At 59.8% G+C, this 57,061-nt stretch carries 47 protein-coding genes and 10 pseudogenes (1 of these 57 cut by a window edge); 25 read left to right on the top strand and 32 right to left on the bottom strand.

Translation table 11 applies throughout. The features are described 5' to 3' along the window. From J6595_RS19650 to J6595_RS19640, 3 genes are all read left to right on the top strand, one after another. On the top strand, positions 1–365 hold the 3' portion of the coding sequence (locus J6595_RS19650) for a helix-turn-helix domain-containing protein (protein WP_209596916.1). The gene continues 97 nt to the left of window position 1, outside the view; 365 of the gene's 462 nt are visible here — the last part of the coding sequence; the start codon falls outside the window, past its left edge; it ends in the stop codon at positions 363–365. A 2-nt stretch (positions 366–367) separates the two neighbouring features. Next, positions 368–958 carry a PIN domain-containing protein gene (locus J6595_RS19645; RefSeq protein WP_209596914.1) on the top strand — a complete coding sequence of 197 codons (591 nt, stop codon included), beginning with the start codon at positions 368–370 and terminating at the stop codon, positions 956–958. 155 nt (positions 959–1,113) lie between these two features. After that, positions 1,114–3,408 (top strand): hypothetical protein, encoded by a 2,295-nt coding sequence (locus tag J6595_RS19640; RefSeq protein WP_425342185.1) that lies wholly within the window; start codon positions 1,114–1,116, stop codon positions 3,406–3,408. 184 nt (positions 3,409–3,592) lie between these two features. Here the strand turns inward: J6595_RS19640 and J6595_RS19635 are convergent, their stop codons facing one another. The 3 genes from J6595_RS19635 to repA all read right to left on the bottom strand — a co-directional run bounded on the left by J6595_RS19635 (position 3,593) and on the right by repA (position 7,143). Next, positions 3,593–4,429 carry a helix-turn-helix domain-containing protein gene (locus J6595_RS19635; RefSeq protein ID WP_245198876.1) on the bottom strand — a complete coding sequence of 279 codons (837 nt, stop codon included), beginning with the start codon at positions 4,427–4,429 and terminating at the stop codon, positions 3,593–3,595. A gap of 414 nt (positions 4,430–4,843) precedes the next feature. Next, positions 4,844–5,929: a plasmid partitioning protein RepB gene (gene repB / locus J6595_RS19630; RefSeq protein ID WP_209596912.1), complete on the bottom strand. Its 1,086-nt coding sequence runs from the start codon at positions 5,927–5,929 to the stop codon at positions 4,844–4,846. Then, entirely contained in the window at positions 5,926–7,143 is a 1,218-nt protein-coding gene (repA, locus tag J6595_RS19625; protein WP_209596909.1) for a plasmid partitioning protein RepA, read from the bottom strand. The genes repB and repA overlap by 4 nt, the downstream gene beginning before the upstream one ends. Positions 7,144–7,548: 405 nt before the next feature. On the opposite strand from repA, the gene J6595_RS19620 reads away from it, so the two are divergent. From J6595_RS19620 to J6595_RS19605, 4 genes are all read left to right on the top strand, one after another. Beyond that, the gene (locus J6595_RS19620; RefSeq protein WP_209596906.1) at positions 7,549–8,070 is read left to right on the top strand and encodes a ParA family protein; all 522 of its coding nucleotides are present in this window, start codon (positions 7,549–7,551) and stop codon (positions 8,068–8,070) included. 609 nt (positions 8,071–8,679) lie between these two features. Then, entirely contained in the window at positions 8,680–9,021 is a 342-nt protein-coding gene (locus J6595_RS19615) for an SOS response-associated peptidase family protein (RefSeq protein WP_209596904.1), read from the top strand. Between the two features lie 225 nt (positions 9,022–9,246). Beyond that, positions 9,247–9,495 (top strand): hypothetical protein, encoded by a 249-nt coding sequence (locus J6595_RS19610; protein WP_209596902.1) that lies wholly within the window; start codon positions 9,247–9,249, stop codon positions 9,493–9,495. 235 nt (positions 9,496–9,730) lie between these two features. Continuing rightward, entirely contained in the window at positions 9,731–9,871 is a 141-nt protein-coding gene (locus J6595_RS19605; protein WP_209596977.1) for a hypothetical protein, read from the top strand. A 190-nt stretch (positions 9,872–10,061) separates the two neighbouring features. Here J6595_RS19605 and J6595_RS19600 read toward each other — a convergent pair. The 7 genes and pseudogenes from J6595_RS19600 to J6595_RS19570 form a co-directional block, all read right to left on the bottom strand. Beyond that, positions 10,062–10,509 (bottom strand): annotated as a pseudogene (locus J6595_RS19600) (transposase); the annotation flags it as partial. A gap of 27 nt (positions 10,510–10,536) precedes the next feature. Next, positions 10,537–11,943, bottom strand: a complete 1,407-nt coding sequence (locus J6595_RS19595) for an MHYT domain-containing protein (RefSeq protein WP_209596900.1) — start codon at positions 11,941–11,943, stop codon at positions 10,537–10,539. Positions 11,944–12,435: 492 nt separating this feature from the next. Next, complete coding sequence (locus J6595_RS19590) at positions 12,436–12,864, bottom strand: hypothetical protein (RefSeq protein ID WP_209596898.1); 429 nt, start codon at positions 12,862–12,864, stop codon at positions 12,436–12,438. 33 nt (positions 12,865–12,897) lie between these two features. Beyond that, the gene (locus J6595_RS19585; RefSeq protein WP_209596896.1) at positions 12,898–13,080 is read right to left on the bottom strand and encodes a hypothetical protein; all 183 of its coding nucleotides are present in this window, start codon (positions 13,078–13,080) and stop codon (positions 12,898–12,900) included. Between the two features lie 272 nt (positions 13,081–13,352). After that, positions 13,353–15,722: a bifunctional diguanylate cyclase/phosphodiesterase gene (locus J6595_RS19580; RefSeq protein ID WP_209596894.1), complete on the bottom strand. Its 2,370-nt coding sequence runs from the start codon at positions 15,720–15,722 to the stop codon at positions 13,353–13,355. A 167-nt stretch (positions 15,723–15,889) separates the two neighbouring features. Then, on the bottom strand, positions 15,890–16,261 hold the full coding sequence (locus J6595_RS19575; RefSeq protein ID WP_209596892.1) for a response regulator: 372 nt from the start codon (positions 16,259–16,261) through the stop codon (positions 15,890–15,892). Continuing rightward, complete coding sequence (locus J6595_RS19570) at positions 16,258–19,668, bottom strand: chemotaxis protein CheB (protein WP_209596890.1); 3,411 nt, start codon at positions 19,666–19,668, stop codon at positions 16,258–16,260. The genes J6595_RS19575 and J6595_RS19570 overlap by 4 nt, the downstream gene beginning before the upstream one ends. A gap of 182 nt (positions 19,669–19,850) precedes the next feature. Between J6595_RS19570 and J6595_RS19565 the strand changes: the two genes are divergently transcribed. Further along, positions 19,851–20,396, top strand: coding sequence for a PAS domain-containing protein (locus J6595_RS19565; RefSeq protein WP_209596888.1), 546 nt, complete (start codon positions 19,851–19,853; stop codon positions 20,394–20,396). Between the two features lie 135 nt (positions 20,397–20,531). Here J6595_RS19565 and J6595_RS19560 read toward each other — a convergent pair whose 3' ends face one another. Both J6595_RS19560 and J6595_RS19555 read right to left on the bottom strand, forming a co-directional pair. Then, on the bottom strand, positions 20,532–20,921 hold the full coding sequence (locus J6595_RS19560) for a response regulator (protein WP_209596886.1): 390 nt from the start codon (positions 20,919–20,921) through the stop codon (positions 20,532–20,534). Between the two features lie 9 nt (positions 20,922–20,930). Continuing rightward, positions 20,931–22,871, bottom strand: a complete 1,941-nt coding sequence (locus J6595_RS19555; RefSeq protein ID WP_209596884.1) for a GAF domain-containing protein — start codon at positions 22,869–22,871, stop codon at positions 20,931–20,933. Between the two features lie 204 nt (positions 22,872–23,075). Between J6595_RS19555 and J6595_RS22990 the strand changes: the two genes are divergently transcribed. Then, entirely contained in the window at positions 23,076–23,192 is a 117-nt protein-coding gene (locus tag J6595_RS22990) for an integrase core domain-containing protein (protein ID WP_425342183.1), read from the top strand. 124 nt (positions 23,193–23,316) lie between these two features. Here the strand turns inward: J6595_RS22990 and J6595_RS19550 are convergent, their stop codons facing one another. Further along, on the bottom strand, positions 23,317–24,174 hold the full coding sequence (locus tag J6595_RS19550; RefSeq protein WP_209596969.1) for a transglutaminase-like domain-containing protein: 858 nt from the start codon (positions 24,172–24,174) through the stop codon (positions 23,317–23,319). Between the two features lie 288 nt (positions 24,175–24,462). On the opposite strand from J6595_RS19550, the gene J6595_RS19545 reads away from it, so the two are divergent. Then, the gene (locus J6595_RS19545; RefSeq protein WP_209596882.1) at positions 24,463–26,259 is read left to right on the top strand and encodes an alpha-amylase family glycosyl hydrolase; all 1,797 of its coding nucleotides are present in this window, start codon (positions 24,463–24,465) and stop codon (positions 26,257–26,259) included. A gap of 191 nt (positions 26,260–26,450) precedes the next feature. Here the strand turns inward: J6595_RS19545 and J6595_RS19540 are convergent, their stop codons facing one another. The 3 genes and pseudogenes from J6595_RS19540 to J6595_RS19530 all read right to left on the bottom strand — a co-directional run bounded on the left by J6595_RS19540 (position 26,451) and on the right by J6595_RS19530 (position 30,921). Next, positions 26,451–28,124 (bottom strand): methyl-accepting chemotaxis protein, encoded by a 1,674-nt coding sequence (locus tag J6595_RS19540; RefSeq protein ID WP_280891483.1) that lies wholly within the window; start codon positions 28,122–28,124, stop codon positions 26,451–26,453. Between the two features lie 77 nt (positions 28,125–28,201). Beyond that, positions 28,202–29,337: pseudogene (locus tag J6595_RS19535) on the bottom strand (IS3 family transposase). Between the two features lie 1,089 nt (positions 29,338–30,426). Beyond that, positions 30,427–30,921: a MarR family winged helix-turn-helix transcriptional regulator gene (locus J6595_RS19530; RefSeq protein WP_209596878.1), complete on the bottom strand. Its 495-nt coding sequence runs from the start codon at positions 30,919–30,921 to the stop codon at positions 30,427–30,429. A gap of 44 nt (positions 30,922–30,965) precedes the next feature. Between J6595_RS19530 and J6595_RS19525 the strand changes: the two genes are divergently transcribed. Continuing rightward, complete coding sequence (locus tag J6595_RS19525) at positions 30,966–32,468, top strand: FAD-dependent oxidoreductase (RefSeq protein WP_209596876.1); 1,503 nt, start codon at positions 30,966–30,968, stop codon at positions 32,466–32,468. Positions 32,469–32,618: 150 nt separating this feature from the next. On the opposite strand, the gene J6595_RS19520 is transcribed toward J6595_RS19525, so the two are convergent. Both J6595_RS19520 and J6595_RS19515 read right to left on the bottom strand, forming a co-directional pair. After that, the gene (locus tag J6595_RS19520; protein ID WP_209596874.1) at positions 32,619–32,963 is read right to left on the bottom strand and encodes an EthD domain-containing protein; all 345 of its coding nucleotides are present in this window, start codon (positions 32,961–32,963) and stop codon (positions 32,619–32,621) included. A gap of 32 nt (positions 32,964–32,995) precedes the next feature. Next, positions 32,996–33,841, bottom strand: coding sequence for an antibiotic biosynthesis monooxygenase (locus J6595_RS19515; protein WP_209596872.1), 846 nt, complete (start codon positions 33,839–33,841; stop codon positions 32,996–32,998). Positions 33,842–33,988: 147 nt separating this feature from the next. Between J6595_RS19515 and J6595_RS19510 the strand changes: the two genes are divergently transcribed. From J6595_RS19510 to J6595_RS19490, 4 genes and pseudogenes are all read left to right on the top strand, one after another. Continuing rightward, positions 33,989–34,696 carry an IclR family transcriptional regulator gene (locus J6595_RS19510; protein ID WP_209596870.1) on the top strand — a complete coding sequence of 236 codons (708 nt, stop codon included), beginning with the start codon at positions 33,989–33,991 and terminating at the stop codon, positions 34,694–34,696. A gap of 75 nt (positions 34,697–34,771) precedes the next feature. Continuing rightward, positions 34,772–35,541, top strand: a pseudogene (locus J6595_RS22650) (transposase); the annotation flags it as partial. A gap of 15 nt (positions 35,542–35,556) precedes the next feature. Beyond that, positions 35,557–36,312: pseudogene (locus J6595_RS22645) on the top strand (ABC transporter permease); the annotation flags it as partial. A gap of 211 nt (positions 36,313–36,523) precedes the next feature. Beyond that, on the top strand, positions 36,524–38,656 hold the full coding sequence (locus J6595_RS19490) for a putative bifunctional diguanylate cyclase/phosphodiesterase (protein WP_209596862.1): 2,133 nt from the start codon (positions 36,524–36,526) through the stop codon (positions 38,654–38,656). Between the two features lie 134 nt (positions 38,657–38,790). Here J6595_RS19490 and J6595_RS19485 read toward each other — a convergent pair whose 3' ends face one another. The 4 genes from J6595_RS19485 to J6595_RS19470 all read right to left on the bottom strand — a co-directional run bounded on the left by J6595_RS19485 (position 38,791) and on the right by J6595_RS19470 (position 41,166). Continuing rightward, complete coding sequence (locus J6595_RS19485; protein WP_209596860.1) at positions 38,791–39,369, bottom strand: SMI1/KNR4 family protein; 579 nt, start codon at positions 39,367–39,369, stop codon at positions 38,791–38,793. An 83-nt stretch (positions 39,370–39,452) separates the two neighbouring features. Then, a complete protein-coding gene (locus tag J6595_RS19480; RefSeq protein ID WP_209596858.1) occupies positions 39,453–40,055 on the bottom strand; it encodes a TetR/AcrR family transcriptional regulator in 603 nt (200 codons plus the stop codon). Continuing rightward, positions 40,052–40,516, bottom strand: a complete 465-nt coding sequence (locus J6595_RS19475) for a nuclear transport factor 2 family protein (protein WP_209596857.1) — start codon at positions 40,514–40,516, stop codon at positions 40,052–40,054. The genes J6595_RS19480 and J6595_RS19475 overlap by 4 nt, the downstream gene beginning before the upstream one ends. Positions 40,517–40,764: 248 nt before the next feature. Then, entirely contained in the window at positions 40,765–41,166 is a 402-nt protein-coding gene (locus J6595_RS19470) for a winged helix-turn-helix transcriptional regulator (protein ID WP_342453251.1), read from the bottom strand. An 87-nt stretch (positions 41,167–41,253) separates the two neighbouring features. Between J6595_RS19470 and J6595_RS19465 the strand changes: the two genes are divergently transcribed. Then, positions 41,254–42,003 (top strand): SDR family NAD(P)-dependent oxidoreductase, encoded by a 750-nt coding sequence (locus J6595_RS19465; protein ID WP_209596855.1) that lies wholly within the window; start codon positions 41,254–41,256, stop codon positions 42,001–42,003. Between the two features lie 78 nt (positions 42,004–42,081). Then, entirely contained in the window at positions 42,082–42,501 is a 420-nt protein-coding gene (locus J6595_RS19460) for a nuclear transport factor 2 family protein (RefSeq protein ID WP_209596853.1), read from the top strand. Between the two features lie 290 nt (positions 42,502–42,791). On the opposite strand, the pseudogene J6595_RS19455 reads toward J6595_RS19460, so the two are convergent. Beyond that, positions 42,792–43,355: pseudogene (locus J6595_RS19455) on the bottom strand (SDR family oxidoreductase); the annotation flags it as partial. A gap of 703 nt (positions 43,356–44,058) precedes the next feature. Here J6595_RS19455 and J6595_RS19450 point away from each other — a divergent pair. From J6595_RS19450 to J6595_RS19440, 3 genes are all read left to right on the top strand, one after another. Continuing rightward, complete coding sequence (locus J6595_RS19450) at positions 44,059–44,385, top strand: hypothetical protein (RefSeq protein ID WP_209596852.1); 327 nt, start codon at positions 44,059–44,061, stop codon at positions 44,383–44,385. A 161-nt stretch (positions 44,386–44,546) separates the two neighbouring features. After that, positions 44,547–45,071, top strand: a complete 525-nt coding sequence (locus J6595_RS19445) for a TetR/AcrR family transcriptional regulator (RefSeq protein WP_209596850.1) — start codon at positions 44,547–44,549, stop codon at positions 45,069–45,071. Beyond that, the gene (locus J6595_RS19440; protein WP_209596848.1) at positions 45,068–46,219 is read left to right on the top strand and encodes an MFS transporter; all 1,152 of its coding nucleotides are present in this window, start codon (positions 45,068–45,070) and stop codon (positions 46,217–46,219) included. The genes J6595_RS19445 and J6595_RS19440 overlap by 4 nt, the downstream gene beginning before the upstream one ends. 217 nt (positions 46,220–46,436) lie before the next feature. Here the strand turns inward: J6595_RS19440 and J6595_RS19435 are convergent, their stop codons facing one another. The 3 genes from J6595_RS19435 to J6595_RS19425 all read right to left on the bottom strand — a co-directional run bounded on the left by J6595_RS19435 (position 46,437) and on the right by J6595_RS19425 (position 49,622). Further along, positions 46,437–46,820: a response regulator gene (locus J6595_RS19435; RefSeq protein WP_209596846.1), complete on the bottom strand. Its 384-nt coding sequence runs from the start codon at positions 46,818–46,820 to the stop codon at positions 46,437–46,439. Continuing rightward, a complete protein-coding gene (locus tag J6595_RS19430; RefSeq protein ID WP_209596844.1) occupies positions 46,813–49,194 on the bottom strand; it encodes a PAS domain-containing protein in 2,382 nt (793 codons plus the stop codon). Before J6595_RS19430 ends, J6595_RS19435 begins: the two co-directional genes overlap by 8 nt. 194 nt (positions 49,195–49,388) lie before the next feature. Then, entirely contained in the window at positions 49,389–49,622 is a 234-nt protein-coding gene (locus tag J6595_RS19425; protein WP_209596842.1) for a hypothetical protein, read from the bottom strand. A gap of 117 nt (positions 49,623–49,739) precedes the next feature. Here J6595_RS19425 and J6595_RS19420 point away from each other — a divergent pair. Together J6595_RS19420 and J6595_RS22985 are read left to right on the top strand one after the other, a co-directional pair. After that, a pseudogene (locus J6595_RS19420) lies at positions 49,740–50,492 on the top strand (IS6 family transposase). Positions 50,493–50,681: 189 nt separating this feature from the next. Then, positions 50,682–50,795, top strand: a pseudogene (locus tag J6595_RS22985) (ketosteroid isomerase); the annotation flags it as partial. 144 nt (positions 50,796–50,939) lie between these two features. Here J6595_RS22985 and J6595_RS19415 read toward each other — a convergent pair. Further along, positions 50,940–51,872, bottom strand: coding sequence for an NADP-dependent oxidoreductase (locus J6595_RS19415; RefSeq protein WP_209596840.1), 933 nt, complete (start codon positions 51,870–51,872; stop codon positions 50,940–50,942). An 84-nt stretch (positions 51,873–51,956) separates the two neighbouring features. Between J6595_RS19415 and J6595_RS19410 the strand changes: the two genes are divergently transcribed. Further along, on the top strand, positions 51,957–52,331 hold the full coding sequence (locus tag J6595_RS19410; protein ID WP_209596839.1) for a winged helix-turn-helix transcriptional regulator: 375 nt from the start codon (positions 51,957–51,959) through the stop codon (positions 52,329–52,331). A gap of 69 nt (positions 52,332–52,400) precedes the next feature. Here J6595_RS19410 and J6595_RS19405 read toward each other — a convergent pair whose 3' ends face one another. From J6595_RS19405 to J6595_RS19395, 3 genes are read right to left on the bottom strand one after another with little or no spacing between them, the layout of a single operon-like run. After that, positions 52,401–53,243: a hypothetical protein gene (locus J6595_RS19405; protein WP_245198870.1), complete on the bottom strand. Its 843-nt coding sequence runs from the start codon at positions 53,241–53,243 to the stop codon at positions 52,401–52,403. A gap of 47 nt (positions 53,244–53,290) precedes the next feature. Beyond that, positions 53,291–54,544 (bottom strand): MFS transporter, encoded by a 1,254-nt coding sequence (locus J6595_RS19400; protein ID WP_209596835.1) that lies wholly within the window; start codon positions 54,542–54,544, stop codon positions 53,291–53,293. 5 nt (positions 54,545–54,549) lie between these two features. Beyond that, positions 54,550–54,942 carry a DUF2000 domain-containing protein gene (locus J6595_RS19395; RefSeq protein ID WP_209596833.1) on the bottom strand — a complete coding sequence of 131 codons (393 nt, stop codon included), beginning with the start codon at positions 54,940–54,942 and terminating at the stop codon, positions 54,550–54,552. Positions 54,943–55,051: 109 nt separating this feature from the next. Between J6595_RS19395 and J6595_RS19390 the strand changes: the two genes are divergently transcribed. Continuing rightward, positions 55,052–55,513, top strand: coding sequence for an Lrp/AsnC family transcriptional regulator (locus J6595_RS19390; protein WP_209596831.1), 462 nt, complete (start codon positions 55,052–55,054; stop codon positions 55,511–55,513). 225 nt (positions 55,514–55,738) lie between these two features. On the opposite strand, the pseudogene J6595_RS19385 reads toward J6595_RS19390, so the two are convergent. Beyond that, positions 55,739–55,873 (bottom strand): annotated as a pseudogene (locus J6595_RS19385) (AraC family transcriptional regulator); the annotation flags it as partial. Positions 55,874–55,937: 64 nt separating this feature from the next. Here J6595_RS19385 and J6595_RS19380 point away from each other — a divergent pair. Then, a pseudogene (locus J6595_RS19380) lies at positions 55,938–56,343 on the top strand (transposase); the annotation flags it as partial. Positions 56,344–56,369: 26 nt separating this feature from the next. Here the strand turns inward: J6595_RS19380 and J6595_RS19375 are convergent. After that, positions 56,370–56,738, bottom strand: a pseudogene (locus J6595_RS19375) (chemotaxis protein CheB); the annotation flags it as partial. Between the last annotated feature and the right edge of the window lie 323 nt (positions 56,739–57,061).

The following is a 57,061-nucleotide window of genomic DNA, read 5'->3' as shown; positions in this document are numbered from 1 at the left end:
CGGCTCAGGCTGGCGGCGATGCGAACCTGCATGTCCTCGACGAAGACAACAGACCCATCGAGATCACGCTCACGCCGGGTCTATCGAACCTCCTGATGGAATTGCTGCGGCATATCGGCAGGGGCGATGCCGTTACGCTCGTGCCCGTCGAGCAGTTGCTGACCACCCAGCAGGCGGCAGACATTCTGAACGTCTCGAGACCCTTCCTGATCTCGCTCTTGAAGAAGGGTGAGATCGAATATTCGATGGCCGGCAAGCATCGCAGGATCAAGGCCGAAGCCCTCTTTGCCTACAAGGCTGAGAGAGGGGAAAAGCGACGACAAGCTCTGGAGAGCCTTGCCGAGATGGATGCGGAGTCTCTGTAGGCGTGTTCGCCAACCGGTTCACCGCCCTCATCGATGCCTGCACGCTCGCAGGCGCTCTGCCGCGTAATTTGCTTCTCACACTCGCGGAAGCCGAGTTCTTCCGCGTTCGCTGGTCGGCAGAGATCATGAGGGAGACCGAAAAAGCCATCGAAAAGATACTGGCGAGCAAAGGCGTAGCAGATGCCGCGGAACGGGCAGCGAAAGCGTGTCAGTTCATGCAGAGCGCCTTTGAAGAAGCGATGGTCTCGGAGTTCGAACGGTTCCTGCCCGCCTGCGCGGAATTGCCTGATCCTGGCGACAGGCACGTCCTTGCTGCCGCCATAAAGACGCAGGCTGCCATCATCGTCACCGAGAACCTTGCGGATTTCCCACCCGATTACGTGGGTCGGTTCGGTATCGAGGCCCTATCTGCGGACACCTTCCTGGCAAGCACCGTGGCGCTCGATGAAGGAAAGGCCGTGGCTGCCATCCGCACCATGCGAATGAGAATGAAGCGCCCGGAAAAGACAGCCCGCCAACTCCTGTGGGACATGGACGCCGCCGGTCTCACTGAAACCGTGGACGTGCTCAAAAGCTATGAAAAGTCGCTCTGAGGCACTGTTCGAATTCGGACGAGGCCGCGACTGGGCTCGCGGACGTTATGGGGAAATAGCGGCCCGCGAGACGTGAAGGAGGAAAGGACGAAGGCCCCTCGAAACCAATCGCTTCCATGAGTCCAACCCGTTCAAAAACGGAACGGATTCCAAACATGCCACGACCCACTCCACGCTTCGACGCGACACGCATTGCCCTTTACTGCAAGGCCCGTCTCGCGGCTCACATGGCGCCCGATGATCTCGTGAACCTGCGCGCCTATCTCGAGCTCTGTCTCGTGAAGCGGCAGTTCCCACCCTATCGCGGGCACGGCATCGACGCCGTGCTTCTGTCCGAACAGACTGGTATCGAAATCCGCAGTCTCGTTGCGGCCCGCTCGCATATTCAGCCGCTCTGCGATGCGCTCTGCCGGGCGCTGGCTGATAAGCCCTTGGGCAGCGGAAAGGCCTCCGCGCTGGAACGGAGTAGGACCGGCAGACAAGCCCGAGCCAGGAACTCACGACCGAAGACGACGCCCGTCGATGCTTCGACTGAGTCAGCCAAACGCGGCCCCAAGCCCCGGCCGATCGTCGTGCATGCCGAACCGCTCTGGAGCGAATGGGATGATCCGGACGATCTCTCCGCAACTCTGAAGCTGCATCTCGATCGTTTCGGCGAAACCGTCGGCATGCTGGCGCGCGCCGTCACCGCCTCCGGTGTGCGGCTGGAACGCCTCACACTCGATAAATGGGTCAAGGGAACGGCCTCGCCGCGATCGGTGACAAGCCTTCAGGCCCTGGACCTCATCGAGCATCGCTATCGCCTGCCCGCGGGCTCGCTGCGGGTAAAACTCCCCCACCCGGCCCGCCCCACGATCGGCAACGCCCTCGACGATTGCCCCGCCGCCGAGCGCCGGCGTCTGGCCTGGCATCTGCCCAACGACTTCGCCCGTCGTTCCCTTCAAGAACAAGATGAAATTATCGCCTGGGTCCGCGCGAATATCATTTCCGGATCGACCGACTACCGGCGCTATCAGGCTGCCGCTCAGCGCCAGCGCTTCGCGGTGCGGTTTCGGCCTTTGGACGGAGCGGTCCGCAGGACCGGAAAGCACAAGGCACGCTCGCCTCTCATCTTCAACGACAATGCCGTTGCCGGGAATGGTGCCGCCGACGGCGACGGAAACGCCGACAAGACCGTCAGCATGGTGGTCGACGCGCCAGAGCGCCTTCAGCGTGAGATGACCGAGCTGCTACGCTTCAAGACCGCGACACTCACCGCTTTCGGCCTGCGCCGTTCAGGTGTCTGGAACGCCGAGACCGCCTCGCAGAAGATCGAGCATCTCGGCCTGATGTTTGGCGCGCTCGCGGCATCCCCTCAAGGCGAGATCCGGGGCTACGGCGCCGATCTCGCCTCCCTGTCCTTTGCCCACCTGCTCTTTCCGCGTGTCTGGGACTGGTATCTCGGCTGGCGCGAGGCAAGGCGCGGCTTCTACACCAAATGGGAAGTCGACATGCTGTCGATCGTCCTCGCCCTCGTCCAGAAGGAAACCGGCTGGCTTCGCCAGACGCCGCGCCTGATCGAGCATCTCGCCCCGATCCCCGGCCTTGTCGATGAAGACGAGATCGCGTCGGCCAAGACCGACTGGAACGCGGCCTGCGACGCCATGCATTCCCATGGCCGGCACAGAACCCGCGAGCTGAACCGCGTCGCCCGTATCCATCGCGATCCGTTCGAGCCGATCCTCCCAGTGCTCGAAGCCAAGAGCCCGGTCGGGGAATATCGGAAGATCACCGAGGAGATCGTCCGGCGCATGCCGGACGAGCGGCGCTACCCAAAGGCCGCGGCCGAGGCGGTCCGATCGTTTCTGCTTCTGCGCTTCGGTCTTCACACAGGCCTTCGCCAGAAGAACCTGCGTGAACTCCTCGTTTGCCCGCGAGGCCGCATCCCGACATCCGAGCGTGTGCTCGAGGAACGCCGGCGCGGTGAGCTTCGCTGGAACACGAAGGAGAGCGGCTGGGAAATCCTCATTCCCTCGCTCGCCTTCAAGAACCACGCCTCGTCCTTCTTCGGCGCCAAACCCTTCCGCCTGATCCTTCCCGATCTTGGCGGCCTCTACGAGGCGATCGAGGCCTGGCTTGATCGCCACCGCGCCCGCTGCCTCGGCCCGGCGGAAGATCCCGGCACCTTCTTCATCAAATCGGTAAAGCGAACCAGCGCCGATGCGGCCTACAATCAAAACACCTTCTTCGAAGCCTGGCGCCTCACGATCCAGAGATATGGGATTTACAATCCCTGGACCGGGCGCGGCGCGATTCCCAGCCTTCTGCCGCACGGCCCGCATAATATCCGCGACGTGCTGGCGACCCATATCCTGAAACAGACCGGCTCCTACGAGCAGGCGAGCTACGCGATCCAGGACACCCCTCAAATGGTCGCCCCAGCACTATGGCCGCTTCCTGCCGCGGGATAAGGCCGAGATCGCCGCGCGCATTCTCAATCAGGTCTGGCGGGCAGCCTGAACTGCAGCGGATGGCGGCAAGCTGAAGCTCGTAAAGGTCGTCCCCATCCGGCCCGTTGAGACATACGAACGCTCACCCGTTTGACAGGTGCGCATGCGAAAGGGCGAAACTGGCGTCAAAGGCCGCTGAGCGATCTCAGGATCGTGGCACGGCTTTTGCCCAATCTTTTCTCAAGAGCCTTTCACGGGCCGCTTGTTGGCCCGTGTCCGCGTTTTTGAGCGGAGCGGAGGTATTGATGATTTGGTTTTGGTTTTTGGATGACAAAAGTGTCACCCCCTTATTCCTTGAAGCGACGACCGACTTGAAGGGTTCGAAGATCGCTCGCGGCGTCGCGGCGAGCCATTTCGCGAGGCCCCTCGCCTCTTCATAGAATGGCGCGACCTGGTCGGTGATGCGGACGATCAGCCCAAGATGCATGCCGCGGGAATTGCGCAGGGTTTCGAGTTCGACATAGCCGAAGCGCACGAGATCGACGAGATAGCGCCTTATGGTGCGCGTCGAACGGGCCATGATGTTCCCGGCCGTGCCCTTGGTGATCGTCGTCTCGCGGCCCTTGCCGCATCGCGCGCGCAGCACCTGGAGGAAGGCCTTGGCGTTGGGTGTCAGACGATCGTCGCGCGCGGCCGTCGTCGCCATCGGCTGGGCATATTGGCGGCTCTCATTGGGCGATGGGCGCTCGTGACGCGGCCGGGCGACCGGCGGGCGACTTTTTCCCGGCGTGCCCTGCCCGTTGGACGTCGGCTTCGCCTCCACCGCGCCGATCGCGGCGGACCGCCGCTGCGCCTCGGCGATCGAAATCAGACCGGCGCGCTGATCGCGCCAGATCGCCGCACGCGCCGTGAAGGTCGGGTGCGGCGCGGCTACTTCCCCCGGCGACCAGGCAAACAGGTCCGTTCCGGCGTCACCCCCAGTTTCCAGGGCATGCGTCGGCATTGGCACGCCTTGCGGCATGCGTCCTTGTTCTTCCGTCATCGTCTCTTCCTTGCGCGAGGCAAAGAAGGTCCGTGGCGGGAAACCGCGATTTCAGTTGACGATGTCAGCGAAGGAGGCTAGATCTGATGGCACCACACCATATCGGATCAGGCTCCAGGCGGCTCCCGCTTCGGGGCCTTTTCTTTTGCCTATCGTATCTCCAGTGTTGCGTTGTGTATTAAGGGGATGTCGTCAGCCGGGCCGGCACTGCACGCGAGCGCGGCTGTCTTGCCTTCGCTAGTTTCCAGCCCGTAACAGATATCCGCGCCTCCAAACCTTAAAGGCGATCCAACAGCAAACACGCCAGCTTTACAGGCAGGTTTTGAGCCGCCCAATAGGCTACCGCAGTCAAGATCATTTGCCATCGGCGCGAGAACCCTGTCAGCTGACAAGGTTTTGCAAATCGCCCTTAACTCACTCATCACGGTTCCGATCGAAGAAGCGCGTCATGAGATCGGGCACCTCCTGCTCCATAAAGGCGCGGAACGGTTCGGCCAGTTCTTTGGCCACAGTGAGCGTCACCTCGCCGTCTGCGATCGACGCCTTGCCGACCACCTTGCCGCTCGGATCGGTCAGATCGACCGGTCTCAGCTCTGGCTTCGCGGGCACCTTCACAGTCGCAAGGGCGTGGCGAAATCGCTCGTCCGAAGACAGCTTTGACACCTTGTCAGCTGACAAGGTCTTGCGAAGTCGGGGGAGGGCATAACGATCGGTGTCGAGCGCTCGCGCTAGCTCCTGCCAGCGAGGACGGCCAATCTTCGGCGCCCTACCGATCAAACGGATCATCTCTACCGGCACGACGCGCAGAACCATGCGCAGCCGGGCAAGCTCTGCGTCATCAATAGAGAGTGCCGCCTTGATGTCGCGGGGCCTGACGCCGGCCCCGTCCATCTGTCCAGCAAAAACCGCCCGCTCAATCCATGAAAGATCCTGCCGCGCGGCATTCTCGATGCCTTGCGCAACGGCAAGCTCCCCATCGTCGAGCGAGAGGATGGTCGCCTTGACCTTGATTCCAAGATCTTTCGCAGCCCGCCAGCGGCGATGGCCGTAGATCACCTGATAGCGCCCCTGGTCCTTCGGATGGGGGCGGACCTGGATGGGCACCTTCTGGCCTTCATCGCTAAGAAGTTTCCGGAATCGCTCGAAGTCGGCATCGGTGTCATCAGGAAGCCGGTCCTTGAACGGTGAGGGGTCGATGAGCGACGGGTCGATAGCAATGCTACCGCTGGAATCGACGAGGGACTGGAGGCGGTCGCGCTCCTCGCGCAGATCCGTCAGCGTGCGCTGGGTGACCCCGATAACTCCCGCACCGACGCGGCCAGCCCGCCGCTCGGCAAGCGGATTCGCGTCCGGCGGGCTCTCTGTCCGGCGATCCTCGACCGCCGAGGGAGCCTGCCCTTGCCCGTCGCGGCATTCGTCTGCATCGCTTTGTGAAGCGGGGGGCACGGCAAAGGAACCGAAACTTGCGATAATCGATTTGCGGCCAGGCCGTTTCGTCATGCCGTCCGCCCCCAAGCTTCGCTCACCATCGCCAGGATTTGTTCGTTGACAGCATCGATCGACTCCCGCGCGCGCTTGACCGTCGCGGCGGAGATGTTTCCAGATTCCAGTTCGTAGAGCGTGCGCTTGGCAAGCCCCGCCGTCTCGATCGCCGTGCTCTCCACCGCCGTCGAGGTTAGGACGTCCTCTACAAAGAGATGACGCAGCATCGTCACCACGTGCACCTGGCTTTGATCCATTGGATCGTGCCGCGTCACGACATAACGCAGGAAATCCTGATGGAGCGAGGCGCCAGCGTCGCGGATGACCGAGACAAGATCGCCCATCATCAAAAGGAACTGGCTCATCGACATGACGTCCAGCATCGCGGGATGCACGGTAACGATCAGGCCCGTCGCGGCATAGATCGCGCCGAGCGTCAGGAAGCCGAGGGAAGGGGGGGTGTCGAGGAGAACAACATCGTAATCACTCTCGACCTCAGCGAGTGCGAGGCGCAATCGCTCGAAAAAGATCGAATCCGAACTGACGCCTGAATTGGCGAGGACACGTGGAGTTTCGTGCTCGTATTCCATCACCTCGATATTGCCGGGGATAAGATCGATGCCGGTGAAATAGGTCTGGCGGATCACATCGGTGATCGGACGGCGCTCATCGTCGTAGCGCAGTGCCGCATAGATGGTCTCGTTATGCTGAACGTCGATCTCGGGCTGGGCGCCAAACATCGCCGAAAGCGAAGCCTGCGGATCGAGATCAATCGCGAGAACGCGATAGCCCTGCAGCGCGAGATAGTGGGCGAGATGGGCGCTGGTCGTCGTCTTGGCGCTTCCGCCTTTGAAATTTGCGACCGCGAGGATTTGAAGATGTTCTCCGTCGCGCCGATGGGGCAGGTAGCGCAAAGCGTCGCCGGGCCGCTGCTCGGCAAAAAGCACGCGTAATTCGTTGATTTGAGCCAGCGTATAGACACGATGATTGTTTTCAAGCCGGGCAGGGATGGGCCCGCGCCCCTCGTTCGACATCAGCTTCAGCGTCGATTCCGGGATCGTCGTCAGCTTCGAGACCTCATTGGTCATGAAATGACGCAGCGACTTTTGCGCATGGGGCGGGTACATCTGCTCGCGCCGGGCCTGCAGGTGGTCCGACAGCATTTGCGCGTGCCGAATGATGCGGTCTGCGGGATCGCCCCGCCGCGATTTCTCGCTTTTCACTGCTGACATCGCCGCCTCGATTCCGCCTTGCCGGGGGAGGGGCGTTTTATCGCCTTTACCCCGACAAGAAGTTAGGCACGATTCTGCCTCTCCCGTCCAGCCCGGCCGTTAAGTTTCGGGTAAGATTATCTAACGGAATTCAACATCGGTAGCAGACCGGCGTACCACTGCTGCTGGGCTAGGACAGGGCCGGGCCAGGCCGGTTATGGCGGGTTAGCGCAATACCCCTAGCTGTTTGACCGAGACGGCTGAGTCCGTTGTAGAATACGCTTTCGCTCATGCGAGTCTGCCCTTCGTCTGGCGCGCCGATCCCAACAGGAAACCATCGCCGCTCGAAGCAGAGGGTTTCAAACGTCGGAGTCTGACCACTAGCACGCCATCGAGAGAAACAAATTGCCCGCGGTAACGATCGCCATGACGAAGCGAGGCTCAGGAAGAACAACAGCTGCGCTCGTTCTCGCGTCAGTTCTTGTCGATGAAGGAGCATCCGTGGTCATTATCGATGCCGATGCCAACCAGCCCCTCGCCCAATGGGCGGCTGACGCACAGCTACCCGAGACCCTTACCGTCATCGGCGACGTCGACGAAGAAAACATCCTCGAAACTATCGCAGAACAGGCCGCCCATAAGCAGTTCGTGATCGTCGAGCTTGAAGGATCGCCCAATCTGGCGACCAGCTACGCCATGAGCCTCAGCAACCTGATCTTCATTCCCATCCAAGCCTCGCACTTGGATGCATCCGAGGCGGCCAAGACACTCAAACTCGTCGATCGGCAGCGTAAAACGCTTAGAGGTCAGCTGCACTGCATGGTTTTTTGGCCGCGCGCGAACGCGGCAATCCAGACCAGTTCCGCCAAAGACATCCAAAACCAATTCGCCGAAGCCTTGTCGAGCGAGAGGCGTTCCGGGCCATGTTCGTTCTCGGCACGACCTTGATGCAGCTCACAACCGTACAGGCACGCACTATCGAAAAAGCCCAGGAGAACGCCCGCGACTTCACGGCCGAGGTTATCGAAAGGCTGGAAGGGAGACAAAGCATGACCGAACAAAACCCAACCCCTCAGCGTCGGAGATTGAACCTTGGCGGGATCTAGGCAACACCTGCCAAAGCCAACCCGGAAAGTCGAACGGCTGCAACAGACCTCGCCACGGAGCCTGGATTCACAACCCGCCACGCCAAGAACCTCCATGCCGAAAACACGCCTCCCCAGGTCGCAAGGCGGGGATGCAAAAAGACGACGAGGCGGACAGCCCAATTCACCGTCAAGCTGAAACCGAAAACCAACAACGCCATCTACCAGATCGCCGACGAGCTCGAAGTCACTGCGATTGCCAAGGTCATCGAAATGGCGATGGAGGCGCTGGAAGAAAAGCTGGAAAGACTTCCAGATAAGAGGAAAGAGGAGGGCCCGCCGCTGCCGCGACCGTGATCTATGCTACCGCACGAAGCCCGCTGACGTCGGTCTTCGCCCATAGGGGCTACGATCACTCGGGCAAGCCAAAAGAACGGCTTCAGCCCTTTTTGAAGCGAAGGGCAGGGCGCGCATGTGCAATCTCTACTCGATCACAAAGGGACAGGCCGCCATTCGCGAGCTGACCAAGGCAACCGCAGATCAAACCGGCAATCTGCCTTCCCTTTCGGCCGTCTTTCCCGACACCGAGGCCCTGTTCGTGCGCAATGCCGACGACGGGCGCGAACTCGTTCTCGCCAAATGGGGAATGCCGTCACCTTCGAAGGCCCTCGAGAACAAGAAGACCGATCCCGGCGTCACCAACATCCGGAACACCGAAAGTCCGCACTGGCGCCGATGGCTCGGCATCGAGCATCGCTGTCTCTTCTTCGAATGCAGAGCACCCGTTGCAGCATCGATCGCACGCGGCTGTTAACCCATGCCTCGCGATCGGGCGAGCCACGGGGCCGCGTCACCTACCACCACACGGTCTTCGCATCTTATCACGCCCGTAAAGGACTACGCCGCGCTTCCCGCGGCTTCGCAAGCTGGCCTGAAGGCCAGTCCTTGACCGACGTGAGGATAGCTCATGACCGCGCGGGAGCGGGCACAAGCCTTCCCTTGGACACGGTCCTCACCATATTAAAAACGGGGATACATCATGAGCGCGATCGCCATCGACACCCTGAAGTTCAGCAAGGCACTCCGCGAAGCCGGCGCCGATGAAAGTCTCGCTGACGCGATCGCCACGGGGATCGCCAGCGCCGACATATCGCATGTTGCCACAAAGACCGATATTGCCGAGTTGAAAAGCGACATCGCGAGCTTAAAGGCTGACCTTTTCAGGCAGCTCTGGCTCATGGGCATCGGCATCATTGGCGCGATGATCGGCTTGGGTCTGATAACATAGCCAGAACGGCGGCCCTTTGGGACCGCCATCTTCTTCTATTCCCGTTCGGCGATGAGCTCGCAAGAGCGTCGTAGAGGCATCATGACCGGCACCTCCAATTTTGCCGCCGCACCGCTGCGCGGCACGACAACAAAATCGGCTCCTCCGGACACCCTGCGGGTCGCGACGCGATCCTTGCCCCCTTCAAGCCGCCCCCGTGGCGGTCGTCATCTTTCACACTGTCAAGGAGATGACGATGTCAATCGAGCAGCACATCGAGGAACTGCGCGGGGAACTCAGGAACGCCCTCGACCGCGGAGAGCGCAAGTGGCGCGTCGCGGAACTCGCCGAAGCAGAGGCGGGGCTCAAGGCTATCCTCAACGAGCCCCTAGACTAGGGGCTCGTCGCTTTCAGGCGGCGCGACGCGCTGCCGAAGCCCCCGCATAGGGGCATTGGCCTCAACGCGGCCCTCACGGGCCGTGCCCAACGCCGATCAGTTCGAAGCGGATGCGCGTGCGACTTCGCGACGCACCGCGCCTCTGACCTTCCCCTTAAAGTCGAAAGCTTGCGCAATGCCTTTTCCTATAATGCCAGAGACCTCGCATTCCACACCACGGTCGCTTCTCTTGAAGCTGCGATCGATCGCCGTCAAGAGCACCTTGTCATGACGGGAACGGGCACTGGGGCTGCGGTTGAGCGAGGCATGAAAGCCCGAGCGGGAGACATCCAGCGCACTGCACAGCCATGCCACCGGCCAGATGGTCCGGTGCTTGCGGCCTTTTTTAGGATGTCGCGCTCCGCCTTCAGCTTGGCCACTTCCTTGCGCAGCCGGTCAATCTCTCGGCTCTCCGGCTTCATCTGCCCATAGCCGGGAAAGGCATGCTGTGGATCGCTCGATAGCTCGCGCACCCATTTGCGCAGCACGTTCTCGTGGAGATCCAAGTCACGGGCGGCCTGCGCAACGGCAACGCCTCGATCCTTCACCAGTCTCACAGCCTCAAGCTTGAACTCGCGACTGAACTTCCTTCTCTGCATTCCAACTCTCAAGTTCCGTCAAACACCTTATCTCGGTGTCCACGAAACCGGCAGCAGGCCACTCGTCGCCGCCGAGCCGGGCAACAACATCATCAGCAGAACGCTTTCGCGGAGACGATCGGCGATCTGGCTCAGCAACTGATCGCCGACGCCATGCCCCATCGTGTCATTGACCCATTTGAACCGGTCGAGATCAAGGGCGAGAAGTGCGAACGGATGATCCGCCAATCGCTGCCTAGCCAGCCGACGTGACAGAAGGTCATGGAAGCGGACCCGGTTCGTGAGACCCGTCAGGGCATTGGTATAAGCAAGGCGCCTGATCGTTGCTTCGCTCTTCAGACGCTCACTTTGATCGCGAATGGCGACGACCGTGAGTTTTTTCGAGCCGACAAGGACATCACGACGAAGCACCCGTACCGGAACGACGCCGCCGCCGTGGCAGAGCAGCTCTGCATCATATTCCTGCTGATCGGCCATATCCTCGAGCTCAAGCCCGGGGAGAAGCGTTTCGATCGGTTGCCAACATAGTTGCGCGTGGTTTCGTTCCGTCAGGCGCCAAAGGCTCTCGTTGACGCTTGTGATGATGCCATCGTCGCAGACTGCCAGCCCTTCCACAGCGAGATTAGCAAGCTCGCCCAGGCGATTTTGATCGCGGCGCATCTGCGCGCGAGCTGCAATGGCAAACCGAAGACCCAACACGGCAAGTAGAACGAGGCCCATGCACACTGAGGCAACGATCGGCGCAACTACATCGGGTTCCAGGGAGAACGCTGGAAGCCGTATCCGGGGGTCGTAGGTGACCTTCATCGCAGCCATGCCCGTCACATGCAGGACCGCGATGGCTACCAGGAGGAGCAAGGGCGCTAAAGCACGAAGCTTCCTGTTGCGCTCGCCCGAGATGACGATCGCGACGATGTACAGGGGAATGCCGAGACTGATCGAGGCCGCGACGAATTTTGGATCCCACGACACCCGGCCTGTGACGAAGTAAGACGCTTGTCCGAGATAGTGAAGGATGGTGATTGCAACGCCTAGGATCAGACCTGCGTAAATCCTCAGGCGGCGATCACGTCTACCGATCACAAGCCACATGCTGAGACCAATGCCGGCGATCGTGACCAGAAGCGAAATGGTCATCAGGATCGGTTCGAAAGCCGACAGCATGCCGGGCCGATAGGCTAACAGGGCGACCATATGGGTGGCCCAAGCCGTACATCCGGCCGCAAAGATGCTGAGAAGCGCCCAATGACGCTTCGCTTTCCCTTCAGCGCGCGCAGCATGGGTCGCGATCGAAAACGAGGCGTGGATACCGATCAGGCAGATTGCGACAGCGGAGATCAGCAGCGTCTGATCATGGCCTACCGTTAGGCAGGTGACGATGGTGTCCATGACGATGTGTCGCCCTTCGCTGGAAAAATCCGTCTTGATACCCAACGAAGTCTGTTACACAGGGAATGATAAACCGTTACGTGAGTTCGCGACCCGACCCTTGATGGTCTCTAACGAACCAAACCGGAGGAAGCTGGCTACTTCGTTTTCGCCATTTTTTGCTGTGACGCGAAAACAAAATAAACAGGTTTTGTGCAGTGCTGGACAATGCTACTGCTAGGCCTCACATTGCACCTGTTTGTTTCTTCCCACTGCAATTGCGATGAATTGAAGAGATTGGCTGTCTTTCTCACACAATTTTACAAACTCAGTCTGTAGATATGTTTTCAATTGCAGGCGGGGTAGTCCGCTCGATCCGCTTCTGAGACGTCAACGGGACATTCGGTGCTGATATTTGCTTCCGAGATATCCCTTTCCATGACGGCTTCCTCCGAAACACACGCACCGATTACCGGTAGGACAACGAGGAAACATAGTTTTGCTTTCATAGGAATGCTCCAATGATCTGTAACTTGAACGTAAGTCGTTGGGTTCAATCTACATATTTGTTACCAATAGCCTGTATTCAACGGAATTGCCGGCATCTGCATCATTTCCCATTAAATATACGCCAACCGTATAGTTCCCATCACGCAGAACAGAGACCGAGGCGTCTGAACCATCAAGTGAACCATTAAAAATCGCTTCATTCGAGCTCCCGGGTGGCAAAACATTGAAGTATGCTGTTCCATCGCCGTTACCGGCATCGACAATCACCGATACCGCCATGGCCTGACCGCGACGGGCGCCGAGAATGTAATCGCGATATTGTTTTCCGATAACACGACCGGACACCGATGCATTGTCACTGCCTGCCGAGAAGCTGACGCGGTTACGCGATTGAGCGAGGGCATTCGATCCCACAAGCAAGAAGCACACGACAAATAGTCGACAAAACCGGCGTACAGTCTTCCCACTCAGCATCATGAACCCTCTTGAATCGTGCGAGAACGAAGGGCGTTAGGAGGTGCCATACGGCCAAATCAGATTGAAGATGAACATGACGACGACGATCGCGACGAAAACCTGCCAGTCCCAGCCGGGTTTCTGAGGTGTTCTAACCAGCCCGGTTCGCCGCAAGATCCACAGCGTAGCGAAGATCAAAACCGCCGATATGATCGCATGGGCAAGATCGAAATGCATCTTTACCGGCTTTCACAGCGTTCGATGTCGGGGTGCGTTTATTTATTGGAAATGAAGCCGTACCTAGGCGGCATTGTCAATTTGCGGGTGTGACTTGCGTTGCGCTGAAAACTCTTCACCCAGTTGCGCCAGCAGCTTGCGCTCCTTCACGGACGTTTTTCCATGTTACCGGAGTGCTTGCGGAATGTTCTTCACGGCCCGATGCAGCATCGGTGCCCTCTACACTCGCGTGGTTTGTCTAAAACGATCCAATTTGTCTGAACGGCAGAAGATCAGGCAGTTGCTCGCAAGGGCTCCCGTGACCTCGGATCGTCGCCCCTGAGGCGGGCAGGCTTGCCGATGAGGTAGCCTTGAACCGCTTCGCATCCGAGGTTGCGGAGAAGTTCCAGTTGCTCCTTGGTCTCGACGCCTTCCGCGAGCGTGGGGACTCCGATATGCCGCCCAAGCGCCACCACGGCCATCACGACTCCATGGGCGCGCGAGTTCTCTTCGGCCGCTACGACGAAGCTGCGATCGATCTTGATGCGATCGAGCGGGAATTCGCAGAGATGCGCGAGCGACGAGTAGCCCGTTCCGAAATCGTCCATCGCCACCTTCACACCGAGGCGGCGAATGTCCGCCAGCACGCTGGCGATCTTCGGACCGTCCTCCACCAGCGCCGTTTCGGTCAGTTCGACCTCCAGACGCCGAGCTGGCAGCCCGCTTTTGGCTAGTGACGCAGTCAGATGCGACAGCAGCAGCGGCGAGCGGAACTGGACCGCCGAGACGTTGACCGCGACGTGCCGCTCGTTCGGCCACGATGCCGCCTCGCCGCACGCCTCCTCCAAGACCCAGCGTCCGATCTCGCCAATGAGCCCCGTCTCCTCGGCAAGCGGGATGAACGATGCGGGCGGCACCATGCCGCGCTCGGGATGCTCCCAGCGAAGGAGTGCCTCGTAGCCGACGATCTCGTCCTTATCGAGTTCCATAACAGGCTGGTAGGCCAGATGAAACTGATTGAGGGACATGGCTTGGCGGAGATCCGCCTCGAGCTTGTGCCGCTCGGTCGCGGCTTCGAGCATTCCGTTCCGGTAAGCCGCGACGCGTCCCTTACCCTGATGCTTGGCATCGTAGAGCGCGACGTCGGCGCACTGCATCAGAACGTCATGAGAATCGATCCCTTCGCCGGAGCAAAGACCAATGCTGCACCCGACAGACACCGTGAACCCGCCTAGAATGAACGGCTTCGAAACGGCGTCGACGACCCCCTCAGCGATCTGAGACGCCTCATCTGCGCTGCCGTAGACGAACACGCCGATCTCGTCGCCGCCGAGGCGGGCCGTGAACCCGTTCTCGCCAACCGTGGCGACGACGCGTCGGCCGACCTGAACCAAAAGCTCATCTCCGACCCCATGCCCGAAGGTATCGTTGACGGCCTTGAAGCGGTCGAGATCAATAAGAAGGAGATGGAAGGGTTTGTCTCCCGCAATCAAGGCGATCTTGCGCTCCCGGAAGGCCAGGCGGTTCGGCAGACCGGTCAACGGGTCGTGATAGGCCAGCTCGGAGATTTCCGCGCGCGCCACCCGTTCCTCGGTGACGTCGTTGTAGGTGATGACTGTTCCGCCGCCCGCTACAAGGTTGCTTTCAATCTCGACGATGCGCCCGTTCGGGAGGACGTAATCGACGGGGTCGAATTTGGTTGTCTGGAGACGCTCTTCTATGCGGCCGCCAGCCCATTTGCGCTGGTCCGCGTTCCACCCAGCGGCGGACGAAACCACGTCGATCACCTCGTCGGATGTCATTCCGAGGCGAAGTCCCCTTCCGGAAAGGCCGAACATTTCGACGAAGCGCTCGTTGAAGAGGCCGAGCTTGCCCGTCCTCTCGATGAAGATCAGCCCGTTCGACATGTTGTGAAGGGCGGTCGCCAGGATCGCGGTATGGGCGTCGGCCTGGGCGTCAAAGCGCCGAGCCGCGAGAACGGTCATGAGCGCGCCGATCAGCAAAACCGCGGCTCCCACCGCCGTAAAAATGCTGAGCGCGACGCTGTCGTTGCCGACACCTGCAATGTCAGGCAGGGGTGCGAGCGTGGTGCCCGCGATAGACACGAAGTGCGCGCTGCAGACCGCGAGCGTGAACGCGGCACAGAAACGCGCGGGCGATGACGCAGTCCGTAATGAGCCGCAACCGATGGCCATGAAGACGGCCCCCAGCCCGTAGGCCGCAACCGTTGCGCCCGCATCTTGGCTTTGAAGACAACCCGACAGCGCAGCCATCCCGGTCTGGTGCATGGCACCGATACCGAGGCCGGCCATGGCGCCGAGCCCTGCCCGTGCCGCAGTGCTTCTGACGACGGCCGTTGCCGCGAGCGGCAAACCGACAGCGAGAACACCGATCACAGCAGATGCGGTCGTGATGCCCGCCCCATAACCTAGGGGAAGATCGGGGCGGTAACCCATCATGGCCATGAAGTGAGTGGTCCAAACCCCTAGCCCCGCAACGAACGCTGTGCCAGCCAACCATCGAAGACGGACGGCGCCGACCGATGCCGCCGCTCGATTGCGCAACGACGTGACGAGCCAACCTGCGGCGAGGCAGATGATCAGGGCGGCGAAGATCGTGGCCAGCGAATGGTCGGTAGCCAAGTGGGCAAGAATCGCGATCATAACCCACGGTAAATGCCAGCCCGTTTCGGATTTAACAACGATAGTGGCTAAATATGCGCGACAAATTGTCTGACGCGATGCCGTTACAGTGACCCCGGCGGCTGCTTATCGCGACGGTCCGATCTGCCACTCACTCTCGCAGTCAAGCAGGCATACATCTGCCGAACTCACGGACGCGTAACGGCATTCATGGCGCGGATGAGCGCATGTGACGTCGACGGCTTGGAGCAGCACTGACAGCCTGGATAACGCTCTTCAAGATAAGGCCGGTCAACATGTCCGGAATGGAACACGAGCGGAACCCCCAATTCCCGAAGGGCATCAGCGGCCGGGTAGACTTCGCCGTCCTTGAGGCGCACGTCGAGCAGTGCGACATCGATACTCGACGCACAAGCTGCTTCTTTCGCCTCGTGGACCGTCGCGAACGGACCGATAACCGCCCCCGCCTCTGCCTCGATCATGTCAGCCAAATCCATGGCGACCAACGCTTCGTCCTCGGCGACAAGCACGCGGACGCCGGATAGCGAGATATCGGTCATGTCGAACCCGGAACGGTTAGAGTTATGCGCCGCTCGCGGCCCGACCAGTCGATGTCGCAGTGCGCTCCCAGTTGGGAAAGGGACGCTTTTACGAGGCGCGAACCAAATCCACTGCTGCGTGCGTCGGTGCTATTCGGCTCGCCGTCGATCGTTTCGATCCATTCGATCACAAGACCGACGCCATTTTGCTCTGTCCATGTCACGCGCAGGCCCGCACCAATCGGGCCCAACCCGCCGTACTTCACGGCGTTCGTTGCCCATTCGTGGAGGATCAGGGCGTAAGCGGTCAGTTCGCTGATCCGGATCATGACAGCGGGGCCAGCGAAATGAACGTTGTCATTTTCGCGGTACGGTTCGACGACCTCTCGCACGATCTCCCCCAATGGAACCTCGCTCGCTCCTGTCGAGACCTGTGTGAGCGAATGGGCACGCCCGAGCGCGGCAATGCGCTCGCGCACCGTTTCGGCCAAAGCGGTGACATCTGGCGCGGACCTGGCTGCGCCCGAGACGATACTGGCGATGACGGCGAAGAGGTTTTTCACGCGATGGTTCATCTCGCGCAACATCAATTCACGCTGTTCGCTGAAACGCATCTCACGCGTCACGTCGATGGTGACGCCCATGATGCGTGTTGGACTCTCACCGATGACCAGCCGCCCAAAGCCGCGGAGATAGGTTTCGGTGTCGTTGCTCCGGCGCACACGGAACGTCTCCTCGAAGTCCGCGCCGCCCGTTGCCGTTCGGCGTAGCGCCTTCTCGACATTCGAGCGGTCTTCGCTGTCGATAACCGCCAACCAAGCCTTCAGATCAGTCGGCGCCTGTCCGACCAGCCCGAAGATCGACAGCTCGGTCTCGTCGGCGATGATGCGATCTTCGTTGACCTGGTACTCCCAGATGCCGACGCCGGCGATCCGGACCGCCATGCGAAGCCGTTCGCGCTGTTCCTCAAGCGCTGCCTGCATGTCGAGCTGCTCTGTGATGTCCGAAAGTACGATCGTCGCACCGTCAATCGAGCCATCGAGCAACAGGTAGGGCATGACGCGCATGGCATAGTGCCGCGTCCCTTCCCTCGACGAGACCGTGCTCAAGATCGGTTCGCCACCGGCGAGGATGGATCGTGCATCGTTCAGGAGGTCGTCGTCTGCCAGAACGTTGGAGACGTCCGTTAGACGCCGACCGCGATCGCTGGCCTGGAACGGAAACACATCAAGAGCAGCCTCCGTGTAGGTCCGGATCCGCATGTCTGTGTCGACGACGACGACCGCGAGCCGGGTCGATTCCAAAAAATTCCGCAAGTCGGAATTCGCGGTGGTCAGCTGATCGACCTTGGACTTCAGCTCGTCATTGACCGTCGAAAGCTCCTCATTCGTCGACTGAAGCTCCTCGTTCATCGACATCATCTCTTCGTTGGAACTCTTAAGCTCCTCGTTCGCGGTCTCGAGCTCTTCGACCGCGCTCCGCAGCTTGTGCCGCGTCTGCCGCAACTCCTCTTCAAGTTCGTCGGCCGCGCTTTCGGCGGGCAGAAGATCGGCCATGTCATCCTCGCCCGGATCGAAGAGAGCGGTGTCGCGAAAAACGACAAGGACCGTTCCTCCCTCGAGCGGGTCGGCGACGACGTCGATGCTCTGCTGGCCAAACTCGGCTCTGACGACGACATTCTTCGCGATCGTCCGCTCGGCCTTATCGATTGCCTGACGCAAGAGCGCAGGCAAAACTTCGCGCAGGCCCGGTCGTGCCACCTGGGTGACGGAGATTTCCCCGTCATTAGCGTCGGGAAACTCGAGATACTTCGACAAGCGGCCCGTTGTCCGCAGCACCGCGCCGTCGCGGTCCGCGACGACGCTGGCCGGCGCATACCGATCGGCAAGTCGGCGTAGCACCGTGTCCACCGCGGGCCTGTCGGACGAAGGCTCGCTCGAAGGATGCCGTTCACGCCGCGGACGGGTGTTCTGGCCATCGGTCGTAAGACGGATCGGATAAGGGGTGCGACCCTTAAGACGACGAAAGATGCGCGCCTTTCGGTCAACGTCCGCAAACATGTCCTCGTGGCGCCCAATGCTCTCGGAAGGACCGAGGAACAACATTCCGTCCGGCTTCAGCGAATAGTGCAGGATCGGGAACACTTGCCGCTGCAGGCGCTCATCGAAGTAGATGAGCATGTTGCGGCAGGAGATGAGGTCGAGCCGCGAGAATGGTGGGTCCTTGATGATCGAGTGCGAGGAAAATCGGACCATGTCCCGAATCTTCGCACTCATCTGAAAGAAATTCTCATGGGCGACGGTATGCTGCTGACGCAGGCGCTCCGGGATGTCGGCCATGGCCGACAACGGATACTTGCCTTCCCTGGCGATCGCCAGCATCCGCTCGTCGATGTCAGTCGCAAAGACATGGACGAAGGGGCGTTCAACAAGACCACGAAGAGCATCCGCGATGAGGATGGCGATCGAGTAGGCTTCCTCGCCACTGGAACAGCCAGAGACCCAGACCCGAACCTCGTCATTCGTACCTCGCCGCGAGACGAGCGGTGCGATGACCTTCTCGCGCAGAACCTCGAACATCTCCGGATCGCGAAAAAAGCGCGTCACGTTGATCATTAGGTCGCGAAACAGGGCGTCGCATTCATCGGAAGAGCTGCGGATGCGGTCGAGGTAGTCCTGGGGAGTCTTGATGCCCAGCACTTTCATGCGCCGGTCGATACGCCGCACGAGCGTCGTTCGCTTGTAACCGGAGAAGTCGTGCCCGATCACCTCGCGGAGCGTGCTACAAATGTCGTCGACATGGTCAGCAACGGCGGCTGCCGCGCCCTCGCGAGGTCCGCCCTCTTCCTGCCGGTCAAAGAAGTCCTTCAAACATGCAACGATCCCGCCCGGCGCGCGAACAAAATCGACCAGACCCGTTCCGACCGCGGAGACCGGCATACCGTCATACTTCGCGGTGTCAGGGTCCTGCGCGATGCAAAGGCCGCCGTGTTCCTTTACGGCACGCAGGCCCGTGGTGCCGTCGGCCCCCGTCCCCGACAGGATGACGCAGGCCGCGTTTGAGCCCTGATCGCGAGCAAGGCTCTCGAAGAAGTCGTCGATGGGCCGACGTAGTCCTCGGGGTTGAATGAATTCGGTCAGCTCAAGCCGTCCGCCTCGGATCTCAAGCTTGTGACCAGGCGGGATGACGTGAACCTCGCCCGGACGCACGAGCTCGCCGCCTTCGACCTGCCTGACTGGCATCGTCGTATGACGCGCGAGAAGCTCGGCGAGGAGGCTTTCGTGCGTCGGATCGAGATGCTGGACGATCACGATCGCAAAATGCGTCTCCGGTCCAGCCGCGTTCAACATTTCGCGGATCGCCTCGAGGCCGCCCGCCGAAGCGCCGACGCCAATGACGGGGACCGCGACCCCGGCCTGTGCGTCCAACCTGCTGATCCTTTCGTTAATGAATCGCGAGTCTAGAGGCTAAGCCAAATAGTAACAACCCGTTACGGCAGTCCCTATGTCGCATCTCGTGGCGACAAAAGGTCGTGGCCGAGTTGCCCGGTTCTGCTTGACCGGTCGATTTCGGTTTCCATCCTAGACCAGAAATCTAGAAAGGAACTCCATTGTCGGGAAGTCTACAGACGTCGCTTGCGCGTTTTGCCGAAGGGGCCAGGGTAGCGGTTACCATCGCCGAGGCGAACGTCCCGGATCTGCCGCTCAACCTGGTGAACCCACGCTTCTGTGAGTTGTCGGGCTACGAGTCAGACGAATTGGTCGGCCAGAATTGTCGGCTCCTCCAGCGCGATGTGCGAGATCAACCGGGCCGGCAAGAGATCCGTCGCTTTCTCGACGATCCCGAACTTCAATCGATCCGCACGACGCTGATGAACTTCAAAAAGGATGGCAGCCCGTTCGTCAATCTCGTGCTGATGAACAAGCTCGCAGACGCGCGGGGCCGCGTGCGCTTCATTTTTGCTTCGCAGTTCGATGTGACGAAAATTGCCGACCACGAAATGGCGAACCACGAAGAAATGCTCGCTGACGATGTCCGCCGGATGGGTGCCATTGCCCGTGAACACCATCACATGATGAATACGACATTCGACACGATTGCGAACTCAATGGCCCAAATCGCCAAGTCGCGTATGGCTCTCGACGAAAGCGGATGAAATCATTTCAGTCTTGAAGTCGAAGCAAAGGTTCGGCGGGGAAATGAGGTGTCTGGTGACGAAAGTCGCCTAAGCACCTAAAACGCTGATGCTGACGTCCAGCAGATATGAGAACTGCCGTACCGAGCCACTCGGTTAATTGGCGATCTGAGCTGCTACGCTTTGAAGCGCCTGTATGATGCCTCGCGGCGGGTAAGGCTTGGCGAAGAAGAGGCCGTTCTCGGGCATGTCGTCCTTGCCGACCTTGATGCGGCCGGAAGTCACCATGATCGTCACCGGCGGCCAACGATCGCGGACGGCATGTGCAAGCTTCAGGCCATCCATGGTGCCCGGCATTTCGACGTCGGTGAAGAGGACCCGAATTTCAGGATGGCGTTCGAGGAGGCGGATCGCCTGATCGGCATTCTTCGCCTCATAGGTCGAAAAACCCGCCTCCTCACAAAGATCGACAGCTTCGGTGCGAACGATCGCATCGTCCTCGACGATGAGGACCGCATAGCGGGAAGGATCGAAGGATTGTGCCATGGGATCGGTTCAAGCTTTTGACGTTTGATCGATCTGATGGGCGGAACCCGTCAGCGTGAAGCGAATGCCAGCAGGATCGAAGTCAAGCTGCGCCTTACCGTCGAAGTAAGAGGCGACGATCTTTTCGATCAGTCTCGAGCCGAACCCACGGCGTTCTGGTAGCGTAACGTTTGGTCCATTGGACTCGATCCATCGAAATCGAAAGATGCCGCCCGGTTGTTCCCATGATATTGTGACGCGGCCCGTCTCGTTCGAGAGCGCGCCATACTTTGCCGCGTTCGTTGCGAGTTCGTGGATCGCAAGGCTGATGCCGAGCGCCTGCTGCGCGGTCAGATCAATATGCGGTCCTTCCGCTTCGATCCGGGCGTCGTCCGTTTGGTGAGGCGCCAGCGCGGCATCAACGATCTCTAATATCGTCGCGCCGGTGTAGTTCGCCCGTGTCAGGATATCTTGCGCATTCGCCAATGCGGACAGCCGGCTTCCGATGGCTTCCCGACCCTCTTCCATAGTGCGTGCTTGACGAAGCGTCTGCGTCGCGATCGCCTGCACCATGGCGAGTGAATTCTTCATGCGGTGCGCCAGTTCTTGGTTGAGGAGCCGCTGGCTTTCTTCGGCCCGCACCCGGCCCATTGCTGATTGGACACGATCGCCGATCTGCTGAACGAAGTTTAGTTCGTCCTCGCTCCATGTGTGCGATGTCGAAACATGCGCGAAGACAATCAACACCAAGCGACCGTTCTCGATGATGGGCAGGTTCAAGAGAGAACGGATCTGGATCGAGGCGAAGACGGCGGCTGAAGCTGAGGTCCGGTCATCGTCGGCGACGTCTGAAATCGCCACCGTCTCGCCGCGCTTCAAGTCCTCGATGTAAGACCCAAAAGACCGGAAGGCATGATGACCGGCGACACTAGCGATGCCCGGCGCGCAACGATCCGCGTGCACGTCGATGGTCTCAGTGCGGTCATCAACAGTGCCGAACCCAATACGCTCGGCGGCAAGACCCTCCGAAATACAGAGCGTCGCCGCAAGGACGATGCCTTCGACGGTTGAGCGATTGCGAAGCGCGTCGCCAAGGCGCAAAAGCGCAGTCTGCCTTTTCTCCTGCGCGATCCGGTCGGTGACTTCAAGAAAGATTACCGTAAAGCGGTCGCTGCCGATCGGCTGGACGGCGCCATCGTACCAGCGCTCCAGGATGCCCGCCTGCCGGGTAAAGCGGATGGCTTTGTTCGACCTCACGACCCGGGCAATCTCGTCGACCCACTCGTCTTCGATACCCGGAAAGACCTCTCGAACCGTACGCCCGACAGCCGTGCCCTTCGGCATGCCGACCAGGTCGTACCAGGCGTCGTTGACGATCTCGTAGCGCCAGTCGACGATCTCCCCGCTCTCGTCGCGGACGACATGACCGAGGATGAAACCCTCCTGCATCGTTTCGAACAGGGAACGCCAGCGGCTCTCCGAAACGCGAACCGACATCTCGCGCTCGACCGTTTGCGAGATGGAGCGCAGGCGGCGCATGTCGGTCTCAGTCCACTCTCGTGACTGGCTGTCGATGGCGGCGAGCGCACCGACCACCTGGCCGTCTGGAAGAGAGAGGGGAATGCCGAGATAGGCGACGACGCCAATGTCGGCAATCGCCATATTATCTCGAAGCTTGGGATCAATCCGTGCATCGCTGATCACTAGAGGACGGTTGAGGTCGACGACGTGCTGACAGAACGAGTGCGTCATCGGCGTCTCGCCACGCTCGTCCCAGGGCGATGGCAATCCGCTGTGACCGGCGAAGACCTGCCGCTGCTCGTCGACGAGCGTGACGATCGCGACCGGAACGCCGAGAATATCGCGCACAAGATCAGTCAGTTGTCCGAATTCCTCCTGTTGCGAGCGGTCGAGAAGACCGCTGCTCCGAAGAGCTTCAACGCGACTTGATCGAAACTGACTTGCCTGCATGTCCGCCACTCGTGTCGGTCGGGAAAAGAGACGGTATTCGGCCGCTTGCCGGGCGCCTCTAGAAGCCCTAGCGCCTTTCGGGCATCGCGTCGCGCGTAGGACGTCATTCTCGATTTCTCCCGCGCCGGCAAGAGGACAAATAACGCCAACATCCGAGTTCGTCACCGGTAGATTCCAAGCCAATGCTTGACCGCGCACTGACTCATGAGCCTTGACGACGCCCGCGCCAAGACGAAGGCTTGGCGTAGAGCCTACAATGAGATCTGGCCGGAGAGCGCGATTGGCCTTGAGACGCCGATCGAGCTGATGCACTGCACATGAAACGGCGCGCCGGCCTGAGCCACCCTGGGAATTCTCCAGCCGGGCGCTCCACAGTCGGGTAGCACTTCAAAGGGAGAAGGATGTAATCGCCGCTGGATGCAGGATCGGCGGCAGATGGATAGGCCTACTGACCAGGCAAAGGCGCAGAGTCGTCAGTAGAAATTGCGTCCGCTGTCCGCACTGCGTTTTCTCCGGGTGCATCAATCCGCTCAATAAAAACTTCGACGGGCCCTGCTTCGATCTCGCCGAAAGGCGAAGCAAACGCGATCTCGGCTGCGTCGCGTCCGGCTCCAATTCGCACGAGACCGTCAAGTGCAGCTTGACGAGTTGCATCGAACAGCCACCAGCGTCCATCGAGATACGCTTCGAAGACCGCATGGAAATCAGGGGGCGCGAGGCCAAAAGCGTAGGCGCTGACATAACGAGCCGGAATTCCGAGTGCTCTGCAGAAGGCTATCGCGATGTGCGAGAAATCGCGACAAACTCCGGCTCGAAGCAACAAACTCTCGTCCGCCGTCGTCTCGCCATCTGACGTCCCGCGTTTATAGTCGATATTGTCGTAGATCCAGTTGCAGATGGCAGTTACCCGCTCGAAGCCGCGGTCCAAACGGCCAAACTCCCTGAGGGCGAAGGAAGCGAGCCTGTCAGATGACACGAAGCGCGACGGGAGAAGGTAGGGCAGAACCTCAAGCGGTATTTCGGGGACAGGCGTCTCGGCGATCTCAGCTGGATCTTTATGCAACGCATCGAGGTCGACCTTAGCCTGATAGCGTAAGGTGAACGGACCAGGCTTGGCGTTGACAGCAAAATATCGAGTTTCGCTACCGGGTACGACGTGAACGCGTCGGTCGTAATCCGGACTGATCACCAGCTCCTCCGCCAAGTTCTGATGCCTTGGCAAACGCGCGGCTTCAATGTTGAAAACGAACAGCGTGGGGCTCTTCACCTCATACGAGAGGTGACAACCGAAGCGGTAGCGGATGGCCATGAAGGTCCCCAAACAGCAAGCGCGTGAAAAACGGGGTCTGCAGCGATGAGTTTATAAACAGACCGCGCGAAAATCATTCCAAGTGAACTAGGTTCCACTCATCCAGCAATATCTGCGGTTTTCCGGTCCGATCGCTAGCAGGATCGCGTTCGGCAATTGATCGGCGTCGATGATTTTATTCGATTGCTGACCAAACGCCGCCGACCATCGGAACTTCAATGCCAAAACCATGTTGATGCTCGCTGCCGCCGATATTGAAAAGTTGCGGCGAAGGAAAGCGCAATGTCGACAGAAGATGCACGTGCAGGAATGGGTGCCATTGTCCACGACGATGGCGTTGCATTTCGGGTTTGGGCTCCGAACGCCGATAAGGTTTTCGTATCAGGCTCATTCAACGACTGGGCAGAAGACGAAGCACCCATGGTCTCGGAAGAGAATGGGTACTGGTATGCTGACGTCGGAAATGCCAAGCCAGCCGATGAGTACCGCTTCCTTTTGCATCGTGGCAAAGAGAGGCTGTCGAAAATCGACCCTTATGCGAGAGCGGTGACGAGCTCGATCGGCAACGGAATCATCATTGCGTCAAACGCACCAGACGATGACGACTTTATAGCGCCTCCGCAGAACGAGCTGATCATCTACGAGATGCACATCGGAACGTTTCATCGAAGTGATATGGATCGCCCAGGCACATTCGAAGATGCGATAGAGAGACTCGATCATCTGAAGCGATTAGGGGTGAATGCTATTCAGATCATGCCCGCCATGGAGTTCGCGGGCGATTTGTCCTGGGGCTATAATCCGTCGCATATCTTTGCTGTCGAGACTGCTTATGGCGGCCCTGATGGATTGAGAGCGCTCGTTAAAGCGGCTCATGCGCAGGGCCTCGCAGTCATTTTCGACGTCGTCTACAATCACTTCGGTCCGAGCGATCTCGACCTTTGGCAATTCGACGGTTGGAGTGAAGACGAGAAAGGCGGCATCTACTTTTACAACGATTGGCGCAGTAAAACACCTTGGGGCGATACTCGCCCCGACTATGGCCGAAGCGAAGTCCGGCAATTCATTCGCGACAACGCTTTGTATTGGTTAGAGCAATACAAGCTGGATGGTCTGCGGTTCGACATGACCCTTTACATTCGCAACGTCGAAGGAAACGAGGGCGATCCGAATGATATTCTGGCAGAAGGCTGGAGCCTGATGCAGGCCATCAACGGCGAGATTCGTGACCGATTGCCTGGTCGCATTACGATCGCCGAAGATCTGAGAAGCGTTGCGGCGATTACGGGCTTGCCCCATGACGGCGGCGCCGGCTTCAGTGCTCAATGGGATGCGCAATTCGTCCATCCGGTTCGCGAGGTCTTGCTTGCGGCGGACGATCGCGATCGTCACATGGCGACTGTCGCGCACGCTCTCAACGGCCACTACAACGGCGATCCGTTTCAACGCGTTGTCTATACGGAAAGCCACGACGAAGTCGCGAACGGCAAGGCACGGATCGTCCACGAAATAGCTCCTGGCGATCCGTCCCATTGGGCGGCGCAGAAGAAGTCGACGTTGGGCGCTGCCCTCGTGTTCACCGCACCCGGTGTTCCCATGCTATTCCAAGGCCAGGAGTTTCTCGAAGGGGAATGGTTCAGGGACACCGTCCCTTTAGATTGGGATCACAGTGTTGAGTTTCGCGGGATCGTCCGACTTTACCGCGACCTGATCAAGCTTAGGCGCAACGGTGACGGCACCACCGCCGGTCTCGCCGGACCTGAAATCAACGTATTCCGCATTGATGAAGAGCGGAAAGTCGTCGGATATCATCGATTTGCCAATGGCGGTCCTGGCGACGATGTCGTCGTTTTCGCGAACTTCTCTCACCAGCCCATTGAAAATTATCGCTTTGGTTTTCCGCGCGAGGGCCGGTGGCGCGTTCGACTCAACAGCGATTGGTCGGGCTATAGCGAGAGTTTCGCCGGTGCTGACAGTTATGATGTCGAGGCAGTATCGCATGAGTCCGACGGTTTTGATTGCTCAGCCGAAATCACTATCGGCTCGTATTCGGTCCTGATTCTTTCTCAAGACCCATAACTACGATTCTGACGATCTTCATATCGGTCTTGCGGCCCGGAGTAAGGCCAATGGTCATTTCCTCCGCTGCAAATGTTCATCGCTGCGTCCGAAAATGCGACGCGCTGCTTAGTTGGCGAAAACCTCGCAGCTGTTGTTGTCGACGCTCGATCTTGCGCCGAATGTTCTAGAAACAGGCATGACGTATAGCTTCAGCCAACCACTCTAAGTCTTCTACGCATGTCGCGACTTTCCGAGGTTGACGAGCGGACGGTTCCTTCCGTATGGAACGTCTTGAGCAGCGATGACAATGTTGCAGCTTCATGCGCTAGGTCCGTGCTAGCAGCAGTTGATTCCTCGCCCATAGCGACGTTCTGCTGCGTGGCGTTATTCAACGTCCCGATGGCTATGTTGATCTCGCTGAGGCCGACGGATTGTGTCCGGGCGTTTTGAACGATCGCCTGGACGTGCTCATGGATTTCCATGACTTCGCCGACCATGGCTTGCAGCGCTCTCCCGGCCTCGTTGACGAGACTGACACCGGAACCGACGTGGCTATTCGATCGAGCGATCAACTCCTTGATTTCCTTTGCTGCGTCTGCGGAACGTTGGGAAAGAGCCCGCACCTCCTGCGCCACGACCGCGAAGCCTTTCCCGGCTTCGCCGGCTCGGGCGGCCTCGACACCGGCATTGAGCGCCAGAAGATTTGTCTGGAAGGCGATTTCATCGATGACGGCGACGATCTTGCTGATCGCATCCGAGGACTTTTCGATTTCACCCATCGCATCAATCGTGCGGCGCACCACCTGGCCAGATCGTTCCGCGCCCAGCTTGGTATGGGCGACGAGCTGTCCGGCTTCATCGGCACGCGCGCTCGACTGCTTCACTGCCTCAGTCATCTCCGATAGCGCACTGGATGTTTCCTCAAGGGCTGCAGCCTGCTGCTCCGTGCGTCGGGCGAGGTCGTTTGCCGACGTCATGATCTGATCCGAACCGTATGAGATCGCGTTGGCGTTCTCCCCGACGGACCGCATCGCGCTCTGCAGCTTGTCCATTGAGGTATTGAAGTCGACGCGCAGCGGTTCGAGTGCCGGAATGAATGGCCGGTCGAGGCGCTGGACGAGGTCACCCTCCGAAAGTTGGCGAATGCCTTGAGCAACTTCGCTGACCGCGCGCACCCGTTCGGTAACGTCGGTGGCGTATTTCACGATCTTCAGCACTTTGCCGCCATGATCGATCACAGGGTTGTAGAATGCCTGGATGTAGACTTTCCGGCCGCCTTTGTCGATCCGGCAGAATTCGTCCGCGATGAAAGCGCCCCTGTTGAGCTTCTCCCAGAAGGCCGCATAGTCTCGCGAACTCCGGTAGCTCTCTTCGACGAACATCGAATGATGCTTGCCCGCTATCTCGTCCCATTCATAGCCGACAGCATCAAGAAAGTTGCGGTTGGCGGCAAGGATCTGGCCATCGACGCTGAATTCGATTGAAGCCTGAGCGCGCTCGATCGCTTGCAGCTTGGCCTCACTATCTAGAGAAGCAAGTATCGTTCTGGTGATATCGTTCGCGAATTTAACAATTTTTATCACTTTTCCCTTGTAGTCGACGATCGGATTGTAGGATCCTCGAACATATATCTCGGTGCCGGTCTTAGAGATACGCTTGAACTCGGTGCAGATAAATTTGCCGCCGCGCAGGGTTTCCCAGTGCGCCTGGTACTCGCGGGACTGTGCGTGGCCACGCTCAACGAAGATCGAATGGTGCTTCCCGACAATTTCAACTAAGGAATAACCCATGAGGTCGCAGAAATTCTCATTGGCCCCGAGAATTTTTCCATCTCGGTCAAATTCGATGCGCGCCATCGATTTCTCAATTGCAGACAGGACCAAAGCCGCCTGGGAGAAATGAGGTGGTCCCGGTTTCCCGGACAGGCTGGCGGCTGAGTTAAGCTTGGTTCAGATGTTCGTCATGCCGCCAGTTTAATGATTCCGGTGCCCTCATGGACCTCTGCTGGCGTCTTGCCGCCATGGGTCGAGTGAGGACGTTCGACGTTGTAGTAGGTCATCCACTTCGAGATCCCGGCGCGCGTCTCGGAACCGGTCTCGAAGGCATGGAGATAGATGCACTCGTATTTGAGCGAGCGCCACAGCCGCTCGATGAAGACATTGTCCATCCAGCGGCCGCGCCCGTCCATGGAGACCTTCACGCCCGCGCCGGTCAAGACCGCGGTGAAGCGCGGGCTGGTGAACTGGCTGCCCTGATCTGTGTTGAAGATCGCCGGCTTGCCGAACTTCGCCATCGCGTCCTCCAAGGCCTCGATGCAGAAGTCGACGTCCATCGTGTTCGACAGGCGCCAGGAAAGGACGCGTCGGCTCCACCAGTCCATGATGGCCACCAGATAGAGAAAGCCGCGCCGCATCGGAATGTAGGTGATATCGGCACACCAGACCTGGTCGGGCTGGTCAATCATCGTATCCCGCAGAAGATAGGGCCAGATCTTGTGTTCCGGGTGCGGGATCGTCGTCCTCGGGCGCTGGTAGATCGCCGCCAGACACATACTGGCCATCAGCCGCCGTACCCGCTTGCGTCCGACCGTGTATCCTTGGCGGCGCAGGTGACGGACCATCTGCCGCGAGCCGTACCACGGCGTTTCCAGAAACTGCTCGTCGATCAGCCGCATCAGGCTGAGGTTCAGCACATTCTCGCCCTTGGTCGGGCCGTAATAGGCCGACCGGCTGATCCCGACGAGCTGACATTGGCGCAGGATCGTCACGCCCGCATGCTTCGGCTCGATCATCTCCCGCCTCCGTGCCACGCTCATCGACCGGAGGCCTTCGCTAAAAAATCGCGTTCCACGACCAGTTGGCCAATCTTGGCGTGAAGCCGCTCCACCTCCGCCTCCCGATCAGCCTGAGCCGCCTCGGCCTTTCCCGAGAACACTCCTGACATGCCTTCCATCGCCTGCTTCTTCCAGGCGTTGATCATCGTCTGGTGGATGCCGTGCTAGGCGGCAAGTTGTGCCAGCGTCATCTCACCTCGGATCGCCTCCAGCGCCACCTTGGCCTTGAAGTCCGCCGAATACCGCTTCCGTTTCCCCGTCATCGGGTTCGTCCTCTCTCTCGGGCGAACCAAGCTTATCCAACTGTCCGGGAAACCGGGACCACCTCAGATTGCCCTACACGCGATGGGGGGAGGGGCCGGGCTTTACAAGTCCATCTTCGGTCCGACCGGACCGACGGCGCCCCACCAATCGCGCATGGCCGCTGTGGAACCTACCGCGCGTCAGATTGTCAATGAGGAGAAATCGCAGCGGCTGGCGATCGCCAACCGGGTTGTCTCAACACTTGCGCGTTCGGGACAAGCGGCGGAAACGCGCGGCAGCGAAGACAAAACGAGCTTGGCGAAAGGACACGCGCAGAAACACCAAAACCTGACGGTCCCCGAGGGGGTCCTCCTGTTTACCGATTGTCGGACGGCGTGCGAATCGCGCGACCCGCTTTTGGTTTCACAAGCCGAGTCGAATCTAAACGAGCCCTCTGCGCCAGGGAATGAGGATGGGTGGCGTATCGCCGCGGCGAACTCGTCTTCAGCGTCCGCAGTCGCCGGGCTCAAAAGCACCATAGGAGTGTCACGCTGGCTTCCCGGCGGACGATCTGTGCGCGATGGATGGAATGTCGCGACTGCCGCCTTCGGTCAGACCTTGGACCGGGCGGGCGGCATTGCCGCGGACTTGACGCCCTGGTAATATTACAGCGGCCCCACATCGCTCGTCGGATTTGCCTATGCTTCACAACCGATGAGCGGCGGTTGCCCCATCACCCTATCGTGGTCGATCAGTCCTTCGTCCCCAAAAATGAGGATTGTCGGCGTCATCGGCTAACGCTCGTCTAGGGGCACCGCCGGCACCTTGCTATGACGAGCTTTTGGGTAAAACGTCGTCCGGCGACGAAGGGTTCTGGACACTCGTGGCCGACGGGCTGATCGCGACGATGAACACAACCTCGTAGGCCGCCTAATTTTCTTTGATATAGGCAAATGAGGTTTCACCAGACTGCGTGGCAATTCAGTCGTTGTAGTTGACCGTTGGGCGATTAGGCCGCGCCTCGATCGATATGCGAGATGACCGCGACACCTCGATAATCACCGGCGAGCGATCTCAGCCCTAGGCTCTGCCGGATCTTAATGCCTGCATCACGAGCTGAAAGGCGAACCAGGTTTCTCCTTGATCGCTTCCGCAAATTTCCGCATCAGCCGTATCAGTTCACTTACATCCTGGTCGTCCCAGGAGTGAAAGATCTCAAGGGCGGTTCGCTCGCGCGCCGAATCGACAGCATCGGTCATTGTCTTGCCTTTGGGTGCGATCACGGCCTTGTGGACCCGGCGGTCGCTCTCGCCCTTGCGTCGTTCGACGAGATTGAGACTTTGCAGCTTCGCCACTTGACGGCTCACGGTCGTGTAATCGCGACCGACCGCGTCGGCGAGGTCACCCACGCCGATCGGTCCGCGCCGCTCAATCAGGACAAGCAGCGGAAACAGCGCACGGTCGAGCGCGATGCCGGCCTCTTGCATCATGGCTTCGTCGCGCTGCGGCTGGTTAACAACGCTGACGATATCGATGAGCACCTCGTGCAAGTCGCGGACCCACGCTCCAATATGTGTATTATGCACTTTTTTTCTTGACGACATACACGACCTCCTATTATGTGCATTATACACAAATTGAGGTTCACATGAATACGAACTCTACCTTTGACGTGCTCATCTGCGGTGCGGGCGCAGCCGGGCTGACACTCGCCATCGACCTCGCCCGCCAAGGAATCACATTTCGGCTGATCGAAAAGCGTGCCGAACCGTTTCACGGATCGCGCGGAAAGGGCATCCAGCCGCGTACGCTGGAAGTGTTCGAGGATCTGGGCATCCTCGACCGGATCAGAGCGGCCGGAGGGTCCTACCCCAAACAGCGGCAATACCATAAGAACGGCCGCTTCACGGACAAGGACGTGATGGAGGTCCGTCCGGCAACCACAGCCGAACCCTTCCGTCAGTCTCTGATGGTGCCCCAGTTCCTGACCGAGCGCGTCATGCGCGAACGGCTGATGGAACTCGGCCACCAGCCGGAATTCAGCCATGAATTGATAGGCTTTGCCCAAGATAGCCGAGGCGTTACCGCGCGCATCGCCGGTCAAGACGGCGAAGAGGTCGTCCGCCTTCGCTGGCTCGTCGGCGCGGATGGCGGGCGAAGCTTCGTGCGGTCCGCCCTCCAAATCGGGTTCCCCGGCGCGACGCTCGGCGTGCGCGCGATCGTCGCGGACGTGACCCTGACCGGCTTGTCGCGCAAGGTCTGGCATCGCTTCGGCCAAGGGGACTTAGAGAAGCAGATCTTTGTTTGCCCTCTGGCAGGCACCGATCTTTTTCAGCTTCAGGGTCCGATCCCGCTGGAAGGCGACGTCGATCTGTCACCAGAGGGGCTGACGGCCATGTTGGCCGAAAGGACCGGGCGCGACGACCTCACCGTCCAGGACGTCTCCTGGGCGTCCGCCTTTCACATGAACGCACGGCTCGCCGACCGTTATCGGATCGGCCACGCTTTCCTAATCGGAGATGCCGCCCACACTCACCCGCCGACGGGCGGCCAAGGCCTCAATACCAGCGTGCAGGACGCCTACAATCTCGGCTGGAAGTTGGGCGCCGTCGCGCGCGGCGCGCCCGTCGCACTTCTCGACAGCTTCGAAGAGGAACGGCGCCCGGTTGCGCAGGCTATGCTAGGTCTTTCGACCGGCCATCTGGAGGCAATGAAGCGGGGCGAGATGCGGCGCGGCGACGATGTTCACCAACTCGATATCGGCTATCCCGGAAGCTCGCTCGCGATGGAAGCACCGGAGCGGAACGGCCTTCCTACCGCCGGAGATCGTGCGCCCGACGCCCATGTACGAGGAGCAGCAGGGCAACCCCATCGCCTGTTCGATCTGTTCGCCGGGCCCCACTGGACGCTCCTTGCCGCAAGCGAAGCCGGCGTTTGCGCACGGCAGAGACTTCGCATCCACGCCTTTGGCCGAACAGGTGACCTCGTCGACGATAAAGGCGAGTTTCACAGAGCCTACGGCCTTACTTCCGGCGACCGGGTGCTGGTGCGCCCCGATGGCTATGTCGGGGCGGTCGTTGCGGCGGACGAGACCGCCCGCCTTGAGGACTATCTCGCGCGTGTCGGACTCGAGCGGGGTCACACGGCATGAGACTACGTCTTTGGAGGACCGCAGCACCTTCGCCATCATTGCCCAGTTCGGCCTCGCCCGTTTAGGCGACAAACACTTCGGCTGGCATCCAGATGAAGCAGAATGGCGCGCCGGCTAGTGTTTGCCTAACCGCAGCGGGATCCCGCTGTGTCAGCCGATGATGTCCGTCTGCTCGCCAACGAGGATCAAGGTGTTTTCGTGGTCGAGAAAGGTCTTCTCGTCAGGGAAAACCTTGGACGTATAGGTCTTTGAGTTGAGAACCGCCTTCATCCCATCCGGTCCGTCGAACCAGATCTCGGCCGTTCCGTCATAGTCGGCTTGGGGCACGGTGCTTTCGGGCGGTTCGACCGGATGGGTCTGGATATAACGCTTGACGTGGGTTGCCGCTTCCGGGATCGAGCGAAACAACGGCCCGTGATCTTCGATATGGTGGCGCACGAATTCCTCGCGGCTGATGTCGGGGTGGCGTTTCAGGAACATGGTCATCTTGATCATGGCTGTCTCCTTCGGATGTCGGTTGACTGAGGTTACGGACGCGGTGTCCAGCGGATCGCCGCCGCGTCGGCCGGATAGTCGATACCGCCGGGATAGGTGATGAGTTCGATCAGCATGCCCCAGGGCGCGCGGCCATAGATGCCGGCATTGCCCGGCCGGTCCTCGACGCCTGCGAGCGGATGAGGCCCCTTCAGGAGTTCGCCGCCTGCCGCCTTGATGGCCGCGGAGGCCTCGTCGATGTCGTCGACATAAAGGCCGATGTGGGTGAGGCCGAAGTCCTGGAGCCGGACCGCGTCGCGCTGTTCACCGTCCGCCATCTGGAAAAGTTCGAGCGAGGCGCCGTCGCCGATGCGCAGAAGCCGCATGTGGACGATGCGGGTCCCCGACGTGAGGCCGAGTTCGGCTTCCGGTCCCTCGCCCGCCTGGTCAGGGCCGTCCTTTGGTAGAACGTCGTAGACGATGACCGCGCCGAACGCAGATTCCAAGAAGCGCGTCGCTTCTTCAATATCGGGCACGGTCACGCCCGCATGGTCGATGGCACGAATGCCCGGCGCTGCGGTGCGGTCCACGGCGAGCGGCGAGAGGTCGCTCACGGCGGCTTCCCCAGCCGTTGCAATCTCAGTCAGTGCGGCGTTGAACTGCCGGGTATGCGGCTCGTTCAGATGAGCTTCAAAGGCGACGTTGTCCCGATATTCCTCGATCATGACCACGGCGCCGCTCTCTTCGCCGAAGGCTTCGAAGCGGATGTTTCCCGGCTCGGCGCGAACCTTGCGGGCAAGCTCTTCGACAAGCGTCTCCAAACGGCTGCACTCGCCGGTCCTGGGCGTTGCACGTGCGATCACGCAGTGGGTTTCGGGGGCACTTTTGTTAGCCGACATGACGGCCTCCTAACTTCGGGTTTGCTGCGCTGCAGCAGTCGGGAGAAGAACGGGGCCGGTCGTCGTCCGTTCCAGATTTTTTTATTATCACGCAAATAATTCCCGCATTTGTTTGCAAAATTCAAAATTATTGAATAATAATGGGATATGATCCAGTCCGTAGAGCGTGCCATCCACATCCTTGAAGCGATCGCCCATGCCGGCGGCGCGGCCCATCTGAACGAGATCGCCGGCATAACGGAGCTGCGCTCGACGACCGCGCACAATATCCTGAAGACGCTCCAGTCCCTCGGCTATGTCCGCAGGCGCGGGGGCGATACGCGCTATCATCTCGGCGACCGAATCCAGAATCTCGCCCGTGTTGCCGGCGACGACGATCGTCTGCGTCGTGACCTGCGAGCGCTTCTTGAGGCAATGGCGGAAGAGAGCGGAGAAACGGTCTTCCTTGCGGTGCCGTCCGGCGACGAGGTCTATTTTCTCGACGCGATCGAAAGCCGTGAGACGTTGAAGGCAGGCAGCCAGTCCGGCGAGCGCCTGCCCATGGCAGGATCTGCGATTGGGCTTCTCTTTCTCGCCCATATACCGCGTATCAGGCAGCGCATGCTGGAGACTCATGCCGACCGCATCAGTCTGAACCTTGAATTGGAGATCGAGGCGATCGCGCAGCGTGGCTATGCCCTCGACCAGGAAAACTGGCTTCCCGGCCTCAGCTGCGTCGCCGTTCCCTACGCCGAAGCCGGCGAAGTGCGCGCAGGCTTCGGTCTTGCCGGCCCGTCGTTCCGCCTGCCGCTGGGCCGCCTCGAGATGCTTGCCGGTCTCATGGGTGACATCTTGGATGATCGTGTTCCCATTTGACGTGCTTCCAGAAATTCGGACCGTTCTCAGCTGGAATTTTCCAATTATGATCCCGATTGGGACGAGGAGAATTCCATGAAGAAGTCGAAGTTCACCGAGGCGCAGATCGCCTTCGTTTTGAAGCAGGCTGATGAGGGGACTGAACCGCCCCGGGTTTGCCGGAAGGCCGGGATTTCGGACGCGACCTTCTACAATTGGCGCAAGCGCTACGGCGGCATGATGCCGTCGGAGGTGAAGAAACTGCGCCAACTCGAGGAAGAGAACGCCAAGCTGAAGCGGCTGGTCGCGGATCTGTCCCTCGACCGGGCGATGCTGCAGGATGTGCTGTCAAAAAAGCTCTGAGGCCTGCTCGTCGTCGCCAGTTAGTGAACGAGGTCCGGGAGAGCTGGAAGGTGTCCGCCAGACGAGCCTGCTTCGCTCTGAAGGTCGGTCGTTCCCTCTACGCCTACAAGGCTCGGCGCGACGATCAGGCTGCCCTCAAGAAGCGGATCAAGGAGATCACCGAGACGCGCGTAAGATACGGCTACCGTCGTGTCCACGTGCTGCTGCGACGGGAGGGATGGGCTGTGAACCCAAAGTGAATCGAAAGACTTTACAAGGAGATGGACCTTCAAGTGCGCAACAAGGTCCCGAAGTGGCGCGTGAAGGCCCGGCTTCGTGACGACCGCACGGTGGCAGCCTGTGTGAACCAGACCTAGGCCATGGAGTTTGTCCACGACCAGCTCGCCACCGGTCGCAAACTCCGCATCCTGACGGTCGTCAACACCTTCTCGCGCTTCTCCCCGGTGATCGATCCCCGGTTCAGCTATCGAGGCGAAGACGTCGTACGGGCGCTGGAACGGATCTGATCCGATGACGCACTTGCCTCTGGCATTCTCGTTGCAATCGCCTTCTCTCTCGTACCCGACTTCGCGTCGATCACCCATCGCGGCAACCAGATCGTTCTAGCAGTCGCGCTGAACTTCATCGCTTCGGAACTGACGATCATCCTCGGGACGGCTTGGTTCGAGTTGGGCGGCGGCACGCCAGCTCTGTCGGCGGAAAGTCGGTTCCTCCCTGTCGTGTTGCCCGGAACCGATTTGTTGCGGGACATACCGATCCTCGGTCCCCTTTATGCGAGGGTGCTGTCCGGGCAGAACCTCCTCGTCTACATCGCCCTTCTCGCGGTGTAGTGGATATGGTGCATCCTCGACCGCAGCCGCTTCGGCCTTCGCTTGCGGGCGGTCGGGGAAATCCGGCGGCGGTCGATACTGCCGGCATCTCGGTGACGTGGCTGCGCTACCGTGCGGTGATCATCTGCGGTGTTCTGACGGGCTTGGCAGGAACCTATCTGTCGATCACACGATCTTCCGGCTTTGCCCGAGAGATGACGGCTGGGCGCGCTCATCTTCGCAAATTGGAAGCCCGGGCCAACACTTCTCACTTGCCTCCTGTTCGGCTTCCTCGACGCGTCGTCTATTCGATTGCAGACCATGCCGCTGCCAATCATCGGACAAGTCTCGCCGCAACTGATCGGAGCACTTCCATACATCCTGACTATTGTCCTCTTGGCAGGGTTCGTAGGAAAATCACCGCCTCCGCGTGCCACAGGAATCCCATACACCACCGAGCGGTAGCAATGTCGCCTTAGACAGCGTGGACACTTGGAATTCATGGATGGATTGAAGTTTAATAGGGCCTGATACTTTTGCCGTTATGTCAAGAAATTCGGAAGATTCTCGTGTCACGGTAAGGGCTATCTGGATCGCAAGGTTCGCCAGCGCATACGAGATTTTTTACCAGGTAGGAGCGTGAAGGCGCCACGGCTGGATTGCACGAGAGGCCGACATGAGAAGCCGCAATCATCCGTGGTCCGTCCGCGTTCCCTGGATCGTCGCATTATGCCTAGGCACTATTATTGTTTCGGGGTCAGTTTATTCCACGCTTGAAGAACGCAATGCTATGCTCGCGAGCGCAGACCGCAGCGTGGTCAATGTTCTCGACAGCGTCTCGCAAGACATCATCGGGACATTCCAGCTGTCCAACACCGTCATCACATCGCTGACGAGTTCGGTCAGAATGAGCGAGCGGACGATCGGGGATCTCGAGCAGATTAGCCGCGACATTGCTGCCATCGCGAAGGCTGCACCACGACTAGAGGAGATCTTGTTTGTCGAGCCTGGCGGGTGGATCCAAGTCTCTTCTTTGGCGAATAACAGCGGCCAGCGCAATGTCATGCGTGAAGCGTTCTTTCGCGAGGCGAGCCGTACGGAACCTTCAGGTCGCCTCGTTGCACAGTCGAGCGAGTCCGGCGGTTTGGCGATCGCGCGCCGGCTAGATCTAGACGACGGCTTGTATGTCGGTGTGGTCGCGACGGTCGTGCCCAAATCCTATTTCGATACCGCCTATTCTGCTCTCGACATCGGGCGAGGGCTTCAGATCAAAATCAGACGCGCAGACGGGAAAGCGCTTATATCCTACGGTCGCGACTTAGGTTCGGATGCGGTCCGAACCGAGAAGGATCTGGCGCCGTTGCCGCTGCTGGCGTCCGTCGCTTTCTCACGCGCCGCGATCTTGCAGAATTGGAAGCACCAGCTTCCCCAGCGCATTGGAACCGCTGTCGGCCTTGTCCTTCTGATGATGGCAGTCGCGCTCCTCCTCTCGCGCCTGCTTGCGCAGAAGGCTGCTGAACGGCAAAGCTTGATGCAACAAGCCTCGACCGATCCGCTGACAGGTCTCGCAAATCGGCGCGTCTTCATCGACGCGCTTCACGAAGCGATCAGCCAGTCGCCGGACGTTGCTTTTGCTCTTGTCCTGATCGACCTCGATGGCTTCAAAGCCCTCAACGATACTCATGGTCATCTGGCGGGCGACACAACGCTCAAAGCTGTTGCCGAACGTCTCGTTCGCTGCCTCTCCGCTCATGGAACCGTGGCGCGTTTGGGCGGCGACGAGTTTGGAGCGATCCTTGCCACCGCTGTCGTCAATGATCTCAAGGCGCTTCTCACATCCGTGCAACTCTCGCTGACCCAATCGCTCCAATGGAATGACATTCGCCTGGAGGTTGGTGCGAGCATTGGTGCGGCCAAATTCTGCGGCGGCTTTCCAAGCACGGACGCTCTCATCCAGCAGGCGGATCTTGCCATGTATGGCGCGAAGAAGCAGGGCTCGGGCAATATCTGCTTTTTTGAAGCTGGGATGGAAACCGCTGGCGAAGCGCAAAACCAACGAAGACGGGAGCTGCGATCAGCGCTCAAGCAAGGCGAGATCGTTCCGTACTATCAGCCGATCGTCCAGTTTCCCGATCGCCGTATCGTTGCGATGGAAGTTTTGGCGCGTTGGAACCATCCCAAGCGGGGCGTTCTCGAACCTGGCGAATTCATCGAACTCGCCGAGGATATGAATCTGATCACGCCGCTTACACTGGAACTGATCCGGCAAGTGGCGGTCGACATGCGAACCTGGCCGCAGGATATACGGGTTTCGATCAATATCTCGCCGCGACAGTTGCAAGACGCGGCGTTGGCAGAATCCGTCATCGAAGCGGTAGAACAAGTGGGTATCGATCCTACGCGGATCGAAATCGAACTGACGGAGGACAGCATTCTCGATGATTACGAGATGGCGAAGTCGGTCCTGTCGATCTTCAGAATGAAAGGCATGACCCTGGCGCTCGATGATTTTGGGACCGGCTATTCGAGCCTGCGGCATTTACAGGAACTGCGGTTCGACCGGATCAAGATTGATCGCTCTTTCGTCAAGAAGCTGCCCGCCAGCGGCGAGAGCCTGAAATTGATTGAGGCGATCATGCGCTTGGCCAGCAGCTTCGGCATGGCCATCACCTCGGAAGGGATCGAAAGACATGAACAGGTGATGCTCATCGAGCAACAAGGGGTCTCCAGCGGTCAAGGCTTTCTGTTTGGTCGCCCAATGCCCTCAGGCGCTGCAAACGCGCTTTTTCACCGTCAAATGGCCGTTTGAAACGATTGGACTCGACGATTCTGTTTAAGGCTGGCAAGCGGCAGCTTCCGACCCATCACGGTCTTTGGTATTGCTATTATCAGGTCCCTGTAGCGGACGTTGGCATGCGGTTCCGCCGCCTGGCCAAGTCGCTCTCAGGACTTTACCGGCACGTGATATCGTGCCACCAGCTCCTCCTCGGTTCCAAGCCCGCGCAGAAAGTCCGTATAGGTTTTCGCAACCCAACCGACATTGTCCCAATCATAACCCGGCGTGCCGAAGTTCTGGACCTTGATCTCGTCCAGAAAGAGCACCTGCCCATGAGTAGCGGGGCGAAGGTCGAGCATAATCGTCGAATGTCCCCGACCGGCATTGAACGGAACGACCCCATCGGGAAGCCGAAGCGTCACGTCCGGCTCGACGGGGTGGGGCCGACGCAAAGAGCGCATGGATTGCAGAATGCTGGCACCGTGCGGCGTGAGACACGACGTGTACATTATCATCGCTTGGTTCGGAAACGCGCAGTAGAACAGGTCTGTGCCCGCTCGCGGAATTGCGTCGAAGCAGGAGTACTCCAGAGCGAACTCCTTATAATCCTCCGGCAGCTTCGCCCCAGCCTCAGCCTCGATTTCCGCAAGCGTCTTGGGCGAGGTCTCCTGATAATAATCTGGACCTAAAGTCCTGTATTCGTCCCACATCGCATAAACGTACGGATTGATTGATTTCAGATCCAAATCTTTGCCTCGAAACAATTGGGCGCGCCGAAACGACAGGAAGTGCTTTATAAGGTATAGTGTCTTTTACCGACCCTAAACAATCATTGAGATGGCGTCGGGCTGTTCCTGGGAGCAGACATCGCGCCGATCAGGATCGACTGCTGGCGTTGAGCAATGCGCACGAACGCACCATCATCTCCCAATGCCCTTGCCAGAACGATCGCCCCCTGTAGGCCGGAGACGGCGTCTTCCGCAAGTTGCACAGCCGTTGTGTCCGCTACGCCCGCTGCTCTGAGACAATCGGCCAGAGCGGCGATCCATCGTGCGAAGTAGCGTCGGATCCGCTCGGCGAACGCCGCACCGGAAGCGTTCAAGCCGATGCAGCCGACAAGACACACCCTGCTGCCCGACCGGAAGTAGGCCGTCACGTCGTCGATCATAGCCGTGACGGCCGATGCTGGGGCACTCGCTTGCTCGAGCGGCGAGAAGATCGAAGCCTCGAACCATGCGTCGATATTGGTCAGGACCGCCTCCATCATCTCTTCCTTCCCGCCCGGGAAGAAGTTGTAGAGGCTGCCCTTGCCGAGCCCCGTCGCCCTAGACAGGACAGTCAGACTCGCGCCCTCAAAGCCATGTTCGCGAAACGCCTCCGCCAATGCCGGGACGGCGCTGCCGCGATCGGTCAGGATGCGCTTGCTACTCAAAGGCCGAGGTCGCTCAATGAAGGATGGTCGTCCGGGCGGCGCCCGAGCGGCCAGCGAAACTTCCGCTCTGCCTCCGTGATGGGCATCTCGTTGATGCTCGCGTGCCGGTTCTTCATCAAGCCGTCCTCGACGAACTCCCAATTCTCGTTCCCGTAGGCTCGAAACCACTGTCCGTTGTCGTCGCGATATTCGTAGCCATAACGCACGGCGATGCGGTTGCCGGTGAATGCCCACAGTTCCTTGATCAGTCGGTACTCGTGCTCCTTGTTCCATTTGCGGGTTAGGAAGGCCTGCGCCTCCTCCCGATTGGTTACGAACTCGACTCGGTTCCGCCAGCGCGTGTCGAGTGTGTAGGCCGTCGCGACCTTGGCCGCATCTCGGGTGTTCCAGCCGTCTTCGGCGAGGCGAACCTTCTCGATCGCGGTCTCTTGGGTGAAGGGAGGAAGCGGTGGTCTCGACATCGGATCGCCTTTGCAAAACAGGTTTTACCGATCGGTACAATCATGTATGAATACGGTCAATGGGTTAATCCCCCAAATCGACGGATCCTCGTCGACTCAGTTCCAATGGCGGCGCCGCTTGATGCGATATCTCGACGAAGTTCAAAGACAGGGAACCGCCGTGCTGATCAATTGGCCACGCGAGCAGTTCGGCCCCGACGAAGCCGGCGCTTAAAACGGCCGGACGGGTTTCGACCCATGTCTGCCAGTCACGTCTGGTTCTTTGTCGCCAGAAAGCTGCCACTGGAACCCGGTCTTTCAGACGTCCTCTCTTGGCTATCCCGCTTGCGAATCTCGACCTGGGCGCGGTTCTCGTTTCCCCAGGCGCAGAGCGGTAGCAACGCTTCCGCCAGTGTCTGCCCGAAGGGTGTCACGGCATAGTCGACTTTGGGTGGGACCTCCCGATAGTCACGACGCACCAGTACGCCCGCCTCAACGAACTCGCGCAACTGCTGAATCAGCACCTTCTCGCTGACGCCCGACACCAAGCGCCGAAGCTCGCCGAAGCGCTTTGGACCAGAGCGCAGGTGATAGAGGATCAGCGGCTTCCACTTGCCGCCCATCACCGCGAGCGCGACGTCCAGCCCGCATTCGGTATCGTTCTGGCTCACGCCACCGCCTTCGCACTTACCTTTTAGTCCGTACTAGTCGTCTCGTCAGCGCCCGTCCATATCGTAGGCCACGAACAGGAGACGACGATGGGCAGGCTCGACAACAAGATCACGGTCATCACAGGCGCCAACAGCGGAATCGGGCTGGCGAGCGCCAAACGCTTCGCGCGGGAAGGCGCGCGCGTGTTCATGACCGGTCGAAGGCAGCGCGAGCTCGACGCTGCGGTGGCCGAGGTCGGCCACGGCGCGAGCGGCGTGCAGGGTGACATCGCGAACCTTGCAGATCTCGACCGGCTCTACGACACCGTGGCTCGGGAGGCGGGCAGGATCGACGTCCTCTTCGCGAATGCCGGAGGCGGCGAGTTCGCAAGCCTTGCCGACATCACCGAAGAGCATGTCGAGCGCACCCTCGCCACGAACGTGAAGGGTACGCTCTTCACGGTGCAGAAGGCGCTGCCGCTTCTCGTGGACGGGGCGTCGGTGATCTTGACCGGCTCCACGGCCGCCAGCACGGGCTCGCCGGCCTTCAGCGTCTACGGTGCGAGCAAGGCGGCCGTTCGCAGCTTCGCCCGCAACTGGAGCCTGGACCTCGCCCCGCGCCGTATCCGCGTCAACGTGCTCGTGCCGGGCGCCACGTCGACGCCGGGCTTGCATGGCCTGTCGCCGAGCGAGGAAGCGGGTCGGGCGTTCGTGGCAGGCATGGAGGCGCAGATCCCGCTCGGCCGGATGGGTTCGCCCGACGAGACGGCGGCCGCGGCGCTGTTTCTGGCCTCCGACGATGCAAGCTTCGTCAATGGCAGCGAGCTTTTCGTCGACGGCGGACAAGCGCAGATCTGACGTTCCGAGCCTATGCAGGCCGGCAATCACCAGACGGTGCATCGCGAGCTCTACCCAACCTCATGAAAGATTCTGGATATGCGTGACAACGAGACAATCATCCGCGAGCTCTACGCCTTAGCCGAAGGCGACGGGCTGGACATGGAGCGGTTCGTCGCCAGCTTTTCGGACGACGGATACATGACCAATATTCCCACCGGTACGACGCTCAAGGGCCGAGCCATCGGCGAGGCTATCGGCGGGCTTGCAGGTGCGTTCCCGGACATTCATCGCGAGTTATTCCAGATCTACATTGCGGGCGACGTCGTGATCGTCGAGCTGGCCATTCGGGGCACGCACAAGGGCGATCTGTTCCTTCCCTCGGGTGTCCTGGCTCCCACGGGGCGCGCGATCGATGTGCCGTGCTGCGACGTCTTCCACCTGGAGAACGGCAAGGTCACATCGTTCCACTGCTACAATGCCGCGTCCGTTATGGCGCAGCAACTCGGGATCGGCTGAAGGCTTTCCATTGTGCCTTCGCTGGCAGATACTTGTCCGAGGCCCTGGAACAACAGTCTGATTTGTGCTGCGTGCTGGTGACAAATCGCTGATACGAGAGCGATAGTTGAGCTGACTTCACGTCCGCTTTGGCTCACTGGAAGAAGAGAGCGGACGGTTCGCGAACTACCCCTCGCCGTCATTCAGGGTCGCTCAAATCCGCTTTTCAAAGCAATCGATCATCGGCTTCAAAGCTACCAACGCGCTTGCCGGAGTTGATGTGAGACAGTGACGGCATCCTGCAGTTGTTCCTATGCGGTTGGCACGGTTTCCCCGTCGATCACGTATTCCGTTCCGGTGATTGACGCGGCTCGCGGTGATACGAGGAAGGCGACAAGGTCGGCGACCTCCTCCGGCCTGGCGGGGCGCCCGATCGGAATGCCGCCGAGCCCCCGCATGATGATGCGCTTGCCGCCTTCATAATCCGTGTCGGCCTCTGCGGCCAGCCGTTCGGCCAGCCGCACGGGGGCTTCCGTCTCGATCCAGCCGGGCGAGACCCGAACGACGCGTACGCCCTTGGGCGACACTTCCTTCGCCAGCGCCTTGCTGTAGGTCGAGAGCGCCGCTTTCGCGGCGGCATAGGCCATCGTGGACTCGGGCAGCGGCAATTCGCGCTGGATGGAGGTCACGTGGGTCACGACGCCCGAACCACGCTCGATCATGCCCGGCAGAAAGGCGCCGTCGAGCCGCACGGCGCTTATCAGGTTGTGGTCGATCTCGCTCGTCCAGATCGCATCGGTAAGCGCCTGGTGGCCGCCGCCCGGGGCGTTGGATCCGCCAAGCACGTTGACGAGAATGTCGACACCGCCGAGTTCGGACAACGCTTCGCCATTCGCAAAAACACGCGTTTTTGCGTTGACTCGGCTGGAGCTTTTGGGGAAGATCACGTCACCACAACGATGATCTTTCCCCGGCGGCTCTGCCGGATGTGCGGCCCGGTCTTTCAGACCGGGCTTTTGCATTTCTGCGCCATGAATCGCGCATTAACGACGATCATGCCTCTCGCGCTGCCCCGATGCAACCTTGCGAACAGCCAACTCTAAGCAAATTGTGGAATTGTAGACCGTTAGCCCAACGGCCATCTTCGTTGGGCCCCCACGTGGGGTAACGCCTTGCAAAAGCGTTAACGAGACGCAAACCATAAATCAGTGCGTTCTCCCCCCAACGAACCAAGCCGTGGGGGCCCCCCGCATGCCCGAGAACAATGATCTTATTGTCGCGACAATCCGAGAGATAGCCGAAGCGCATGGCATCTCCATCGAAGGCGCGCGTTTGAAAGTGAAGCGCCGGGTCAGCAAGGGCTTGTGGCGGACACTGCCATCCAACCACCCAAGCGATCCGGTGAGGGTCGAGCTTCCGGTCTCTGAATTGAGCGTTGGGTCTGTTACCCTTCCACCCCCCCCACGTGGGGAGGGGAAGCAGATGTCGTGTTGGCCCACCCCACAATCACCTCCCCACACCCCAACGGGTGGGTCCCCCCACGACGATAATCGTGGGGATCCCAACGAGTTAAAAACGTTGGCTGAAGTGGTACAGGATCTTTCAGGACGCGTGGAAGAACTCACGGACCGCCTGATTGAGGCCGAGCGAGCCAAAGCCCAGGTCGAGGTTCAAAAGGCCGCGACTGAGAAAGACGCGGCCATAGCTCAATCAGAAATCACCCATCTGGTGCAGCAGCTCGATAGCCTCAAAAGCGACCATCTCGCCGAAATGGAGCAGCGCGAAAAAGCTTTTCAGGATCAGCTGCGCGACACACAGATGGCCGGCGACAAACAGATCTCTGACCTCAAGGCCATTGTTGATGAAATGAAAGCTCGACCGTGGTGGCGGCGTTTGGCTGGATAAGGCCCATTATGGAATGGCTGGGACGGGTGGAAACCGGCCATTTGCGGGACCGTTCGGTAACGACAGCTGTCAAAGAAGAAGCCGCCGTAAGGGTCGGTCAGCTTGAAATGTAAAACGATCGTTTTACATCATGGTTCATGAACGAACAGGAATGTTGAATCATGGACACCACTGACAAGCTTATTGCTGCGGCAGAACGGCTCTTCGATCGATACGGTTTTGTGGCCACTGGCATGGATCGGTTGACCGCGGCTGCCGGCATGTCGAGCCGGACGCTCTACAAACATGCCGGCAGCAAGACCCAACTGATGGAACGCGTTCTAAGCGAGCGAGACCGGAGGTTCATGGCCCGGCTTCGCGTGCGCAGCGTCGATGCGCTTTTCGCCGCTCTCGACGATTGGATCCGGATCGAGGGAACGAGAGGATGTTTGTTCCTCCGTGCCGCAGCCGAGACGGGAGGCGACGCGCCTGAGATTGCCGAAGCCGTTCGCGCGCATAAGACGGCGTTTCAGGATCAGGTTGCCCGGATCGTGGCAGCGGATCTCGGCCGGGAAGATCCAGACCTTGCCGAACAGGTGCTCGTCCTCTTCGAGGGTGCAGCCCATGCTGCGGTCTATCGAGGCGCTGACGCCGTGCGCGCCGCGCGAAAAGCTGCGTCGACCCTTACCGAAAGGGCGCGTTCGTGAGTCCGGCTTTTCGGATCGGTGCCGTCGGCTTCGGTCTCATTGCCGTCTGCTACGGCTTCGCCCGGTTCGCCTTCGGGCTGTTCCTGCCGCAGATCGATAGCGATCTGACGCTCGGACCCTCTATCAGTGGCATCATCTCCGGCGGCTCCTTCGCTGGCTATTGCATCGCCATCATCATCTCGGCGACCCTGACGGAACGGATCGGGGCACGGTCAGTCGCAACGGCCGCAGCGATCGTTGCCGCGATCGGGATGGCAGGGATCGCGTTCGCGCCGAGTTCTGCGATCCTCGCTGTCGCCGTGCTTGTCGCCGGATCTAGCACCGGGCTCGCCTCCCCCCCTATGGCGGCGGCGGTTGCCGCAGCGGTCCGTGAGAAGAGGCAGGACATCACCAATACCGTAATCAACGCCGGGACTAGCGCTGGTGTCGCCGTTTCGGGTCCGATCGCCCTAGCGATGGCAGGCCAATGGCGTCTGGCGTTTGGCATCTTCACCGCCGTGGCGGTCGTTCTGGCTTTTGCTACGATCTTTTCCCTCCCGAATGCGGCGAGCAAGAAGGGTATGGGTGGCCTCCCGCCGATGACCGGCCCCGTTCTTCGACTGATCGCCGCATCCTTCCTTATGGGCGTTGCGAGTACGGCGCTCTGGTCCTTCGGCGGGCAGATCGTCGCGGGGCGTTTCGGGTGGGGACCGACGGGAACCGGCGTCTTGTGGAGTTGCATCGGTGCAGGCGGCATCGCCGGGGCGTGGGCCGGGAGCCTTGTCGCACGGTTCGGAATAGATCGTATCCATTGGGCGTTCCTGGCGATGATGTCGGCAGGTATCCTCGCAGTCGGCTCCGGTCCGACGATACCCGCTGTCGCTTTGGTCGGTGGAGCGTTCTTCGGTGCCGCCTACGTCATGCTGACAGGCGTCTATCTGATCTGGGGCGTTCGCGCTTTGCCGGATCGTCCTGCGACCGGACTGATGATCGGGTTCCTGACCATCGCCGTTGGCCAGTCGGTGGGCGCACCGATCTTTGGTCTGGTAATGCAGGGACCGGGATTGGGGCCAGCCGTCATCGGTTTTGCAGGTTGCGCGCTCCTTGCGGGAGTGTTCCAAGCCCGACGCGCGACGTCGACCCCTTCGGCTCAGCATATTCGCAGATGAGGGCATCCGCTCTCCGAAGCAGACATCCGCCTTGCGATCTCTGTATGTCTTATTTGGGTCGAAACCCGCCGTTCGCCTATTCGTCCGAATCTGAAACAGAATTGACAATTCTGTTGCAGATCGTAAGATCGGCCGATTCCGACCCTTTGCAGACCAACAACCGGATTTGACACCATACCGAAACGGACATCGACAGTGACTTGTAGGACTCGCTACCTCAGTCTCCCGTCCGTGCATTCGCCTGATGTAGCGCCTTCAAGATGGTCGCCCGAAGGTAGGGTTTGGAGAAGTACACGCCCCCGTTCGGCACGCCGGCATCGGCGAGTTGGGTGTGCCCAGACACGATGATGATAGCGATGTGCGGCCAATGCTTGCGCACCGTACGTGCCAGATCGAGACCGTCCATCTCGCCCGGCATGTCAATGTCGGTGAACAGAATGCCGATATCGTCGCGCGTATCTAGGATCACCAATGCCTGGTCCGCGTTTGAGGCGTCGCAAACCGCAAAGCCCTCGTCCGCCACCATGTCAATTGCATCGAAACGGAGCAGAGGCTCGTCCTCGACGATTAGCACGCACTTGGCTGTCACGATGTCATCCATGATCTGGAACAGGGCGCTGACGGCTTGGTTCCGGCGAAGGAGACGTTTCCGTCGGCAGCGTCCCATCAAGGACATAGGACAGGCCGTCCGGCGTGAACGCGGTTTCCCCGCTGCCATTAAAGTAGGAAGGGACGATCTGGTTGGTCAGCCGCGATCCGAAGCCGCGACGCGCAGGCTCAACGACTTCGGGGCCATCCTCCTCACGCCATTCGAAGTGGAAGGCACCGTCCGCCTCGTACCGCCATGAGATGCGGACATGCCCCGTCTCGTTCGACAGGGCGCCGTACTTTGCCGCGTTGGTGGCCAGTTCGTGGATCGCTAGGGACAGGCCGAGAGCGGCCTGCGAGGGGAGATCGAGGTGGACGCCATCGACCGTTACGCGGTCGTCACTCTCCAGGTGAACCTTCAGCCCACCGCGCACGACCTCGTGAATACTTGCGCTGGCATAGGTTGTCTGGCGTAGGAGATCCTGCGCGCTCGACAGTGCGCCGATCCGCTGGTCGATCGTGACGGCTGCCTCCTCCTTGGTATCGGCGTGCCGCATGGTCTGCGAGATGATGGCTTTGACCATGGAGAGCGTATTCTTAATGCGGTGCGCCATCTCGTTCTGGAGTTCGCGCTGCTGTTGTTCGGCTCGCTCCTTGGCAGCGATCAGCTCGTTGGCGTCGACCAAGGCCTCGGCCTGCTCGGTCTCGGCGGTGATGTCGCGGGCACGGCAATAAAGCTTGTCCCCATCCGGGAAGGCGACCCATGAAAGTTGGCACCAGCCGCCCGCCGTGGTGCGGTAACGGTTCTCGAAGCGCAGCACCGGGCTGCCGCCGCGCACTCGTTCGAAGGCCGCCAGGCTCGCCGCCATGTCGTCCGCGTGGACGAAGTCCTGGTAGGAGCACCCCTCGATCTCGTCAGACCGCCAGCCGAGCGCTGCGGTCCAGGCCGGGTTGACCCGTTCGAAAAGGGTACTCTCCATGTCGATGACCGATAGGAGGTCGGGGCTGAAGCGCCAAGTCCGTTCCTGCGCGGCCGTCTGCTCGGCGGCGGCCGCGGCCTGCGTCCGCTCGTCGGTGACGTCGCGGGCAACGCAGTAGAGGAGGCCATTCTCGGGCACCGCGGTCCACGAGAGCGTCCGGAAGCCCCGATCCCTGGAAAGAAAGCGGTTCTCGAACTCGAACGTCTGCTGGCCCGCTGCCAAATGGATGATTTCCGCACGTGTCCGGGCGACATCGTCGGGGTGCTCCATCCACTGCGAGGTGCGCCCGACGATCTCATCCTGTCGCCAGCCCAGTGTACGCGTCCAGGCGGGGTTGATCGAGAGCCAGACACCTTGATCGTCAGCAACCCCAAGCATGTCGCCGCTGGCCTGCCAGATGCGGTCACGCTCGGCGGCCTGCGCCGCGACCTGCCGCTCCAGATCCGCGTTTAGGTCGCGAAGCTTGTGCTCGGCAGCGCGGCGGGCGATCTCGACCTCTGTGCGGTCCATCATGCGCCGGGCGAACAAAATCTCATGCGCGGCCCAGGCATGTCGCTCTTCATGATGAAGACAGAGCACGACCCTAAGATACCCGCGATCCATAAGCGGCAGGTTGGCAAGGGACCGCACCCCGATCGACCGGAAGTTCGGCGCTTTATCGGCAGTTCGAGGATCCTTCGCGACGTCGTCGATGACGACGTCCTCGCCGCCGCGCAGCGCTTCGATATAGGTGCCGTAGATCTCGAAGTCGTGCGTGCCGGCGAGGCTCGCCTGATCTGGCGCTAGCCAGTCCTGGTGTATCACCACGTGCCGACCGGCCGCATCCATTTCGCCATAGGCCACGCGCGACAGGTCCAGCGCGACGCCGACCGTCTCGGACGCCAGGAGCGCCATCTCGCTCGGGTCATCCAACGTGCGAAGGCGCTCGCCGAATTCGTTATAGATACGCTCCAGACGTTTGGCCGCGACGTCGATCAAGACGCCGGGAAAGCGCAGCGGCGTGCCGTCCGGACCGTGCTCGACGCGCCCGTTCGCCTCTAACCAATGGTAGCGGCCGTCGTGTCGTCGAACCCGGTACTGGTGCGCGTAGGCCCCGCCGCGCTGGACAGCCTCGTCGATAGCCGCCGCAAGCCCCGCCTGGTCATCAGGATGGACGGTGGCGACAATCTGGGCGAGCGGGATGCCCTCGCGACCAAGCCCCGGGTCGAGGCCGAAGGCGTTCGCGAACGCCTCGTCGATCATGAACCGATCGGCGACGATGTCCCAAAACCAAGTGCCGATGATCGCGCCGGCAGCCAGGGCGAGCTGCACACGCTCCGCGTCCGCCATGGCCGCATCGGTCTGCGGCGCAGGTTGTTGGAGTTCGGCAATCTCAGCGTTTTGTGCCGCCTCGTCAGGCTTGGTCATGGGCAGTACTCGGCGGAATGGGTCGTTGATCGCTCATGCGGGACGAGCACTTGCGGTCAGGAAGCTTTGCATCGAAGGAGTTGGCGTTACAAGTTCGGTCGTTTGGGGGGAAGACGTATCGATCTCAACGGCATGTTCGAGTTCATACCGTCTGAAAACGGACCGTCGACTTCCCACCCATCCCCGCCATTTCATTACCGCCGATATGGACCTGTGAAGAGGTCGCCGATCGCGCGCCGCAGGCGCACCGTCAGGCGGCGCTTTTCCATGTTCCAGGGGCGGTCATGCTCGAGATGGCAGCGCTGGCAGAGCGCGGCGAGGTTGGTATCGCCGTTGTTGGCTGTGTCCTGGTCGAGATGGGCGCAGGCAATGCGGACCAGCGTCGTCGTCACTGGCAGCTCGAAGGAAGCCGAGCGAGGATCGGGCATCGACGATTTTCGGATCAGGCGCCCTCGGCCGTCGGGCGTGTCGCAAACTTTTCAGTTTAACGCTTTGGTGACCGTGTTCGCGGATTTTGTCGGCTCTCATTGACGGAGAGTTTTGTCATGATGCTGAACGCGATCGCCGAGAAGCTGAAACGGCAGTCGACGGACGACTTCAAAAGCCGGCAGTTCGAGCCCTGGCTGATCCTTTAGGCAGTGACGTGGTATCTGCGCTATCCGTTGAGCTACCGAGACCTCGAAGTGATGTTCGCAGAGCGCGGCTTTGCGGTCGATCATTCGACGATCAATCGCTGGGTTTTGGCCTACGCACCGCTGATCGGAAAGCGGTTGCGCAGGTTTCGCAAGCCCCATTGCGGCTCAATTCGGATCGACGAAACGTATGTGAAGATCCGCGGCCAGTGGCGATATCTGTACCGCGCGATCGACAAGCACGGCAACGCTGTCGACTTCCTTCTGACAGCCAAGCGCGACGCCGACGCGGCCAGGCGGTTCTTCCGCAAGATGCTGGAGGACGAGCCGCTTTTGTCGCCGACGACGATCGGCACCGATGGCGCCGGTACATTCCCTGGCGCGATCCGATCCGCCGTCGAGGATGGGCTGATGGTGCCCGATCCCGTCCATCATGTCACCAAGCATCTCCAGCAAGGGATCGAGAGTGATCATTTCCGAGTGAAAAGGGCAATGCCGAGGATCGGCGGCTTCCGTTCATTCAGTACGGCGCGTCGATCGATCAAAGGGTTCGAAGCGATGCTGTGGCTGAAGAAGGGCTTCGGCTTCACGGGCGAATGGACGGTTCACAGCCAGAATGATCTCGTCGCGCAGATCTTCGGACTTCAAAAAGTTAACAAAGTCTGAAGCATCCAAGTGAGACAGGGGCTCCGCACTCTTCGCTCGAAGTTGCGACACGCCCGTTTTTTGACGGCGGCTACGTACGGAATATTCCGGCAGGCGTGGAGTTTCGCGGCGAGAACATCGCCTTCGTCGCGAGCGGCATAGCCGACATTTTTTTTGGACATTCACCGGGAAATTTTCGACATACATGCGATGGGTGATACCGTCGTCGTCGAACTTGCTATTCGCGGCACGCACGACGGAGCGCTGCTGACACCTCAAGGCACCATCCCGGCGACCGGGAAGTCGATCGATGTCCCCTGCTGCGACGTCTTTCGCATGAAGGACGGAAAGGTGGTTTCGTTCCACTGCTACAACGCAGCCTCTGTCCTGATGCAGCAACCGGACCGCGCGGCGGTTCCGAAGCCGCATAATAGGTTCGCGACGGACCGAGGCGGCAGGTGGCTGAATTCAATCCATCACAATGACCGCCTTACCAGCCACACGTTTTCCTGCCTCCAGATCGCGGATCATGGCAATAGCATCGAACAGATGCGCGGTGCGGCCTACGGGCAAAGGAAATTTCCCCGCCACGGCCAGGTCAGCGACTTTAAGCAGGATATCATTGCTTGGCGCGCCACGGGCAAAGCGATGTTTCGGCGAAATCAGCGATCTCAAGAGATTTCCGACGTTCGGAACGATGTCGACTGCGAAGCCTCCTGATCTGATCAGGCTCTCTTCCTCCTTGGCCGTCAGGCTACCATGACAATCCAGAACAACGTCGAAACTGTGTCGAAGATGAGTGGGGATGGGCTGATTGTAGTCAAGCACGAAAGCCAGTCCACGGTTTTCCATTTCGCGCATTGAAGTCGTGCCGACGCGGGCCGAAACGACGCATCCCACTGTTTCGGCGATCGCCAGCGCCGCTTGCCCGACACCGCCGCTAGCGCCGTTTATCAGAACCGATTGTCCTTCCTTCAGTTCGGCAACGACAACCAGGGCCCGCCAGGCTATCAACCCGACGCTTGGAAGCGCGGCAGCCGCCGTGAAGCTCAGCGAGCATGGCTTTGGTATGACTAGATCTGCTTTGGTCACTGCCAACTCGGAAAAGGCATTCTGATTGTTCATGGGCGTCTGCCCCAAAACTTCGTCGCCGACGGAGAACACCTTCACTTCGGGACCGATAGCTTCGACGATGCCCGCCAGGTCCATGCCCATTCCGCGTGGAAAGTGATTGCCCATGACGAATTTCATGAAACCCTGCCGCAATTGCCAGTCCAGCGGATTTACTGATGCCGCCTTGACCCGTATGCGGATCTCCCCACGACGAGGTAGTGGAGGTGTGTAGGTCTCAAGACGCATGGCATCGGGCCCACCATATTGACGATATTGAATACGCTGCATTCTTTCGGTCCAAATTGATGACCAGCTCCATATGCGCGACTATTGACAGTCCGCTAAGAACGCATCTTTCTAGGACCAAGCCATATGACTATGACCAGCCCCATCGCGCCTGATACCGATTGCCACCGGGTCAGCGCCGTATTGAGTCGCGTTGGGGACAAATGGACAATGCAGGTTATCGTCTCTTTGCGCGAGCATCCTTGGCGGTTTAACGAACTGAAGCGTCACGTGGGTGGCATATCCCAACAAATGCTGACGCGGACGCTGAGAATGCTCGAGCGGGACGGGATGGTTTCGCGAACGGTGACACCGTCCACGCCGCCACAGGTCGAATATGCGTTAACCGATCTGGGACACGCTCTATCCGAGCCAGTGCGGCAGCTTGCCATGTGGGTTGTCGGGAACCTCGACACGATCGAGGAAAATCGTCGACTTTACGATAGCGTTCATCGATCTTAACCAGCCGCGATGGCGCAGAATTGCGGGCTTGCCGTTGGCGTCAAAAGCTGTTGGTGATACACAGATCTCTCATCGTCTTCCGGCTGCGACGTCCAGGATAAGAAAACCCGAGATAATCGCGACGCCGAGCGCGGTCAGCGAAGACCAAGCGTAGACGGGTGAGAAGACCTCTATGCAAAGCGTTAGCATCGGCTGCGCCGCCATCGTCACCATGACGGTATAGGGATCGCAGCGACCGACCCCGATCTGAAGCAGGTAGAGCGGGGCCAGCACGCCTATGGCGGACACAGCAAGAATCATTGCGACGAGCCCTCCTGTCCACGAGACGGCGTCTTGGCCACTACCGAACGCTAACCGCGATGAGACCACTAATATTAGGTAAAAGCGGTGGGCCAGAACCGCCCCAAACGTCCACCCTCGACCGAGGAGCGTGCGCGATGACATTGTGATGAAGACCGCGCCGACGCCGGCGACGAGGCTAGCTCCGAGTCCGAGCCAGGCTTGCACGCCTGATGACGCGAACCGGGTTCCTCGTAAGGCGGCCAGCACGAGAATGGCACACCCAATTAGAATTCCCAGGCATACAATGACCCTGAGACCGGTGGGACGTCGGCCGGTGATCGCGAGCGTGATCAGAACGACGAGGATCGGCCCGACACCAATGTCGACCGCTCCAACGATCGCGGGTTCAATGAGTTTCAAGGCATAAAAGAAGGCGATGAAGGTCACCGCAGTGGCGACATTCAGGAGGAGAAGCGGCCCCCAGGCCCGCTCGCCCACCCCCCGACCGGATACCACAAAGAAGAATGCCGCCGTCAAAGCAAAACTTAGAAACACGAATAAGTTGGACGGGACGGCTCCAAGCCATGTCCCGTAAACGACTTTGCCGAGTGCCTGCAGGAAAACCGCCAAGACTATTGCGGATCGTCCAAACGCTACCGTTGAGGAGAAAGGTGATGTCATGCGTTTCCCTCGTGTGCCGCATATCGTTCGATGTCGTCTTCGAGGGTGCCATGGTGGCGCGCGCGAAAGCCGCAGATTCCAATAATGGCAAGCGATACTGCAACAAGACCGTAGGAAGCGCCCCACGTGCCGGTCCAACTGTGGATGAGTCCGAAGGTGAGGGGGCCGAGGACAGCGATCCCTCCGCCGATCCCTTGGACGAAGGAAGAGGTGACCGCTGAGCCTAAGGGGGTACGGCTGTGCGTGTTGATCATCGTTGTGGCGACGATGAACAGGCTCGACCCGATGCCCAATAGTATGACCCAGGCCACCATGGCTGTCTGCGGCGCAAGCGCCAGTCCACCATAACCGACGGCGTAGAGAACTGCGCAGCCGAAGACAATTGCGGTCGGATTGCGCAACTTAATCGTCAGCGACGGCGCGAAGATGCCGATCACCATGCTTGTCGTGATAAGCAGTGACACCATTGCTCCACCGAACGAAGCAGCATAGCCGGCATCGAGGACAAGCGTTGGCAGCCAGGTGAACAGGATGAAGACATTCCACGATGTCATCCCGAACAGAATTGTCAGATTCCACACCGTAGGTGAGCGCCAGACTTGTTTCGGCAGGACGCCTACCGCCGCCGGTGCGCCTGTCGATGCGAGGGACTTGCCGGCCTTTGTTGCGGGCCTCTGTCGAGCCATGGCCCACATCGCGGCAGACAGTATCGCGAGCATTGCCCAGAGAGCGATCGCATATCGCCATCCGACTGCGTTTGCCAGCGGCACAATCACAAGAGGCGGAACGAGTGCGCCGAGATGCAGTGCTATTAGATAGATTGTGCTAACGAGCGACAGGCGGTCGGAAAAATATTGGCGCACGAGCGGAGGCATCACGACACCGACGATCCCCATGCCGCCCAGCGCGCCCCCCGAAAACGCGATGAATTCGGCGGGGTTCCCAGCAACGGACCGAAGCAGAACGCCAGCCGACGTGACTGCCAAGCCTATAAGTGCGGCCTGCTCCAACCCAAAACGTCTGACGACATATGGCGTAGCCACCCCGAACAGCGCAAAACAGGCAGGCGGCAACATGCCGATGATGCCGATGGCCTCCAAACCAAACCCTAGATCCGTCCCAATCTCTAGAAGCAATGGCGAAACAGACGTCACGGCTGAACGGAGGTTCAGCGCCGACAGGGTGATCGCGACCAAGGCCAAGGAGCGTCCGGCCAAAAGCGGATAACGAACGACGCCGGCGTCGGACATTGCGCTCATTTCAGCAAGCCCAGCCAACCCGTCACCCTATCCACTTGTGCGCGCGGTCCATGGATCGCCAGACCGAGGGCGTGGCAGGTCTTGTTTGGATCTTGGAGAGCGCTTGTATAGGCGGTGTAGTCTCGTGATGCGATCGCGATATCTGACACGTCGAGAACAATCAGTTCTTTGGCCTCGCGTGCCTGTGCGTAGATCGACTGCAGGGTTTCGCAATCCGCCACCAGAACAGGCAACCCAACAGTGCTCATCCCCACATGGGTGGCACCATTCGCATCAACGACATTAGGACCGACAATGCCAGGCACATGATGGCCGATGCTTATGCCGAGGAGCCCGATAATGTTCGCAGCAACCCCCCGCTGAAGCTCGGCATCGACGACTATGATCATTTTATCCGTCACAAAACCGTACCTATATCGGAAAAAAATCGAGAAAAATGTTTCATATTTTGTATTACGTGTCAAAAATCGAATTTAATTCGATTATGGAGTGTTCCAAATGGCTTTTGACGAAATTGATCAAACGATATTGCAGCGTTTACAAAAGGATGCTCGGCTGACGAACCGACAGCTGGCGCGTGAACTGGGGATCGCTGAGTCGACTTGCCTCGCGCGCGTCAACGTGCTTGAGGCACAGGGAGTAATTTCCGGGTTTCATGCAGCCGTTGATCTCAAGAAGATCGGGCGTGGCGTTGAGGCTCACGTCTCAATCAAAATTAAGCCACAAGCGCTACCGGATGCGTCCCGATTTTGTGACGACGTGGCCGATCTGCCGGATGTCGTCGCCATTTACATGGTCACAGGTGCGGCGGATCTCATTGCGCATGTCGCAGTCGCGTCGACAGACGCGCTTCGGAATTTTGTGCTTGACCTGGCACGACGGGAGGAAATTGCCGATATCCGGTCCTCGGTTATTTATTTGAGTCGGCGAGCAAGCTTCTTGTCCGTCACTGGCAATTAACCATCAGGCCCGACACCCTTGATCCAGACGTCTGCAGGTCAATGGTACCTATTCGTCGCCAGCAGGTTTGGCACATATGGGGCGTCGGGTTGACCGAGAGTTCAGCTCACAATCGTGTTGATGTTACGCAGCGCGGCCGGTGCTGCACATGGGCCCGAACACAATCCTGAGGCTGCACTGCCATGTCCAGCGCAACTGTGACGTTTAGGAGCGGCATACGTGCCATCAACATAGCCCCGCAATCCTGCGCGCATTCCCATCGCGATGGGGCGGTGCACCGAAGAAGCGACGATACTCGCGAGAAAACTGGGACGCGCTTTCATAGCCAACTGTCGTCGCAACGCTGAGAGCCCGGCCCGAAATGAGTTGAGCGATTTCAGCAGGTTGTGATTCCGTTTTGTCGCTGAACGAGATGGAGCCACCGATGCCTTGGACTGAAATTGCTCGCCGCGACTATGCTCGCAACAATGCTCGGTATTCCAGCGACCTGACCGATCGCGAATGGGCGGTGATCGAACCGCTTCTTCCAGCGGTCAAACGGATCGGCCGCTCGCGAACAACCGACTTGCGGGAGGGGATGAACGCGATCCTGTATCTTGCTTCGGGCGGTTGCGCCTGGAGCCTTTTTGCCGTCGGATTTCCCGCCGCGCTCGACCGTGCAGCGTTATTTCCATGCCTTTCGCGATACCGGCCTGCTTCGAGCGATCAATGCCGTCCTCGTCACCGCTGCCCGTGACCTGGAACGGCGAGAGGCGAGCCCAAGCGCCGGCGTCATCGACAGCCATACCGTGAAGACGACTGCTGAGACCGGCATACCGCCGTACTTCGCAGTGTCAGGGTCCTGCGCGATGCAAAGGCCGCCGTGTTCCTTAATGGCACGCAGACCCTTGGTGCCGTCGGCCCCCGTCCCCGACAGGATGACGCAGGCCGCGTTTGAGCCCTGATCGCGAGCAAGGCTCTCGAAGAAGTCGTCGATGGGCCGACGTAGTCCTCGGGGTTGAATGAATTCGGTCAGCTCAAGCCGTCCGCCTCGGATCTCAAGCTTGTGACCAGGCGGGATGACGTGAACCTCGCCCGGACGCACGAGCTCGCCGCCTTCGACCTGCCTGACTGGCATCGTCGTATGACGCGCGAGAAGCTCGGCGAGGAGGCTTTCGTGCGTCGGATCGAGATGCTGGACGATCACGATCGCAAAATGCGTCTCCGGTCCAGCCGCGTTCAACATTTCGCGGATCGCCTCGAGGCCGCCCGCCGAAGCGCCGACGCCAATGACGGGGACCGCGACCCCGGCCTGTGCGTCCAACCTGCTGATCCTTTCGTTAATGAATCGCGAGTCTAGAGGCTAAGCCAAATAGTAACAACCCGTTACGGCAGTCCCTATGTCGCATCTCGTGGCGACAAAAGGTCGTGGCCGAGTTGCCCGGTTCTGCTTGACCGGTCGATTTCGGTTTCCATCCTAGACCAGAAATCTAGAAAGGAACTCCATTGTCGGGAAGTCTACAGACGTCGCTTGCGCGTTTTGCCGAAGGGGCCAGGGTAGCGGTTACC

This window comes from Jiella mangrovi (genome assembly GCF_017815135.1).
Lineage (GTDB): Bacteria > Pseudomonadota > Alphaproteobacteria > Rhizobiales > Rhizobiaceae > Jiella > Jiella mangrovi.
The sequence above is the reverse complement of the archived record's forward strand: the minus strand, read 5'-3'. Positions and strand labels throughout refer to the sequence as shown.

What these genes read in the sequence shown, in the direction of transcription:
- J6595_RS19490 (WP_209596862.1), top strand. Translation starts at nt 36,524, where the DNA reads ATGAGAAGCCGCAATCATCCGTGGTCCGTCCGCGTTCCCTGGATCGTC.
- J6595_RS19395 (WP_209596833.1), bottom strand. Translation starts at nt 54,942, where the DNA reads ATGATCATAGTCGTCGATGCCGAGCTTCAGCGGGGGGTTGCTGCGAAC.
- J6595_RS19430 (WP_209596844.1), bottom strand. Translation starts at nt 49,194, where the DNA reads ATGACCAAGCCTGACGAGGCGGCACAAAACGCTGAGATTGCCGAACTC.
- J6595_RS19610 (WP_209596902.1), top strand. Translation starts at nt 9,247, where the DNA reads ATGAGCGCGATCGCCATCGACACCCTGAAGTTCAGCAAGGCACTCCGC.
- J6595_RS19545 (WP_209596882.1), top strand. Translation starts at nt 24,463, where the DNA reads ATGTCGACAGAAGATGCACGTGCAGGAATGGGTGCCATTGTCCACGAC.
- J6595_RS19560 (WP_209596886.1), bottom strand. Translation starts at nt 20,921, where the DNA reads ATGGCACAATCCTTCGATCCTTCCCGCTATGCGGTCCTCATCGTCGAG.
- J6595_RS19515 (WP_209596872.1), bottom strand. Translation starts at nt 33,841, where the DNA reads ATGTCGGCTAACAAAAGTGCCCCCGAAACCCACTGCGTGATCGCACGT.
- J6595_RS19555 (WP_209596884.1), bottom strand. Translation starts at nt 22,871, where the DNA reads ATGCAGGCAAGTCAGTTTCGATCAAGTCGCGTTGAAGCTCTTCGGAGC.
- J6595_RS19615 (WP_209596904.1), top strand. Translation starts at nt 8,680, where the DNA reads ATGTGCAATCTCTACTCGATCACAAAGGGACAGGCCGCCATTCGCGAG.
- J6595_RS19530 (WP_209596878.1), bottom strand. Translation starts at nt 30,921, where the DNA reads ATGTCGTCAAGAAAAAAAGTGCATAATACACATATTGGAGCGTGGGTC.
- repB (WP_209596912.1), bottom strand. Translation starts at nt 5,929, where the DNA reads ATGACGAAACGGCCTGGCCGCAAATCGATTATCGCAAGTTTCGGTTCC.
- J6595_RS19415 (WP_209596840.1), bottom strand. Translation starts at nt 51,872, where the DNA reads ATGCAGCGTATTCAATATCGTCAATATGGTGGGCCCGATGCCATGCGT.
- J6595_RS19640 (WP_425342185.1), top strand. Translation starts at nt 1,114, where the DNA reads ATGCCACGACCCACTCCACGCTTCGACGCGACACGCATTGCCCTTTAC.
- J6595_RS19465 (WP_209596855.1), top strand. Translation starts at nt 41,254, where the DNA reads ATGGGCAGGCTCGACAACAAGATCACGGTCATCACAGGCGCCAACAGC.
- J6595_RS19390 (WP_209596831.1), top strand. Translation starts at nt 55,052, where the DNA reads ATGGCTTTTGACGAAATTGATCAAACGATATTGCAGCGTTTACAAAAG.
- J6595_RS19605 (WP_209596977.1), top strand. Translation starts at nt 9,731, where the DNA reads ATGTCAATCGAGCAGCACATCGAGGAACTGCGCGGGGAACTCAGGAAC.
- J6595_RS19520 (WP_209596874.1), bottom strand. Translation starts at nt 32,963, where the DNA reads ATGATCAAGATGACCATGTTCCTGAAACGCCACCCCGACATCAGCCGC.
- repA (WP_209596909.1), bottom strand. Translation starts at nt 7,143, where the DNA reads ATGTCAGCAGTGAAAAGCGAGAAATCGCGGCGGGGCGATCCCGCAGAC.
- J6595_RS19425 (WP_209596842.1), bottom strand. Translation starts at nt 49,622, where the DNA reads ATGCCCGATCCTCGCTCGGCTTCCTTCGAGCTGCCAGTGACGACGACG.
- J6595_RS19635 (WP_245198876.1), bottom strand. Translation starts at nt 4,429, where the DNA reads ATGACGGAAGAACAAGGACGCATGCCGCAAGGCGTGCCAATGCCGACG.
- J6595_RS19575 (WP_209596892.1), bottom strand. Translation starts at nt 16,261, where the DNA reads ATGACCGATATCTCGCTATCCGGCGTCCGCGTGCTTGTCGCCGAGGAC.
- J6595_RS19475 (WP_209596857.1), bottom strand. Translation starts at nt 40,516, where the DNA reads ATGTCGAGACCACCGCTTCCTCCCTTCACCCAAGAGACCGCGATCGAG.
- J6595_RS19435 (WP_209596846.1), bottom strand. Translation starts at nt 46,820, where the DNA reads ATGGATGACATCGTGACAGCCAAGTGCGTGCTAATCGTCGAGGACGAG.
- J6595_RS19410 (WP_209596839.1), top strand. Translation starts at nt 51,957, where the DNA reads ATGACTATGACCAGCCCCATCGCGCCTGATACCGATTGCCACCGGGTC.
- J6595_RS19620 (WP_209596906.1), top strand. Translation starts at nt 7,549, where the DNA reads ATGACGAAGCGAGGCTCAGGAAGAACAACAGCTGCGCTCGTTCTCGCG.
- J6595_RS19445 (WP_209596850.1), top strand. Translation starts at nt 44,547, where the DNA reads ATGGACACCACTGACAAGCTTATTGCTGCGGCAGAACGGCTCTTCGAT.
- J6595_RS19585 (WP_209596896.1), bottom strand. Translation starts at nt 13,080, where the DNA reads ATGCATTTCGATCTTGCCCATGCGATCATATCGGCGGTTTTGATCTTC.
- J6595_RS19525 (WP_209596876.1), top strand. Translation starts at nt 30,966, where the DNA reads ATGAATACGAACTCTACCTTTGACGTGCTCATCTGCGGTGCGGGCGCA.
- J6595_RS19590 (WP_209596898.1), bottom strand. Translation starts at nt 12,864, where the DNA reads ATGATGCTGAGTGGGAAGACTGTACGCCGGTTTTGTCGACTATTTGTC.
- J6595_RS19460 (WP_209596853.1), top strand. Translation starts at nt 42,082, where the DNA reads ATGCGTGACAACGAGACAATCATCCGCGAGCTCTACGCCTTAGCCGAA.
- J6595_RS19400 (WP_209596835.1), bottom strand. Translation starts at nt 54,544, where the DNA reads ATGTCCGACGCCGGCGTCGTTCGTTATCCGCTTTTGGCCGGACGCTCC.
- J6595_RS19510 (WP_209596870.1), top strand. Translation starts at nt 33,989, where the DNA reads ATGATCCAGTCCGTAGAGCGTGCCATCCACATCCTTGAAGCGATCGCC.
- J6595_RS22990 (WP_425342183.1), top strand. Translation starts at nt 23,076, where the DNA reads ATGAGCCTTGACGACGCCCGCGCCAAGACGAAGGCTTGGCGTAGAGCC.
- J6595_RS19580 (WP_209596894.1), bottom strand. Translation starts at nt 15,722, where the DNA reads ATGATCGCGATTCTTGCCCACTTGGCTACCGACCATTCGCTGGCCACG.